Genomic DNA, 57,671 nt, shown 5'->3' with positions numbered 1-57,671 from the left:
GGGGCGATAAAGTCCTTTGTGGTAAGCCCTGTCGGGGTCAGCCAGTCATAGGAGAATGAGAACGGCTCGCCTGCCGGGTGGAATACCCCATGCAGCACCTTTAAGCGTTCATAGCCGGATAAGGGGTGCGCCGATACGCCAAGCACCTTGAAATTGTTGAGTACGTCCGTTTCGATACGGGAAAGCCGCGCCCTTGCCGCCGCCGGATTGTCCGCTTCAATGGAAAACGTGATGTACTTGTGCTTTACAAGCCCGTTGTTCCCTTTGGCAAGCTGCATTTTCAGCATATCGGAATATTCGGTGCGGATAGAGTTAAAATCATCATTTTGCGGCGGGATATGGATTGCCCGCGCTGCCTGTTCCTGCTGTGAACCTTGATTGATAAACGAAAGCTGCACATTTACGCTTGCGTCAAAGTAATTGAGAAAATCGCACCAGTTTTCAAAAATGGCGGTCTTGTCGTCTGCCTGTGCAAGCTGATAGTTAATGTCCTCAAAGGCAATGCTCTTTGAATATTTCCGCTGTGCCACTTTGCAGATACCGTCCGGGTACATGGCAAGGTAGGGAATGGTCTGCTGTGCGGTGTGGGCTTTGCCGTCCCCCTTTGCCTGCCGGATAACCGCCGCTATCTGTTTCTTTTCCGCGCGGGTCAGCTTACGCCTGTTTCCTGCGGCTTCCCGCGTCTTTTTTGTCTGTCCTTTTGACAATCGCTGATACCTCCTTTTCTAATGCCCGCTGTTTCTCCAAGAGTGCATATAGGTTTTCTGTCTGATATGGTCGCACTTTGGGGCGGGTAAATTTTGTCTGAATGATGTTCTTTATTACCACTTCAAGGGGCTGCCCATGCTTTTCATACATGGCAACCAAGAAGCAGGGAAGCATGACGACAATCATTACCATTGCCGCAAGGCTCGTCCCTGCGCTGTCTTTGAGCAAAAAGAAAAGCGGCAGTCCTATAAGAAGTGCCACTGAAAAACAAAGGATTTGCCGCTTTGTTAGATTGAAAGCGACTTTTGTTTTGACTTTGGATAGGTCTTTGGGTACAGGTACATACGCCAAGAAAAAACCTCCTTTCTGCCCTTAGTGGGCGTTGAATATGGATTTTGCCAGTGCGCCGGATTTGAACAGGGAGAAACAGAGGATAACGGTATAGGCTGCAAGGGAAAAAATCGCGCTGTGCAGATTGTCCGCTAAGACCATTTCGCCTACTAAAACCGCATAAATGCCGACGCATATCATAATGAGGAAGCCTTGAAAGCCCAGTGCAAACAGCCCCTTTAGGTAGTTGTTCCCAATCTGTCCCCATTCCCGGTTTGTCATGGTAGCAAAAGGGATAGGGGAAACAGAACAGTAGGCGTATATCTCAATCATTCTGCCGTAGAGGATAACGGTTATCAGTACGGACATGATTTTCATACAAAGGCTTACAAGGCTCGTTTCCATGACAAGTAACAGTAGTTCGGGGATTTCCATATCTTTTAGTCCCTCCTGCATGGCGGCAAGGGCTTCGGTTACGTCGATATTCGTATCGCCGCCGATTACCCCCGCCGCGCCGGATACAATATGCTGCGCCATATCAAACACCGCCATAGTAATATCAAAGGTATGTGTTACCAAGAAAACGGCAACAAAGGCTTTGAAAAACCACTTGAAAAACATAAATGTTTCTATGTCGTGCATATTGTTTTTTTCCGTTACCATGCTGATAAGCTCATAACAGAGGACATAGGTAATGACAAGCCCCGCAATGGGTACAATCACATTTTCCGACAGGTTTTGTATCATGCTGAAAATGTTTGCGTTCCACCCCTGCGGGGTCTTGCCTACCTCCGCTGCAATGGTGCCTACTTTTTCGTTTACGTCCCCGAACATAGTGGAAAGGTTGCCGTTAATGGCTCCGATAAGGATTTCTTTTATCCATTCGTTAATCGCTTCCAGTATGCTCTCCATAGGCTACCCTCCGTAATCTTATCCGAACAGACCGGAAAGAAGCGGTACAAGGATAGTGCCGATAAGGGCAACGCCGCCGCCCGCCATAAGCTGCTTAATGCCTTGTGATTTTGCACCCGGATTGTCGTTTCCATATCCCTCCAAGAGATTGATAACGCCCCAAATGCCTAAGCCTGCGCCCAGTGCGATAACAAGGGTCTGTAATACGTCGATAGCAGAGTTAAAAAATTCCATAAAGCTCCTTTCTGCCGCAAATGCGGCTTGCCCTATAAAAGGGCATAAAAAACGGCGGTCAGTTTTCAAACTGCCGCGGTCATAAGTCCCCGCGCTGCCTAAAGTTCTGCCGCGCGGCGGTATTCAGTTGTCAGTGTGGGCGATAGGAATTTTTGTAGGGGCGCGTATCATGCAAGTTGTCTTTTTCTTTGTTACTGCGTCAATTCCTCCTTTCTTTTCAGCCGGGAACACACATTTTTCGTCATTCCAAAAGATAGCTCCTACGCTGCATATACTCGGTAACGTAAAGGGTCTGTTCCCCTCCGCGTTCCTGCAAATACTCCCGCAGAGCGTTTTCTGCATTTTCTATCATCTTTGTAAAATAATGTTCACGACGTATATCATCAGTTTTTGTTTTCTGTCTGCTCATAGTATAACCTCCCGTAAAATCAAAGTTCCCGCCGCACCCGTTTCTGCTCATACAGGGCTTCACACCGTTTCACAAACTGCTGGATAGCTGCCTGCCGTTGCTGTTCCCGTCGCTCGGCAATGAAAACAAGCCCGTTTATGGCTTCTGTGATTTTCTTATCTTTTTTCTTCTGCATACGTCTATTCATGGTCGGTGTCCTCCTGCAAATCTGCTTCGCTGATTTCGTAATAGTCAAAGGGTTCGTCCGGCTTTACAAGGGCGGGTCTGCGCCTTAAATGCTTTTCCATATCAAAGGTATTTTTCTTGTCATAGTCGGAAAGATATTTATAGTTGGGGTGCTTTGTAATGTCATACTTATCAGAGAAGAACGGGCGTACCCCTCGTAGTTGTAAGATACATTTCCCGCCGTCCATGACTGCAATTTCATCTTCGGTCATAAGCTGCTTGCCTAACTTCTGATAGTTCAGCCCATGTGATACCTCACGCCCCCGGTTCTCGGAAGTGTTGAAGCTGTCAATGGTTTCTTTCCCCAAGATTTCCGACATTTCTTTGAGGGTGGTTTTCTCCTTGCCGCCCAAGAAAAGGGTGGTGTCGCAGTTGCCGGCTATGGTATCGGCGTTATCTTTGTATATCGCCTTTAGCTGCGACTGGCTTTGCAGAATGATTGAAGCAGAGATTTCCCGGCTTCGGATAGTGGCTATGAGCTTTTCAAACTTCGGTATCTGCCCGATATTTGCAAACTCGTCTAACAGACAGCGTACATGGACGGGCAGCCTGCCGCCGTATTCATCATCTGCCTTGTCGCAAAGAAGATTGAAAAGCTGCGTGTAAAGAATACTCACAACAAAGTTAAAAGTGTCGTCGGTGTCGCTGATAATGACAAACAGGGCGGTCTTACGGTCGCCTATGGTATCAAGTTCCATTTCGTCGGTTTCCATAAGGTCGCGCAGCTCTTTAATGTCAAAAGGGGCAAGCCGCGCCCCGCAGGAAATGAGGATAGAGCTTCTTGTCTTTCCCGCAGATAACAGGAATTTCTTATACTGCCGGACAGCAAAGTGTTCCGGGTCTTTTTCCTCCAACCGTTCAAACATAAGGTCAACGGGGGACTGAAATTCCGGGTCGTCCTCGCGGGCTTCACTGGCATTTATCATTTCAAGCAGCGTCGTAAAATTCTTTTCTTCCTCCGGGGCTTCGTACCAAATGTAGCCGATAAGGGCGCAGTAAAAGAGCCGTTCCGATTTTATCCAAAAATCTTCCCCTGCTTTTTCCCCGTCCCCTTTGGTGTTGGCAATCAAAGTATTTACCAGTTTCAAAATGTCTTTTTCGCTGCGGAGATAGGCAAAGGGATTGTATTTCATGCTTTTTTTGAAGTTTATCGTGTTCAGCACCTTTATCCGATACCCGCCCCGCTGTAAGAGCTTCCCGCACTCGACTAAAACCGTTCCTTTCGGGTCGGTTACAACGTAGCTTGAGTGCATTTGCATAAGGTATGAGGTAGGCACCCTGCGCCTTGCTGACTTTCATCAGTAGGTTTCAGGGAGCCGCCTCCCAAACCGGACGTACACCTCTCAGCGTATCCGGCTTTCCATGAATCACCTTGATTCTTTGGTTTCGTGTAAGAGTTCAAAGCAGTCAGGGCAGAGAGCCAGAGATTTTCTTCTCATTTTCAGCATTTTCTGCTCAAATATATCCCTGCCTTTCAGCGATTTCAGCGTTCTTACGTGGTGCATACATAAATAGTCTGCATGTTCCCCGCAAATCTCGCATACTCCGGCTTTTATGCGGTTTACTATCGTGTGCCTGCTGTCATATTTCCTATAACTCGGCATAACGTCTGCCACATTGTCATAGCCGTCGCTGTGCTTTCTGAATCCATCATGGTAAAATTCGCAGTATTTACGTCCCTTAGTTGTATCGTATGGGATTCTCAGTACTCCGTTTACCATGTGCCGCTTCTTAATAACACTGACATTCGTTCTGTGCTTTCCTGCCAGAGTTTTTAACATGCTGTACCGCACCATGTAGTAATACTTGTGCAATGCGCCTACGTTTTCTGCTATCCGATAGAAGTTATATAACCCTCGAATTTCGGAATTGAAAGTAGACACAATCTCTGCGTCGCTGCGGTTCATCAGGTCTTTCCTTGGCATAGGCCGCCACATTTCTTTGCCTGTGTCATTGTTGCGTTTCACCTGTATCGCTCCCCGTTCCATCGCTTTTTTAATCCATTTTTCTTTCGGCATATACAGGAATACTTTTCCATACCACACCCGTTTCATGTCGCCGTTTTTACAACGCTTCATGTTCTTGGAATGGATTACTTTGAAATCGTACCCCAGATAGCGTACCGGCTTACTGGAATGGGTGACTTTCGTCTTTTCCTCGGACATTTCCAAATGCAGTTTTTCTTGGAGAAAGATTTTTACATCTTCCTTGATTTTTTCTGCGTCCTTTTTGGAGCCGATAACGCCGATTACAAAATCATCGGCGTAACGGTTGTACTGGATTTTCTTGAAGCCTTCCTCAAACGGATTGTAATAGTGCTGATTCATCTTCTTCCTTCTGGAATCCTTAAATTCTTTTACCAGTTCAGGAGTTGATTTTTCTGCGCCCATTAACGCTTTACGTGCCTTTCTGTATCTCCGGGACGCCCGCTCGTATTCTCTGGTCGTCCTTCTGCGTTCTGGCTCGCAATCATACTTTTCTTTGTATTCCTGCATATAGTTGTCCAGTTCGCTGAGGTAGATGTTTGCACATATCGGACTGATACCGCTGCCCTGCGGAACACCGGAGTAGGTGCAGTTGTACTGCCATTGTTCCATATATCCGGCTTTCAGGAACTTCCAGATTAGACCGATAAAAGCCTCGTCTGAAATCCTTTTCCGCAGTAATTCAACCAACACATGATGGTCGAAGTTATCAAAGCACGCCTTAATGTCTCCCTCGACAATCCATGTAACACCTGTGAAGTTTTTCTTCACTTGCGTAAGTGCCGTGTGACAGCTTCTTTTTGGTCTGAAACCGTGTGAATTGTTGCTGAATGTCGGCTCATAGATTGCTTCAAGAATCATTCTGACCACTTCCTGCACTAACTTATCATCAGTAGAAGTGATTCCCAACGGGCGAAGTTTCCCGTTCTTTTTAGGAATGTACTTTCTTTTTGCAGGCTTTGGCTGATATGTCCTGTTGCGTATGGATTCAATAATCCGGTTAATTCTCGGCAGGCTCATGTTGTCCAGCGTCTGCCCGTCTACCCCCTGCGTCATGCTCCCCTGCGATTTCGCAATGTTCGCATATGCAAGGAGATAGAACTCTGGATTGTATAGGTTGCGATATAATCTTTCATATTTGTAGTTACTTACACTTGCCTTTTCTTCAAGGCTTTTCAAGACATGAATCGGATTTCTCATAGTGTCTCACACACCATCCTTTCTGTTTTGAAAATGATTCACTGTTCCCCTTTGCCATGTAGACGGCTTTCCCGTCCGCAGACTACTATGGGAACTCTGTTGCCATGGTGAATATTCAGAACCCCGCATTTCAGCGTTTTCATAGCCTTTCGGCATTTCACTTTAGGCAATCCCCGTTTAGTACGGTATAAACAAGCGTTCCACGTTGTCGGTATGTGACGTTCGCCTTTTTCCACTTTCCCGTGGCTGAACCTGCTCCGAGTATCAGCAGCCGCATAGCCAAACAATGCGACTGTCAGGAACACTGACGAGTACAACCTCTCTACGTCAGGGGTACGCTCTTGGTCCCGATTTCAGGCTGTCATTCAAGCAGTCTAGCTTCCATCCTCATACGTGGATTTTCATTCCGTCACGCCGGCGCTTCTGAGGCTTCAGCGCCCCGTGTCCTCCGTCATGCTATGGTCGCCCTCCGGTTTCCCTTTTGGGGTAAGACGGGGAATGATAGGTTGCGGCACAATGCCGCTTGATACTTTTACCTACTACTTGCTCAAGGTAGGATTTATACCGCCCTTACGGGCGCACTGGGCTTTACGAAAAATCTCGTCTTGCCGCTGCCGCTTCCCCCGATAACAAGGATATTTTTATTCCTTGCATACTTTGGCTGCTTTGGGCGGCTGTTCATGGTAAGCCGTTCCGTCTGTGTGAGCAGCACGTTATTTTGAAATACCGGGTCGGTGTAGGGCTTTATATCTTCGGCGTTGCCCCAACGGGCAGAGCCGTATTCGATACCTTTCCGGTATTTCTTCGCATTCTTGCCTTTTACATAGACAATCAGCCGGATAAGGACAGCCCCTACAATACCGATAAGCAAATCCATAGGTGCAAGGCTCGGAAGCGGGTTTGCAAAGGCAGCGGAAAAGCCGTCTGCAAGGGAAAGCACCTTGCCGGACAGGTCAGCCCCCGGAGAGAGCCGCACCGCCTGTCCGATTTTGTCAAAGAGATAGACAAAGAGCAGATAGGGGGCATTTAGGATAAGCAGCTTTTTAAGTTCCGGCTTCATAGCGATACCTCCCTGTCCTTTTTCTTCACTTTTTCCCTCTGTGCGTTCAGAGCCGCCGCCTTTTCTTTGAGGGAAACAATCAGCTTGCGGATAGAGGGCTTTTGTTCCTGCGTCAGCTTCTTTGCGGAAAACTCCTTGAAAGCTGCGGTCAGTGCGTCCGCGTCCCGTCCCTTAAAAAACACAAGATAGCGGGGCGGGGTTTCGGTGCTGTCTTTCTTTAAGGCAAAGTCAATCCCGTATTTTTTCGCCGTACTCTCAAAGGCTTTGATATTGTCCTTTGTGATTTCAATGTTGGAAACGCCCGCGTTCTGCTTCATAAGCTGCTTTAGGGTCTGCTTGCCATGCGGGATTTTCTGTTTGTCATGCTGCTTTTTCATCTGTGCAAGCAGGGCTTTCATAGCCTTTTGGAGCTGCTGCGCGGTCAGCTTTCCGGTCTTGATGTAAAGGGCTATGGTCTTTTCGTTGGTTTCCTCCTGCAATGGGTGTCCTCCTTTCGTGTTCTATGGTGGTATGCCCGCCGCCGGGAAACGGGACGGGCATGAAAAAAGAGCATCCGCTTTCACGCCGCCCTGTTAAATCCGTACCCGCAGCCCGGAAAGGTCTGCCGCCCGAATACCCACAAGATACCAGTTGTCCCCGTACTCCATACGGGTCGGCTTCCATTTGCCCCGCACAAAGACCTCCATGCAGTCGCCGCAATGCAATCCCCCGTAATAGTCGTTTACGTCAAAGCGAATGTCGTAGCGGTCAGCGGTTTCATCAAAAATCAAAGCTCCTGTTTTCTGTGTCATCATAAAATCCTCCTTTGGGTTGGTTTACAGGCTTTCGCCCTCGTTGCAGGTGTAATCGGGTATGCCCTTGCTTCTTGCCGACTGGATAGTGCGCCCGCCGTACATATCGTGAGATACAAGGGACGTGTAATAGCTGCCAATCGTAGACGGAGCATTGAAAAGGGCAGCTTTCATGTACTGCTTGATGTTGCGGATTTTGGTGGTGTTTTCCTGCATACAGTCCAGTACAAAGCGGATATGTTCGCTGTTCAGTTTCATAAATTTTGCTTTTACAAGCTCTGCCGGGTGGTCGTCCCCGGCGATACGGATTGTTCTTCGTTTGGTGCAGACGGTTTCAAGAATAAGGGCAAGGATTTCCTCTATCCTGTCCCGGTCAAGGTATCTGTCCTGTATCAGATAGTCGTACTCGATATTGTCCTTGATGATTTCCTCATACACGCTGTATGCGTCTGTCGCTTCCTTTCGCTTCCGTTCCGGCAGCTGTGCCGCGTCCTCTAAGGGAGAGGGATTTAGGGAATGGAAAGGAATGGAATGGGTACTTGATATATCTGTATTTAATTTTTCTTTTTTTGGTAAGTTAGTTTTTTGTATCTCTTTATTTAATTGCGTTGGATTTTCCGACGTCGGGTTATCCGGTGTCGGATTTTCCAATATCGGCTTATCCGCTGTTGGATTTTCCAATACCGGACAATCCAATGCCGGGGGCTGTGGCTGTTCGTAAATGGTGTACTCAATAGCGGTCATTTTGCCTTTCTCGTCGCGTCCCTGCCGCCTTGTGATATATCCGGCTTTTTCAAGCTCCCATACAGCGGTGCGGATAGCGTCGATACTTTCCCGGTTGATAAGGGACAGCCCTGCAAGGGTGTAGTCCCAATCTTCGGGAAGTGAGAGCATTTGCGACAACAAGCCCTTTGCCTTTAGGGAAAGTTCCTTGTTGCGTAAATGGTGGTTGCTCATAACCGTATAACCTTTGTTCTTTTCCACGCGGAAAACTGCCATAGCTTCATCACTCCTTTGGTTGGATTTGTTACGCAGTAGAAACGCGGTTTTGAGGGAAAAGGTATCAACCCTTGCCTTTCTCATTTCCGCGCTCTAAGAGCCGCATAAATCAAGGCTTTATTTGCCCTTACTGCGTAACATGAGGGCATAAAAAAAGCAGCGTTCCTGTTCTCCTGTGTGGGAGTGAGAAACGCCGCCTTATAGGTGGTGCTTATTTTATTTTTTCTTTTCGACGTGCCGCGTAAGGTGGTGTAGTGGTTTATCCGGCAGCTTCGCAGGTGCTTTTGCATATCAAGGCTCAATTCGTTAAAAGTAGTAAATGAGTAGTAAAATCAATCTGCAAACCTGCGAATATGCCCGTAAATCAAGCATTTTTCAAGACAATCAACTAATTTGTAAGAAATCAAGACATTATAGGAGGTATCTGTTATAATGATGGTAAAGCGTAAAGCAAACCTTGATGATGGTTGCAGCCCGGAGTTGGTTGCAGGTGCGGTGTTTGACGGAGAACTCGAAATTCCTGTTATTCATGCTCCGGCAGAAATCGTAATTCCATCCGGCATCACGCCATTTTCCAAGCGGGAGAAAGCGATTGGAACCGATGAGGCCGTTGGATTTTTTGAAAAAGACCCTGTATTTTCCAAGGTTCTTATTAATCCCTCGTCTTATGTTGAAGATTTCAGAAGGTTCCGCTTTCTGCTGCCGGTTGATTGTTCTCTCTATCGGGACGCACCACTGGCTGTTCAGGTAGCGAATCTCTACCGTAGCAGAGCACTTGGCAGCTATTACCAGCGCAATGGCTGCAATGTTTATCCGCTGGTTCGCTGGGGCAACGAACTGACCTATACGACCCGGTACTTTCCAGAACGCATTGCTTTTCTTGGTATTCCGAAGCACAGCATTGTGTGCCTTGGAACATATGGCTGTATTAGCAGCCGTGAAGACAAGCACGAATACAAAGCTGGACTCGACGCGATGATGGATGCTTTGAACCCGAAGGTCGTACTTGTGTACGGTGCTATGCCTGATTCTGTATTTGGCGACTACCTTCGCTATGCAAAGTTTGTTTCGTTCCCAGATTGGACGAGCCGTATGCATGGAGGTGATTGCTAATGGGTGGTGGAAAGGGCGGACTGTACATAGGAACATATAATCCCAGTGATACAAAAACGGATTTCTGTACCTTTTCTAAAAATGTAGAGAAAGTTTCCAAAAAATATCCGCTGAATCCAAGTGGATATTTTGGAGAAAAGGGAAAGAACCATCGTGTGATTGTAAGTGACAATCCCATTGAAACCTCCGTGGACTTTTACAAAACTATTAGCTGTGGCGGAAAAGAGTCTCAGCTGTCTAACGGAAAAGGGGTCCAAACTGTTTTTGAAGATGGCACTCGGATTGTCTACCGGGTCATAACTTCTACGCCTGATAGTCCGGCTGTAGATATAACGGTTAACATTGAATCCCCAGTCAAAAAGCAAAAAATCCATTTCATCAGAAAGGACTAACACAATGGTACAGGCCAAATTCACATCTGAAATGATTGACTGCTTGAGGAAACTCATTGGTGAATCCTTCGTCAGTTATGACGGAGCTATTATGAATCAAACGGCTTATGGAAATCTACAGCTTAATACAGAGCATTTTTCTGTAGAACTTCGAAACGAGGTTCATCCCTTTTCTCTTTTTTCAGAAGTTGAAGATGTCTCTTGCTTTTCTTGTATCTTCAAAAGAGCGGGTACTATATTCGAACCGTTTTGTGAGGAACCGTGGAAAACAGTACCAATTAATGAAAAAATAACAGGAGTCTCCATTGTCAGCGATACTGTCATTGTAAACGATGATGAATACGCTATCACTTTTGATATGGCAGTTATCATTAAAACAGAAAAGCATCAATACTCCTTTTCCAGAAACTGGTTTTTCTCGGAAACAATAAACCTTTCTGTCGATAAAGGACTTGATGATGTTTATCCAATCAGTCGCGTTATTGCCGACTGGAACGACGATGGCAATCGACGAGTCTCTGTCCAACGCAGTATTGTTTCTCTGTAATGGTCCGTTGGCTAGATACCTTCAGCTTTCTGTTTTTAATCGAACAGACACTTCACATTGCGACGTAATCGAAATCAGGCATGTTGACAGGAGCCTCCTTCTGAGTCTACTGAATAGCAACGAAATTCCTGCTTTCAAGATGGGAAAAATCCGAAAGATTTACAAGCAGAATCTAATTCACTACATGAGCCAATACCAGTAAATTCATCAAAAAAGAACATGACGGTTCCTTTTCAGGATCCGTCATGTTCTTTCCTTGGCAGGCATTACTCCATCGGCCGCATACTTTTTGCCGCTTCCTGTTCCTCCCGAATCTGCCGCTTATACTTATAATAGGTATTGCGAGCCAGCCCTGTAAGCTTCATGCACTCGGCATCGTCCAATGTTCCGCCAAATGCTTTGCAGTGCGTGCTTATCACCCGCTTGGCTTCTCTGGCTTTCTTGGTTTCAAACCCATCACCTTTTCTGTGGCCAACCTGTTTTCCGTTTAGCTTGGCAGTCAACAGTCCTTCACGGGTACGCTGGTGCAGGTCGGCCACCTCCTTTTCGGACTGCTCAAATGCCAGCTTGATCTGCTCCTTTGCCAAAACCATCAAATATTCATTGATGCCCTTTAAGATGAAGTCCACGTTTGTCCCTGTCATGGCAATGCTGCCGGACAGGGCCTTTTTGTAGGTTTCTGTGTCGATGTGATGCTCTTTCAGAAATACAAGACAGATACCCTTATGGTAGAGGTCTTCGTATAGGGCAAATCCTTCCTCTGCATTTCTGGACATTCGGGACACGGAATCAAAAACTACCATATCCCCCGCCTGCAAAATCCGATACAGCTTGTTCCACTCCGGGCGCATTATCGAAGTCCCGGTATAGGCTTCCTGCACGATATGGGCAGTCGGATATTCCGCTTGGATGTTTCGTATCTGGCGGTCGATGCTTTGTTTTGCAGTCGAAATTCTGCAATAGCCATAAATGCTCATAAAATTCCTCGTCGTCTCAAAGATGACGAACGTCATCTTTAATCGGGCGATTTGACCGTGCAAATCGCCCATGTTGGCCTAAAATTGATACGCAATTATCGCACGGCATTTTTAATACACTCCAAGCAAGCTAAGTGTCGCTCCTCGCCCACCTTTGAATTTGACTTTTCGCGGGACGGTATATGCCGTCCCCCTTTCAGCCAAATTCAAAAGCGTGCTGCGTCGTGACACCGCTTGCTCTTATCTGCGAGTCATGTATGTATTCATAAATTCTGCCACGGTCGTGCAGGGCTTCTGTTTTTTCTCTGCTCCGCCGAATGGATCATAGTTCCAGTCAGTTTCTTCGTCAATATATCGCCGCCCATCGTCCGGCAGTTCCAGCGGTTCAGTCAAGATGATGGTTCCCCAATGGTTGACCATGATAAAAGGTGCGATTTCGCAGGGGATACCACGGCATTCATCATCGTGCCGGACATCATAGGCATACAGCCCTTCGGGTACGGTATCCCTCTTGATGCGGATGCTGGTGAACAGTGCGGGCTTGCCGCAGACAGTGATTTCTTCGTAGTGCTCGGTCATAGCATCGTGGGTCATAGTGTGCGCCCTCCTTAAAGCGCAATTAAAAATGCCCGGTATTTTTCGGTATAGTAAGCAATCTCTTCTGCTGTCAGTGAGGTCATGTTGCCCTCACTGTCTGTTCCAGCGATGAAACCAGAACCAGCCAGATAATCTGCGCCGCCCCAGAGCATCCGGTTCGGCGGCAATTCCAATAGTTTGCCTTCATCATTGCAGACCAACGTGAATTCTGCGCCGAGGTCACACAGAGGCAGGCATTCGATGTTACCGCCCACAAATTTCTGCATAGCTTCAAGGGTATAATCCAATTCAACCACTTTGGGCGGCTCCATTGGCAGGAGCGCAAGGACTTTGATTTTTGCTTCTTTCATCCTGAAATCTCCTTATGCTACGTTAAACCTTGTGGCCTTATAGCAGTCTGCGCACATTCCCTCATGGGTGGCTGCAAACTCTGCGGCCTGCATGATGGTTCCATCTTTCAACTTGACCCGTTTAATAGGCTGATTGCAGCGGGCGCAGATGCAAGGGACTGGCGGCTGTTCCGGTTTGGGAGTAGTTGCAGCTTTCTGTTTGGTTGGCTTCTGGGAATCATCCACAGGCTGCACAACATCATCCGGCAAATCCTCTCCGGCATAGACATACAAACCCAGACCAAACATAGCAAGATTCTTGACCAAGCAACGCATAATGGCCTTGTTTACATCAAACATGGATGCAGCATCTACTGTACGTTCCTCCATGCCGATTTTCTCTCTGCGGCGGGTCTGCGGGTTGTAATCCCACTTTGGCGTAGTATAAGTATACGGAACTGCTTTCATCGCTTTGTTGGAACTGTCCAAAACCGGAAGCCACATTTCGTGCGAAATGCCCTCAATGGTAACGGTAGTGTATACCATGAAGCCTGTGATCGGGTCATAGACATAGGGCAGGCCGTTGAACTTTTTGACCTCGTAACTTGCCGCAGGATAGAGCTTTTTCACTTCCGCCCATGCATAGGCCCAGCTCACATATTTCAACTCTGTGTTGCCGGATTTCTTGACTTCCAGATGATCCTTGAAATCCACGGCAGATAATTTTACAAACGGATTATCGGTTACCATAAAGATACCTCCATGAAAAAAGACGGCAGGAAAATCACTTTCTGCCGCCATAAACCACAAATTTATGCCGCATGAACAATGGTGAACCTGCGGCTGCTCACATTTTTGCTGTACTGGTTGAAGATGTCCGGCTGTTCTTTCCGAAGCCTCTGGGAATCCACCCGCTTACTTTCGGAGGACACCCAAGACACCTTATAACCGGGAGCCGTTCCATACGCTGCATCCTGCATTTCCAGCTTGACCTGCTGCTCAATGGCGGTTTTCTCCTGCTCCAACTGCTCGATCTGACTGGAAAGCTCCTGCCGCTTGTCCAGCAGACCACGCAAAGAGGTCAGGTCTGCATTTTTGTCACGATTGTCAACCTCATACAGTTGGTTGATCTGCTGGGTGTCACCCTCACTGCCGTTCGGTGCAGGCGGAATCTGGGGCACAACATAGCGTGTCCAGAAAAGTTCCTCCTTGTCGATAAGGTCAGCAAGCACCTGCTTATCAGTAACAATTTTGTGGATGATAAGCTCTTTTCCCAGAATCAGAGCTGCCACATACCAGCAGTCGAAGCCACTGACAACGAGATAATGGTCAACCTGTGCCAGATAATGCGCCGGAATCTTGCCGTTGGCCCACTTGTCCGCAGAGAACGGAGAAACCGTTTTACACTCCAAGCCAGCCTTCTGCCCGACGATCAGGCGGTCGAAATCAGCCAGAAGCAACGGATGCTCTTCACTCTGGTAGATGGCATTTGCCCTGCGGGCTTTCAGCCCGGTTTCCTCCGAGAATCGTTGCGCCACATAGTCCTCCAAGTCACGCCCCTGCCGCATGGCCTCATTGTCGATGTCCTCAATGGTATCGCTGATTTTGTCGTGGTAGACCTGAAATGCGGAGCGATAGGGATTCACGCCCAGAATCGCACCGGCATCCGTTCCGGTGATGCCGCATTTGCGGTAGCGAAGCCAATCTTCTTTGCTCAAATTCAGTGTAGATACAAGACGTTTCATGCAATATTCAACCTCTCTTTCATGTATTCGTCTGCAATGGAGAAATCGTATTCCACCAAGTCTTTCAGAATCGTGGAAAACTCACCCGCCAAGGTGCGATTATCGTCCAGCCACAGAGCATACAGAAAATCCAAGATATTCCGCTGCACCCGCAGATGGTTCCAATAGCGTTCGTCCAGCTTGTTTTCGCTGGCAAGGTCGATCAGCGCACTTGCAATGGTGCTCTTGATTGTAATTTCGTAAGCCAGAGAAACCCGCATCTCAGGTAGAACACTTTCGGTTTCTTTCAGGAACTCAGAAAATTCGTAGAAAATGCGGTTGTTTACATCGTTCATAGCAACCTCCTTTATGCTGCGGCCAGCACCATCTTATAGGCGCGGTCAATCATGGGATTTCCCTCTGCGGTACGCAGGAACAGATTCTCGTTGTAGTTCCGGGTCTTACGGATGGGATCTGCATGGGTGGCAAAGTCCGATACGGCATTGACAAACCGCCAACCATTCTTGCCGACCCAGGACAGGTCAGGAGCATTGTAATAGCGGGCCTTCAAATCTTCCTGCAAACGCAGGTTATTCTTCCGCTGGCCATCGGACAAATCCTCTGTAATCGGGAAAAACTCATTGATGAACTCCTGCACCTTGCGGTCAGACAGTTTGATGTTGGTCAGGTCATAGATTCCCTTTCCAAGTTCTGCCATGTAGCTGTTGGCAAGCTGCAAAGTTTCGCGGGCATCCTGCACCCGGAGCAGGACGTTTTCGGTGTGCTTTGCCGTCCAGATACGCTTTGCAGAACCGAGAGCCAAATTCAGGGTGTTCTGGCAGACCACCCGAACAGGGGTCATGGCGACCTTGACACCAGAACTGCCATCATGGCTGTTGAAGAACACAAGATATGGGGTCACTTCGTCTCCGGCAATGATGTACTTTTCAGGCAGCTTTGCCAGCATCCAAACCTTCTTGCCACCCTGCAAGGAGCCTGCGGTTTCGTAGGTAACACCCTCGCCCAGCAGATCGTCGGTGAACTGGAATGCTTCCTCGTTCTGCACGATGCGATAGCGGTCAGACACCACGCCGAGAACGGCATCATCGGTGCTGCGGACATTGGCACGATAGCCGGAGATCACAGCTCCGTTGCCAGAGTAGATGTTACGACTCTCGACCTGCCAATCCAGGCCAGCCAGTTCCAAGGCTTCACGGCTTGCAGGGGCTTCCATAACGATGCGGCCAAGGCCATGCCAAGGGGTCTCACGGACAGAAAACATGATTTCAACATTTGCAGGCATAATAAGTTCCTCCTGTTTTTGATGGATAATTATTTCTTTTCGAGTTGATGTGCGGTCCAGATGATGAGTGCAGCAGCGGCCTTTCCGATTGCTTTTGCTGCCTCAAAGGATACTTTTGCGATGATCTCAGCCATTGGTATTACCTCCCATTTTTCAGTAAAATAAATGACCTGAGGACAGTGCGAAACTTTTCCTCAGGTCTTTTCAATAAGATAATATATAAATAAAATCCTACGAAATACGCTTTAATTCGTGCCGAGTGTGTCAGTTGTGTCAGAAGTTCATAACAAACTTTTTATATCATCATCCATATTTTCCCATTTTTTCTTTACTTTTCTCTTGTTTTTAACAGAAGCGATAGTCTGTATAGAAAGAGAGATAGATAGTCTGATAAAAGTATAATAAAGTTTTCTTGAAAACACTGACACACTCGACACAACCGGCACACTCCCTTACGGATGAATTTTCGAGCGGATTCCTACTACTACGGTGAGATCAGTCCAATCCCTTCTATGGATTTTCTGGTTCCGCGAAGCCTTGAACGCTTTGGCATCTTCAAATGGAATCACGAAGCGAGCCAGCTCCATAAAGCCGTCCATCGTACAAGATGTCATATTGATGCCTTTTACCTCGGACAGTTGGAAATCCAGTACCCACCGAAATTCCTCATTGCTTACAGGCGTGATCTGTGCTACACAGCTGTTAATAAGTTCCCTGCTGACATCCGTTTTGGCCGCTTTCTGCCACTCGTCCAGCTTCTGGGAAATCAGCTTCATATCAATACTCCCACTGCGTTCATCCTCCTGTTCGATGCTCTCATACTGGGATTGTAACTCGGCGATCTGCTCGTCCAGTCCCTTGCGGCGTTCCATCAGCTCCTGCTTCGTGATAACTCCGTCAGCACACAGGTCAATATACCTGTCCAGCCGTTCTTTCTGTTTGGCGATGCTGTTTTCCAGCATTGCCTTTCTGGAAATACGCACAGTCTTTTCCTCTGCCATGCAGCGGTTCAGAATCCGGTATACCTCTTTGACGGTCTTACCTTTATCAAACGTCAGATTCTGGAATACCTTAGATGCCATTAGATCCAGCTTCCATTCACTGATGGCTTTGATTTGGCAGCTGATCCCCAAATCCAGACCATGTTCCTGTAAGTAGCTGATGCTTGGCCTGCGTGTACGGCGGTAGCACTGAAACCCGTGAACAACTGCCCCGTCACGGTTTACTCTCCATTTGAACTGGATAAAGCCCGCTCCACAGCTACACCGCAGCTTTGCTGTCCAGACAGATTTTGGCGTATTCCGCATATATTTGTGCTTTTTGCCGTTCTCATCGATGACCCGTGCAGACCGTGCCAGCAGAATCTGTTGGCATCTGTCCCACATCTCTTCTGATACCAACGGCTCAAAATCCCCTTTCACATAGACGTAGCTGCTCTCGTCCAGATTTTTCACACGTTTCTGCGTCAGATAGCCGTCACTGTGGGATTTGTTATAGCAGATGCAGCCTTTGTAGGTTGCATTGTGCAAAACACGGCTCACTTTGGAAGCGTCCCATGATACATGACCGCCTGCATCCAGTCGTCCCAACCGATATAACTCGTTTACGATTTTAGTAAGCCCTTTTTCGCCATCCGAATACATCTGGAAAATCAGCCTCACAGTTTCGGCCTGATCCGGGTCCGGAATGTAGGTTCCGTTCTCCCTGCGGTATCCCAAAATGTTTCCGCTGCCATACAAAACGTGTTTTTCCCGGCTGATTTTCTGCCCAGCCTTTACTCGCTCTGAAATCTTCCGGCTTTCATCCTGCGCCATAGAGGACATGATCGTCAGACGGAGTTCTCCATCGTTGGTTGCCGTATTGATGCCGTCATTGATGAAAAACACATTGACCCCCATTGCCTTCAGTTCACGGGTATAGGACAGAGCATCCACCGTATTTCGTGCAAAACGGCTTACTTCTCTTGTAATAATCAGGTCGAATTTACCTTTTCTGGCATCCTCCATCATACGTAGGAACTCCGGCCTTTTCTGCGCCTGCGTTCCTGTGATGCCCTGATCCACATAGACCTCTGTAATTTCCCAGTCGGAATGGCGTGAAGCTTCGATTTTATACCATTCCAGCTGGTTTTCCAGTGCATTGATCTGTGCCTCGTGTTCTGTTGAAACACGCGCATACACTACAGCTCTCATACATACCTCCGTTGATTTTATGCTTTTTCAGGCAAAAAGAAAGGCTCTGATGGAAAATCCTCCATCAGAGCCTTTCGCTGCGGTTTACGAAGCCTTTGCAGGCGGTTCCTCTTCCTTCTGCTCATGCTTCATCTGAAGGAAGTTCTGATATGTAGGGTTGTTGATATATCCCCCTGCAAAGAGAGCCTCAATCAGATAGTAGGCCATTGCCTTGTCGTCAACCTCCAGCATTTGTGACACCTCCTGTTCGTTGTTATGCTTGGATTCGGTGATATAACATATCATCGAAAATTTCAGCATTACGGAAGAAGCCGAATGCCCTTGAATGCTGATACAGGATTCGTGTATATCGTCATACCGCTGTTCGGACACCGCGAACGATGATGCTCCAGACCAAGCTTTTCCAAGGTTTCCCTGAAATCTGATTGGCTGCATGCCCATTCGTCCTTCTCCTTGCAGTAGCCAAGATAAGCATTGTACAAGTCTTCCAGTGATGTGGATACACTCGGATCACACCTTTCACAGCATTCCTCTACAAATGGCTTCACGCTCCTGCTGTAAGAGTCCTTCGTCGAACATTTTGCCCGGTCCACCTGCGGAATTTCAGGAAATCTGTAGTTTAACTCCACCAGTTTCTGAGCATACCGCAGTGCCTTTGTGACAATGGCATTTCGTTCCTTCCAGATTTTTTCCTCAAGATCCGGGTCCTGCTGGTCATCTGGAATAGATGTGTCGAACGGGAGATAAACGATACGTTTGAGCAGAGCATCGTCCTCGCCTTCGATGCAAGGAGGATGGTTGCTGGCAAAGACGAACTTGATTCGCCTCGTAAGCACCACAGAACTAAGGTATTTGCGTTGAACATCGATTGAGTCACCTCCTGTGATCTGTTTAAGGCGGGAAATGGCCTCCGCATTGAGCTTTGTGTTTGGCATATCAAGCTCAAAATTGATAACGGAACTGAGTAAGGGCATCAGCGCAAACGTTCCCTTCATCTCACTGAGCCGCAGGTTACTGACTGACTCCTTAGGATAAAGCCGCTGAATAAAGTTTCCCAAAACACTCTTGCCGCTATCTCTGGCATAGCCCATGAGGATGAAGAATTTTCCACGAGCCGGATAGATAAACAGATAGCCGATTGCCATCCAGAATCGTTCCAGAAGCTGTGGATTTCCGTGTGTGACCTGCCACAGAAAACGGTCAAATACCGGGCATTTTGCCTGTGGATCGTATTTGGCCTTGATGTAGGTAAATGTCAGCCGATCCGGACTATGTGGATACAGCTTTTTCTCTCCAAGGATGAAAATGCCGTTCTTCAGTGGTGCATAAATCGGCTCACCTTTCGGTTCCTCGCGCTGGATATTCGGATCGGTAGCATAGCACTGATAAAGGTCTTTATGCCCATACAGACTCGATTCGTGATTAAGGTCGTAGTCCACATACTCGCGGTACAGCATTAACAACCGATCTGTGTCCAGATATTCGTAATAGCGTCCATTAAAAAAGTAGAGAGCATTATGGTAAGAGATGATAGAGACCTTCTTTTTGAGTGCCCTTGTCATCCCCACAATGTCCTGCGTTTGGGGACCCTTTTTGACAATTGGTTCTTCAGGAGTGGGTGGAACAGGATGATTTTGAAGTTCTTTTCTGACATTCATCAATTCATCCCTGTTTGGAATTTTCGGTGCAACAGCAGAGCGAACATCGACTTTCTCTAGCGGCTTCGGGAAGGTATATTCATCCGTGGAAGCTGCTACTTTGAGCAATTTCTCCGCACGTTTTTTCTTGAATCGTTCGCGCTCCTTTTGTATCCTATCCGGACTCTCACGATTCATGTACATCGCAAGTACCGCTTGCTTCTCAGCTAAGCTTTCAAAACCAGAAATTTCATCAAGAGACGGTATTTCATCCTGTTCTTGTTTCATCTTCTTAACGGGTTCCGCAAGCGTTAAGCTATCTGTCGGTTGTGCCTGTTTATGGCGCATTGTGTTAAGTCTATCCTCGATTTTAGATTTGCTCATGGCTAGTTTCCTCCACACGGTCTTTCTTGAAGTAGCACTGTTCCACCAGATTTTGGACGGGGTTCTCTTGACCCCAACCACCACTCATAATCAGGTAATCGATCCGTGTCAAACCATTGGGTCGATTGATATTCGTCCAAAGATAGCCAAAATCATTGTTCCAGACATGGACCATGATTTTGTACTCAGCATCAGGTTTGATGTCTTTAAAGGAATCTGTAATGACTGGCGATTTCATTAACCCACCCTGAATAAAAACGCTGCCAATGATTTGATCGTTTTCATCATCGGTGTAGGTACTAAACGTGATCGGGCACAGATTTATCCCCTCTTTTTCAGTCCAGTAGCAATCTGCAAGAACTTCTTCGCCAACTAGAACTCTGGCTTGGATTCCTTTGATTACGCTGCTTTCTCCATCACCGCAGATGAACATTCCCTCCTTCGTTCGTGCAAAGGTGATGTATCCTTTTTTGCCTTTTAGACTCTTATTGTGAAACTTATCGTGGGTGTCCGCCATGTCTTCCTGCACTTCTGTTAATTCCTGCATAGCGTTGATGTTCTTGATTTGTGTCATAATATGACCTCCATATAATTTATATTGCCTTTGGACTTATCCCTTGGGCCTGGCTGTATGATATCACGTCACGCATTCACAGCGTTAGGATTTGCGTTCAGAAAATCATCATAGTTTCGTTTGATTTTCGGGATAAAATTATTAAATTTTTATTAACATTCTCACTACCGATGTTGATTGATGTTGAAAATTCTCTTCCAAACAGAAAAATCCACGGAGAAAAGTAAAATCATTTCCTTTCTCCGTGGATTTTGTTATTTAGAAGCTTTTCATTTCCGCCTTAATGCGTGCGTATTCTATTTCTATCTTATTTCCAACATTGTCTATTTGCTTGCTTTCCTCATTCTTCAAAAGTTTTTTCATTTCATCATCTAGCTGCCTAATAGCACTCTCTGCATCATCCAATATCCTTTTCACCAATGAAAAATAAACAACTTTTTCTCGCTCCGTTAGAAAACCTTCCGTTTGCGTAATGCAGAAAGATATATTACTATACACTCTAATCGCTTCCTCTTTTTTTGTTCCAAACAAAATTCCCAACCGTTCTTCAATGATGTCTCCAGTAAGTTGTGTTCCAGGAATTTGAAGTAATGACCGCATTCCCGTCTTAACTTGGTCAATAACGCGCTCATCCAATCTATTTGTTCTTCCACACCTGATATTACCAATAATATCGTAGTCACTCAATATTTCTTCATCCACGATTTCCTCACTCGTTGTTTCCTCTGATTCAAAAAGAAGCAAATCAAAAAAATCTTTAACTGCTCTTGTCAACTGGATTTCTTTATTAATCGACAGAATATCTCGAACTTTTAAAATTCCCTCTTGCAGAGAGATAACTTTCCCAAGCAAAATATCCAATATTCTGTATAACCTCTCTCTAAGGGGTTTTATTGCATCATCCAAAACAACTTCTGCTTCTATATTATAATCTTCTCGCAATTTTTCATCTGATTTTTTTTCCTCAAATGGATCCCAGTCAACTCCTTTTTCTTCCAACCATTTTGAAATCAGATATTGTCTAAGCGATATAAAATACCTTTGCTCCTTCAATTTTTTATAAATGCTATTTCCATGTTTTTTCTGTATCCACACTTCATACTGTTCAAGTACCTTATTCCTGTGCTTCTCATCAATTTCTTGCTTTTCTTTCATATACTGAGACTCAATTTTAGACACTTCTTTTTTATATTCTCTATTAACATCCCTCATTAACCCTTCTACTTCTACTTTTTTAACTTCTATTTTTTCGTTTGCTTCTTTTTCTAACGCTTCAATCACCGCATTAAAATCTGGATCGATAGCCCTTATTCTTGCTATATTGCCCCATTTTTGGTTTTCTTCTTTGCTTGTTTCATGATCTACGACTTTCATCCTACTTAAGTCCTCCTAAAATTTATTTAAGTTTCTAAAACCAAAACCCTCCCCGGCAAAACCATTCAGTTTCACCGGGGAGGGTTTATCATACGTTTATCTTCCCATGTTTTGCGCGATTAGTGCATCTTCATGCAACAATCTCACTTTCTGGGATTTTTGATCGCAGCCTGAGCAGCAGCCAAACGTGCAATGGGCACACGGAAGGGAGAGCAGCTGACGTAGTCCAGACCGACGTTGTGGCAGAACTCCACGCTCGTGGGATCTCCGCCGTGCTCACCGCAGATGCCCAGGCCCAGGTCGGGACGGGTCTCACGGCCATCGTGTGCGGCCATCTTGACCAGCTTGCCCACGCCGATCTGATCCAGGTGCTGGAACGGATCGCTCTCGTAGATCTTGTTCTCGTAGTATGCGCCCAGGAACTTGGCAGCGTCATCACGGCTGAAGCCGAAGGTCATCTGGGTCAGGTCATTGGTGCCGAAGCTGAAGAACTCAGCCTCCTTGGCGATCTCACCGGCAGTCAGGGCTGCACGGGGGATCTCGATCATGGTACCGACCTGATACTTCATGTCAACGCCAGCAGCAGCGATCAGCTCATCAGCGACCTTGACGACAACATCCTTGACGAACTTCAGCTCCTTGACCTCGCCGACCAGCGGGATCATGATGTGCGGGGTGATCATGCAGCCAGTCTCAGCGGAGACGTTCAGGGCAGCCTTGATCACAGCGCGGGTCTGCATAGCAGCGATCTCGGGATAGGTGACAGCCAGACGGCAGCCACGGTGACCCATCATGGGGTTGAACTCGTGCAGAGAAGCAACCACGTTCTTCAGGTCATCGAAGGTCATGCCCATATCGGCAGCCAGTTCCTTGATGTCCTCGTCCTTGGTGGGCAGGAACTCGTGCAGAGGGGGATCCAGGTAGCGGATGGTCATCGGGCGCTCACCCATGATGCGGTACATGGCCTCGAAGTCACCCTGCTGGAACGGCTCGACCTTGGCCAGAGCAGCTTCGCGCTCTTCCACGGTACGGGCGCAGATCATCTCACGGACAGCCTTGATGCGGTCCTCAGCAAAGAACATGTGCTCGGTACGGCACAGGCCGATGCCCTCAGCACCCAGGTCAACGGCCTGCTGTGCATCGCGGGGGTTATCGGCGTTGGTCATAACCAGCAGCTGACGAGCTGCGTCTGCCCAACCCATGAAGCGGTTGAAGTTCTTGTTGCCGGTAGCGGCCACGGTTGCGACCTGCTCGCCGTAGATGTTGCCGGTGGAGCCATCGATGGAGATCCAGTCGCCCTCAACGAACTTGTGGCCGTTGATCTCGAAGGTCTTGGCCTCCTCATCGATCTTGACCTCGTTGTCATTGCCGCAGCCGGAGACACAGCAGGTGCCCATACCACGGGCAACAACGGCTGCGTGGCTGGTCATGCCGCCGCGGACGGTCAGGATGCCCTGAGACACCTGCATGCCCACGATGTCCTCGGGAGAAGTCTCCAGACGGACCAGAACGACCTTCTTCATCTTGCCGGACTTGACCATCTCCTCTGCTTCCTCAGCAGTAAAGACGATCTGGCCGCAGGCGGAACCGGGAGAAGCTGCCAGGCCCTTGCCGACGACTTCGGCGGCCTTCAGGGCAGCGGCGTCGAACTGAGGATGCAGCAGGGTATCCAGCTGCTTGGGCTCCACGCGCAGGACAGCCTCCTGCTCGGTGATCATGCCCTCGTCCACCAGGTCGCATGCGATCTGCAGAGCGGCCTGAGCGGTACGCTTGCCGTTACGGGTCTGCAGCATGTACAGGTGGCCGTCCTCAATGGTGAACTCCATATCCTGCATATCGCGGAAGTAGTTCTCCAGACGGGTTGCGATCTCAACGAACTGATCGTACACCTCAGGCATCTGATCCTTCAGGTGGCTGATGGGAGAAGGAGTGCGCACGCCTGCGACGACGTCCTCGCCCTGTGCATTGATCAGGTACTCGCCCATCAGCTTCTTTGCACCGGTGGCGGGGTCACGGGTGAATGCAACGCCGGTGCCGGAGCGGTCGCCGGAGTTGCCGAATGCCATCTGCTGCACGTTGACAGCGGTGCCCCACTCGTAGGGGATCTCGTTCATCTTGCGGTAAACATTTGCACGGGGGTTGTCCCAGCTGCGGAAGACGGCCTTGACTGCCTCGATCAGCTGATCACGGGGATCCTGGGGGAACGGCTTGCCCTCGTTCTCCTCGTAGATCTTCTTGAAGACGCCCACCAGTTCCTTCAGGTCGTCAGCCGTCAGGTCCACGTCGTTCTTAACGCCCTTGGCTTCCTTCATCTTGTCGATCTCGACCTCGAACAGGCTCTTCGGGACCATCATAACAACGTCTGCAAACATCTGCACGAAGCGGCGGTAGCAGTCGTATGCGAAGCGGGCGTTGCCGGTCTTCTTGGCCAGACCTTCCACAGCCTCATCGTTCAGGCCCAGGTTCAGGATGGTATCCATCATGCCGGGCATGGACTGACGGGCACCGGAACGGACAGAGACCAGCAGGGGGTTGGTGTTGTCGCCAAACTTCTTGCCGGTGATCTCTTCCAGACCCTTGAGATGCTCGAAGATGTCAGCAGTGATATCGTCATTGATCTGACGGCCGTCTGCATAGTACTGGGTGCAGGCATCCGTAGTGATGGTGAAGCCCTGGGGAACCGGCATACCGGCAGCAGTCATCTCTGCCAGACCGGCACCCTTGCCGCCCAGAGTATTCTTCATGGTGACCTTGTCGCCGCCGAAGGCATCGTTGCCCTCGCTGAAGTAGTACAGATACTTTTTGCTCATGCGTGTTTACCTCCCATTTGGTGACCCCCGGTGCCACGCCCGGCGGTCTCATCGCACTTTTTTCTCAAAGCTGATGAACATTGTCTTGTGAATGCTAAACTATTATACCAGAAAATTCCCACATTGCCACCGGGCAAAACACCGAATTTGTTTGATAAATTTTGTGCAATTCCCTTGAAATTTACCCAGTTTTCCGCTATTATAAAATGGGAGAAAGTTCGAGAGGTTTTTTGTTTTACAGAACCATTTTTCCGCATCTGGGATACATGCTGTTATCCATTAAAATTTTCGGTGGAATTCCACCTGCGGAACGGGCCGGAATTTCTCCCTCATGGATACAACAAAATACCACACCTTCCCAAGGAGGGACACTATTTATGGAAACCATTTCCAACGAAGCTCTGGCCGCAGCACGCGCCAAACTGGACGCTGCCGAAAGCCGGCGCGAGAACATCCTGCTTTTTCACATCGCCAACGGCGTGAACATTGAGAACCGTACCGTCCAGATCGACGAAGGCGTTGTCATCGCCCCGGGAGCCACCATTCTGGCGGGCACCATCCTGCGCGGCAAGACGGTCATCGGCGCAGGATGCGTCATCGGCCCCAACAGCCTGATCGAGGACAGCATCGTGGACGAGGGCACCACTGTCAACGCCAGCCAGGTCTACGGCAGCCATCTGGGCCCCCACAACAACATCGGCCCCTTCACCCATGTGCGAGTGAACACTGTCACCGACTACGGCGTGCATCTGGGTGCCTATGTGGAGACCAAGAACTCCAACTTTGCCCGGGGCAACACCGTGAGCCACCTGACCTACATCGGCGATAGTGATGTGGGCAAGTACTGCAACTTCGGCTGCGGCACCGTCACCTGCAACTACGACGGCAAGGATAAGTTCCGCACCCAGATCGGCGATTACTGCTTCATTGGCTGTAACACCAACCTTGTGGCTCCGGTCAAGGTGGGCGACGGTGCCTACACCGCCGCCGGTAGCACCATCACCAAGGATGTGCCCGCCCAGGCGCTGGGCATCGCCCGCGACCGCCAGACCAACCTTGAGGGCTGGGCCGCCCCCAAGATGGAGGCCTATATCGCCAAAAAGCAGAAGCTGGAGGAGGAGCAGAACAAGTAACTCTCCCGCCACCTTATAAGGTATTATACAAAAAGCACCGCCCTGTATCTGTACTGATATAGGGCGGCTTTGTGTTTTTCCCGCAAAACAGATTTCTTTTTCTTCGCGCGTATGTTATACTAAAGAACTGTACCACACATTATTTTAAGCAAAAAAGAAAAGGCAAAACAACAACTATGAATGCAAACGACATCTGGCTGATCGCGGGCCTTGGCAACCCCGAAGCAAAATACGAGGGCACCCGCCACAACGCGGGCTTTGCCGCGCTGGACTCTCTGGCGGGCAAATGGGGCATCAGCGTCAGCAAAACCAAGTTTCAGGGCCTGTGGGGCCAGGGCGAGGTGGATGGCCACAAGGTGGTGCTGCTGAAACCCCTGACCTACATGAACCTCTCCGGCGATTCCATCGCCCCGCTGGCGGGCTTTTTCAAGATCCCTGCCGACCACGTCATCGTCCTGTGCGATGATATCACCCAGGCCCCCGGCAAGCTGCGCATCCGGCCCTCCGGCTCGGCAGGCGGGCACAACGGCCTGAAGAGCATCATTGCCCGGCTGGGCGGGGAGAACTTTCCCCGCATCCGCATCGGCGTGGGTGCCAAGCCCCGCCCGGACTATGACCTTGCCGACTGGGTGCTGGGCAAGTTCCCGCCGGAGGACGCAAAGGCCATGGCTGACCGCTCCCCCGACCTTGAAGCCGCCACAAAGCTTATCATGGACGGTAAGCTGGGTCTGGCGCAGAGCAAGTATAATGGGTGAGGGAGGATAAATCTCTCCGTCATTGCTGCGCAATGCCACCTCTCCTAGTAGGAGAGGCCTTGGCATAGGGTTTATTTTTCGATATGATCGCCTGCGGCTCCAAAACGAACATCTGCCGGCGGGCAAACAGAAGCGAAGCGCCGGGGCTCGAAAACACGACGATATGCCAAGCCCCCCTAATAGAGGAGCTGCCGAGCGCCAGCGAAGGCTGAGAGGTTTAGACGAGAGGAGGTCTACGATGTACGAAGCGCTGCTGAAAAGCACAGCGGAATATCAGAAGATCGCGGAGAGCCTGCACACCCCGGGCCCGGCGGCGCTGTTCGGCCTGCCGCCTGCGGGCCGTGCCCTGCTGTACGCCGCCCTGCAAAAGGACCTTGACCGGGTGCTGTGCATCGTGACCCCCGGCGAGGCCGAGGCTACCCACTTTGCAGACGACCTCAAGGCGCTGGGCCTGACCGCGGCGGTGTTCCCGCCCCGGGACTTCATGCTGCGGCCGGTGGAGGGCGCGGGCCGTGAGTACGAGTACCGCCGCCTTTCGGTGCTGGGCGCGCTGGCGGGCGGGCGGCTGAACGCCGTCTGCGTGCCCGCCGAGGCGCTGCTGCAATACACGGTGCCCCGGGATGAGTTCCTGCGGAACACTCTCACCCTCAAGCCCGGCATGGTCTACAACCGGGAAGCGCTGGTGGCGCGGCTCTTTGCCGCCGGGTACGTCCGGCGCAGTCAAGTGGACGGCCCGGGCCAGTTCAGTGTGCGCGGCGATATCGTGGACATCTACGCGCCGGACATGCACCAGCCCGCCCGTGTGGAATACTGGGACGATGAGATCGATTCGCTGGCCTCCTTCGACCTGCTGACCCAGCGCCGGGACGGCAGTCTGGAAAAGATCTACCTTTCCCCCGCCCGCGAGGTGCTGTTCGGCAGCACCGCCGAGACGGCTGAGGCTCTGCGCGGAGCCATCAAAAAGGCGCGAGGCAAAAAGCGTACCGCCATGGAAAAGGCCACAGAGGCCGACCTTGCTCAGCTGGATTCCGGCCTGATGCCCGAAGCCATGGACAAGTATTACGGCATCCGCTACCCGCAGCCCGCCACCCTGCTGGACCATCTGGACAACCCCATCTTCGTGCTGGACGAGGTGGGCGGCATCCGGGATGCCCAGAAGGCCACCGAGTACCGCCGGGGCGAGGAGCTGACCGGCCTGCTGGAGGAGGGCGTGCTCTGCCCCGGGCTGGACGTGCTCTACCAGACCATGGACGACCTTGCCATCGCGGCCCAGAAACAGAGCACCCTGCTGTGTGAGAACTTCCTGCGGGGGATGAACGAGTTCAAGCTGAAAGACCTCATCAACGTGGAGGCCTTTGCGGCCCCCAACTGGGGCGGCGACCTGGCCTCCCTGCGGGAGGATCTTGACCCGCTGATCGCCCAGGGCTATGCCATCACCCTCTTCTCCGGCACCCCCAAGGGTGCCGCCGCCCTGACCCGGGACCTGACAGACAAGGGCTACTCCGTGAGCATGAGCCGGGACGTGCGCCCGGCCAAAGGCATCGTGCAGGTGCTGCCCGGCCACCTGACCGCAGGCTGCACCTTCCCCTTTGCCCACGCGGCGGTCATCTCCTCCCGGCGGCACGGGCTGGACGAGGAAACCGCCGCCGAGAACAAAAAGCGCAAAAAGAACAAAAATGCCCTGTCCAGCCTTTCGGACATCAAGCCCGGGGACTATGTGGTGCACCAGAGCCACGGCATCGGCATGTATGCGGGCATCCAGCGGCTGGAAGTGCAGGGTGCCATCAAGGATTACCTGAAGATCCAGTATTCCGGCTCCGATGTGCTCTATGTGCCTGTGACCCAGCTGGACCTGCTCAGCCGCTACACCGCCCCCGGCGATGAGGAAAAGGTGAAGCTGGCCAAGCTGGGCGGCACCGAATGGCAGCGCACCCGCGCCAAGGTGAAAAAAGCCACCGAGGAGATGGCCCAGGAGCTCATTGAGCTGTACGCCCGGCGCAGGCAGGCACAGGGATACGCCTTCCCGCCCGACGGCGACTGGCAGAATGATTTTGAGACCCGCTTTGAGTACGATGAGACCGACGACCAGCTCCACGCCACCGCCGAGATCAAGCAGGACATGGAAAAGCCCTACCCGATGGACCGCCTGCTCTGCGGCGACGTGGGCGTGGGCAAGACCGAAGTTGCCCTGCGCGCGGCCTTCAAGTGCGTGATGGGCGGCAAGCAGTGCGCCCTTCTGGCCCCCACCACCCTGCTGGCCTGGCAGCACTACAACACCCTGCTCTCCCGGATGGAGGCCTTCCCGGTGAAGATCGGGATGCTCTCCCGCTTCCGCACCGCGAAACAGCAAAAGGAGACCCTGCGGGGCCTGCAGTCCGGCAGTGTGGACATTGTGGTGGGCACCCACCGCCTGCTCTCCAAGGATGTGCGTTTCCACGACCTGGGCCTTGTCATCATCGATGAGGAGCAGCGGTTCGGCGTGAAGCACAAGGAGAAGCTGAAGGAAAACTTTATCGGCGTGGATATGCTGACCCTCTCGGCCACGCCCATCCCCCGCACCCTGAACATGGCCATGAGCGGCATCCGCGACCTGTCCACCATCGAGCAGCCGCCCATTGAGCGCCAGCCCGTGGAGACCTTTGTGCTGGAGTACAACGATGTCATCCTTGCCGAAGCCATGAAAAAGGAGCTGGCCCGGGGCGGTCAGGTGTACTACCTGCACAACCGGGTGGACAACATCGAGTCCACCGCCGCCCATGTCAGCCAGCTGGTGCCCGGTGCCCGGGTGGGCATTGCCCACGGCAAGATGACCGAGGAGGAGCTGAACCCGGTCTGGCAGCATCTGCTCAACGGCGAGATCGACATTCTGGTCTGCACCACCCTGATCGAAACGGGCATTGATGTGCGCAACTGCAACACCCTTATCATTGAGGATGCCGACCGGATGGGCCTTGCCCAGCTGTACCAGATCCGGGGCCGGGTGGGCCGCTCCGGCCGCAAGGCCTATGCCTACTTCACCTTCCGGCGGGACAAGACCCTGACCGACATCGCCCAGAAACGGCTTTCCGCCATCCGGGAGTTCACAGCCTTCGGCTCCGGCTTCCGCATCGCCATGCGCGATCTCCAGATCCGCGGCGCAGGCAGTCTGCTGGGCCACAGCCAGCACGGCCACATGGAGGCCGTGGGCTACGACCTCTATGTAAAAATGCTGGGGCAGGCCATCGCCCGGGCCAAGGGCGAGCCTGTGCAGCGCGACAAGAGCGAGTGCCTGATCGACCTGCGGGTGGATGCCTACATCCCCGAAACGTACATTGCCGACGGGCCGGGCCGCATTGAAGCCTACAAGCGGATCGCAGCCATCCAGACCCCCGAGGATGCCGCCGATGTGCTGGACGAGCTCATCGACCGCTACGGCGACCCGCCGCCCTCAGTCAGCGATCTGGTCAATGTCTCGCTGGCGCGGGTGCAGGCCACCGCTGTGGGCGTGTACGAGGTGACCCAGAAAAAGGACACCCTGGTGCTGCAGGTGGAGCAGCTGGACCTCCGGATGATCCAGGGCCTGCTGGTGGCCTTCAACGGCCGCGTTGTCACCGGGGCCGGCGCAAAGCCCTACCTCTCCGTCACCCTGCAAAAAGAGGAAAAGCCGCTGGAGCTGCTGCAGAGCATCCTCCGGGCGATGCAGGATATTTTGAAAGATTAACGGCCTCACCCTCTCAGTCAAAGCCAATAGGCTTTGCCAGCTCCCCCAAAGGGGGAGCCTCTGGCGGCTCCCCAAGACCTTGCGGGGAATTGCCAAAGCCTCTCCCCTTGGGAGAGGTGGCAGCGCGCTTGCGCTGACGAAGAGGGCGGGCGATCCGAACGACAGGAGCATAACAATGAAAAAGAAACTGATCGCACTTCTTGCCGCCGTGGCAATGGTATTTTCCCTTGCCGCCTGCGGCTCCACCCCGGATTCGGTGGGCACCATCGGCACGGTGGACATCACCTCGGGCCTGTATCTGCTGGCCCAGTACGACGCTTACCAGAAGGCCGCTGATCTGGCCACCTCGGAGCAGGATGCCACCGATGTGAAGGCCTTCCTGAAGCAGACCATCACCGTGGATGCCGACAGCGGCGAGACCGCCACTGTCAGCGACTATGTGAGCCAGAAAACCATGGAGAACCTTGAGACCTACGCCGCCATCGAGACCCGCTTTGAGGAGCTGGGCGGCCAGCTGACCGCAGAAGAGGAAGCACAGGCCGACAGCTACGCCTCCCAGCTGATGGAGCAGTACGGCGACACCTACAAGGCCAACGGCATCGGCCTGAACACCGTCCAGCGGTTTGAGCGCATCCTCATCAAGAGCACCGACCTGCTGGAGCTGGTCTACGGCGTGGACGGCGAGACCCCGGTGTCGGATGCCGACCTGACCAGCCATCTGGAGAACAACATGTATGAGCTGGCCTATTACACCATCCCGCTCTACAACACCAGCACCTATGCCTCTGCCGATGAGGACCAGACCAGCGAGATGTTGGATTTGGTACAGGATGCCGTGGATCAGACCAATGCCTACGCTGCTTCCTTGACCGGCCTGAGCGATTCCGATTTCAGCAGCGCCCTGCTGGGCTACTTCTCCAGCGTGGTCACCTCCGCCCTGCCGGAGGTCTACGCCGTGCTGGGCTCCACCTATTCCTCCGATTCCAATGCACCTTCTCTGGAGCTCATCGGGGACAGCACCGTGACCTCTGCCTTTACCGCAGAGGGTGCCGCCGACACCATCCGGGGCCTGTCCATCGGGCAGGCAGCGGCTGTGAAGTACAACAGCTACGCCCTGATGGCCGCCCTGCGGCTCGACCCCCTGAGCCTGAAGGCGCTGGACGACCTGCGCGGACAGGTGCTCAACGATATGAAGGGGGAGGAGCTCTCCGAGGCGCTGACCGCCTACGGCGCTTCTCTGGAGCACAACCTGAGCAGCTCCGCCATGAACAGGATGCCCGCTTCCAAGATCGTGAACAGCAGCACCAACTAAGTTTTTATTGATATGCAAAAAGGCTGTTGCCTAAACTCCTTCCGTCATCGCTGACGCGATGCCACCTCCCTCTGAGAGGGAGGCTTTCACAGTTCACCGTTACGCCAAGGCTCCCTTCGAGAGGGAGCTGGCACGGCGAAGCCGTGACTGAGGGAGTTACAGGGTAACAGCCTTCTATTTTTATTCTGTCGCTTTCTCAAACGCCGCTTCCAGCGCCTGGTTCACGGCACGCACAGCGGCGGGGTCGGGCTTGATGGCGGCGCGGTCGTAGGTAAACAGGCCGTTCACCTCGTCCTCCACATCGCTCACCTGGGTGTACACCAGGGCCGAAAGCCCCTTTTTCAGCTGAGGGAGCACCGTTTCCAATTGCAGCTTTTTCCAGCGGGCGGTCAGCTCGGCCCGGCTCTTTGCCGTGCCGTAGCCATACGCCCTGCGGGGCGGCTCATGGCCGGGCATGGGCCAGGCAATGCCGCCGTATTCGCTCAGGGCCACCACCCGGCTCCGGGGCCTGACCCGGAGCGGATAGAAATAGTTGTGCAGGGAATCCACATCTCCCCCGCCCTGATCGTACCAGCCGCTGGCCTCGTCCACAAGGCGGGTATCGTCCAGCCTGCGGACGGCCTCCACGGCCCCGGCGGCATCGAACTGCCCCCACCCCTCATTGAAGGGCACCCAGCAGCCCACGCAGGGGTGGCACTGCAGGGCCTTTACCGTAGCTTCCAGCTCCCGGGCATATTCTTCCCTGCCCGCTTCCGTTTCGCGGCCCAGCAGGCCCCAAAGGGGCCTTGCGTCGGGCAGGCGGCGGAGCAGCGGCTGAAACACGTTGGTCAGGTAGGTCACGAACCAGAGCTTGTAGGGCCCGCCGCCGTTCACCATGTCCTGCCAGACGATGAGGCCCAGCTTATCGCAGTGGTAATACCAGCGCTGCGGCTCGATCTTGGCGTGCTTGCGCAGAAGGTTGAAGCCCAGCTCTTTTATGGTCTGCAGTTCCCGCACCACTGCCCCATCGCTGGGCGGGGTGTACAGGCCCTCGGGCCAGTAGCCCTGATCCAGCAGGCCGTTGAGCAGGATGGGCTTGCCGTTCAGGCAGAAGCGCATGATCCCGTGGACATCCGGCGCACAGCTCCACTTGCGCAGGGCAAAGTAGCTGTGCACGGTGTCGCGCTGCTCCTCTTCTCCCTGCGTGGTGCCCACGGTCAGGTCGTACAAAAACGGGCTGTCCGGGCTCCACGGGAAGAAATGCTCCTCCGGGATGTGCAGGGTCACCGCACCGTCCCGGTCGGCCTCGTCGCTGCCCCAGTCCTCGGCAACGGTCACGCCCCCGGCACGCACCACGGCCCACAGGTTCGCCGCCCCGCCGGGCAGGGAAGTATGGGCTTTCACGGTCACGGTGCGGGCATCATAGTCCGGGGTGACGGTCAGCTCCGTGATGTAATTCTCCGGCACCCGCTCCAGCCAGACGGTCTGCCAGATGCCGCTCTGGGCCGGGTAGAACATCCCGCCGGGCCGGAGGGTCTGCTTGCCCCGGGCCTGCACGCCGGTGCCGGTGGGGTCCTGCACGGCTACCCAGAGCCGGTCATGGCCGGCAGGATTCAGCGCATCGGTGATATCCAGCGCAAAGGGCCAGTAGCCGCCCCGGTGGCCCCCCACCAGATGGCCGTTGACCTGCACGGCGCAGGCATAGTCCACGGCCCCGAAGTGGAGAAGCACCCGCCCGCCGGTGCCCGCCGGGGGCACAAAGCTCCGGTGGTAGTGGAGCCACGCCCCGGGCTGCAGGGTGCGCCCCACGCCGGAGGCTTTCGTCTCCGGGGAGTAGGGCACCAGAATGTCGCCGTCCCACCTTGCGGGCAGCCCGGCAGAGCTGGTGATGGCGTACTGCCACAGGCCGTTCAGGTTCTCGTAGCTGTCCCGCCGCAGGGCCGGGCGGGGGTATTCGGGCAGAGGATGATGCTGCATACTGTCACCGCCTTTTCTGCTCCCATTGTAGCACAGGCCAACCGCCTTGTATAGGCGCAAAAAGCCCCCGCCGCCGGGGTTCCGGGGCAGGGGCCGTGATGCAGCGCTTATGCCAGTTTTGCTTCCAGCCGGGTGCGGATGGCCTGGATGAATTCCTCGCTGTTCACCTGGGTGGGGGTGATGCCCTCCGCCAGACCGCAGAGGTCTTTGGTCATAATGCCGTCATTGAGGGTCTGCAGGCTGGCGGCCTCCAGCGCCTCGCCAAACCGGACCAGCGCGGGCAGGCTGTCCAGCTCGCCGCGCTTTTTCAGGGCACCGCTCCAGGCAAAGATGGTGGCCATGGGGTTGGTGGAGGTGGCCTCGCCCTTGAGGTACTTGTAGTAGTGGCGGGTCACGGTGCCGTGGGCGGCCTCGTACTCATAGTTGCCGTCCGGGCTGACCAGAACGCTGGTCATCATGGCCAGCGAGCCAAAGGCGGTGGAGACCATATCACTCATCACGTCGCCGTCGTAGTTCTTGCAGGCCCAGACAAATCCGCCCTCACTGCGGATGACACGGGCCACGATGTCATCGATCAGGCTGTAGAAATAGGTGATGCCTGCGGCCTCGAACTTTTCCCGGTACTCGGCATCGTACACCTCCTGGAAGATGTCCTTGAAGGTGTGGTCATACTTCTTGGAAATGGTGTCCTTGGCACCGAACCAGAGATCCTGTTTGCTTTCCAGTGCGTAGTTGAAGCAGCTGCGGGCAAAGCTGTAGATGGAGGTGTCCTTGTTGTACTGACCCTGCAGGACACCGGCACACTCAAAGTTGTAGACCGTGGCGGCCTGCCGGGAGCCGTCGTCGCCGGTGTAGATCAGCTCCGCCCTGCCGGGGCCGGGGATGCGGAACTCGGTGCACTTGTACACGTCGCCGTAGGCGTGGCGGGCAATGGTGATGGGCTTTGTCCAGTTCTTGACCACCGGTTTGATGCTGTCGATCATGATCGGCGCACGGAACACGGTGCCGTCCAGCACGGCGCGGATGGTGCCGTTGGGGCTCTTCCACATCTGGTGCAGGTGGTATTCCTCCACGCGCTGGGCGTTGGGGGTGATGGTGGCGCACTTGACCGCCACGCCATACTTCTTGTTGGCAAGGGCGGCATCCATGGTCACCTGATCCTGGGTGGCATCCCGGTTGGGCAGGCCCAGATCGTAGTACTCGGTCTTCAGATCCACAAAGGGCAGGATCAGCTCCTCCTTGATGATCTTCCAGAGCACACGGGTCATCTCGTCGCCATCCATCTCCACCAGCGGTGTGGTCATCTTGATCTTTTCCATAACAGTTTCCCTTTCCTCTGTTTCAAAAAATACTGTAACCCCCGGCGGCACTGCCAGATGCTCTGCCGGGAGGTTCGGCTTTATTGATACGCGGCCGCCAGCTTTTCCAGCGCGGGCAGGCTGCGCTTTACCTTTTCGGTGTCGATGCAGTAGGCAAGGCGGACATAGCCCGTTACGCCAAAGGTATCGCTGGGCACCAGCAGCAGGTCAAATTCCCGGGCCCTGCGGCAGAAGGCGTTGGCATCCTCCTCCAGCGCCTTGGGGAAGAGATAGAAGGTGCCGCCGGGCCGCTCGACCTCAAAGCCCAGCGCTTTCAGCTTGTTGTAAAGCAGATCCATATTGGTCTCGTAGACGCTCAGGTCGCTGGTCACATCCAGGCAGCGGCTCACAGCGCGCTGGATGATGCTGGGCGGGCAGTTGTGGCCGGTAAAGCGGGAGATCTGGGCCATCATATCCACCAGCACCTCCTCGCCCTCGCAGCCGGGGCGCACGGCCACGTAGCCCAGGCGCTCACCGGGCAGGCTCAGGCTCTTGGAGAAGGAGAAGCAGGTCAGGGTGTGGGGGTAGAACGCCGCCGGGTAGGGCACAGCCCTGCCATCAAAGGCGATATCCCGGTAGGGCTCATCGCTGACAAGGAAGATGTTGTGGCCGTAGGCCCGGCTCTTCTCGGTCAGGATCTCCGCCAGCCGGGTCAGGGTGTCGGCAGAGTAGACCACACCGGTGGGGTTATTGGGGGTGTTGATGAGGACGCAGGTGACCTTTTCGGTCAGCATCTGCTCAAAGGCCTCCAGATTGGGCTGGAAAGCCGGGGCCTGGGGCGGCACCACCCTGAGATGGGCACCGGTGCCCTCCACATAGGGGCCGTACTCCGGGAAGTAGGGGGCAAAGGTCAGCACCTCATCCCCGGGCCGGGTCACGGCGCGCACAGCGTGGGCAATGGCACCCGCCGCGCCCGTGGTGGGAAAGATATCCTTCTGCGCATAGGGCAGGCCGAAGATCCTGTTCAGGTGGGCCGCCACGGCGGTGCGGAACTCCGGGTCGCCCTGGCTGGGGCAGTAGCCATGCAGGGCCACCGGGTCCTCCTGTGTCAGCAGCTCCTGCATGGCGGCGGTGAACCGCTCCGGGCAGGGCACGCTGGGGTTGCCCAGCGAGTAATCAAACACGTTCTCGTAGCCGATCTGGGCCGCGCGCTGCTTGCCGTACATAAAGGTCTCGCGGATGACGCTCTTGTGGGCCAGCATCCCGCGGTAAGTCTCGTTCAGCATAAGTTCCTTCCCCTCTGAAACACAAATTTATTTTTCGTGGGCAGCAGACGCATAGCTCTGCTCTACTTTCACCACACAGCTGTATTTCGGGTCCTGCTCATGGACGAACTGGCACATGGCGGCCAGCATCTCGTCCTTGTTCCCGGTATAGCCCGCCGGGAACTCCAGATCGAACAGGACATTCGTATGGGTATCACCCGGCACGATGCGCAGGTCGTGGATCGAAAGGCAGGGGTCGAGCTGGCGGGCCTTTTCCATCAGGCGGGTACGCAGCACGCCCACCGCCGCATCGGTGGTGACGATGGGGTCATAGTGGATGGTCACCTGCAGGCCGTCCCGCTTTATAAAATCGTTCTCAATGTTGTCGATGACATCGTGGGCCTTGAGCGGGTCGGTCTCTGCCGGGAACTCGATGTGGAGGGAGGCGAACTGATGTCCCGGGCCGTAATCGTGCACCATGAGGTCGTGCATCCCCAGCACGCCGGGGTAGCCCATGACCGTCTGCTCAATGTGCTCCACCAGCTCCGGGCTGGGGCTCTCGCCCAGCAGGGGGCTCAGGGTGTCCATGACCAGCCCCCAGCCCGACCAGAGGATGAAGGCTGCCACGGCCACGCCCATAATACCGTCCAGCCGCGCCCAGCCCGTCAGGCTGCAGACCACGGTGGAGATCAGCACCGCGCCGGTGGTCAGCACGTCATTGCGGCTGTCGGCGGCGGTGGCCATCAGGGTCTCGGAGCCGATGGTGCGGCCGATGGTGCGATTGAAGCCGCTCATCCAGAGCTTGACGAGGATGGATGCGGCCAGCACGCCCACGCTCAGCCAGCTGAACGCCACGGGGGTGGGGTGGAACACCTTGACCACCGATTCCTTGAGCAGGGAAAAGCCGATGCCCAGGATGGTCACGCTGACCACCAGACCGGCCAGATATTCATAGCGGGCGTGGCCGTAGGGATGCTCGGCATCCGGGGCCTTGGCGGCCAGCCGGAAGCCGATGAGGCTGACCACGTTGGACGAAGCGTCCGAGAGGTTGTTCAAAGCATCCGCCATAATGGCAATGGAGCCGAACAGGGTGCCTGCCAGCAGCTTGCCCAGGCAGAGCAGCAGGTTGCAGGCCATACCCACACCGCTGGCAAGGTTGCCGTAGGCCGTGCGGGTAGCGGGGTCCTGGGGATCATTGGGATGCCGGATGAACCGGCGGATCAGAAATTGCGTCATATCTATCTTTCATCTCCAGAGGTGCGTTCAAAAAATACGACTTAGGTATAGTATAGCACCCAGCTTTACCGTTGTGAAGCGTTCACCCATGAAACTGCGGCTTGTCAGGCGGCAGTTTTGTGAATTTGCTTCTTGTTGCAATCAAAAAAGAGCTGCCGCGCGCCCCTTTGCCAACACTTTGGTTGGCAGAGAGCGCCGCAGCAGCCCCTTTTACGGTTCCGTCAGGGGAACTCAGACATTCTTGGCAGAGGGCTTGCTCAGATCCACACCGCGGATGATCTTGCGCACGGGCAGGATGCTCTTGGCGTTCATGGACAGCTCGTCCACGCCCATCCGCAGGAAGGTCTCGGTGAGAGCGGTATCCGCGCCCAGCTCACCGCAGATGCCCACCCAGATGCCGTGGCGGTGGCCCGCCTCAATGGTCATCCGGATGGCCTTCAGCACAGCGGGGTGATGGGGATCAAAGAAAGGCTCCAGCTTGGCGTTCTGGCGGTCCAGCGCGCAGGTGTACTGGGTCAGGTCGTTGGTGCCGATGGAGAAGAAATCGCACTCCTGAGCCAGATCGTCCGCCACCAGAACTGCGGCGGGGGTCTCGATCATGGTGCCCACCTCGATCTTGTCGCTGAACTTCTTGCCCTCGGCGGTCAGCTCTGCCTTGCACTCCTCCAGCACGGCCTTGGCATCCTGCAGCTCCCGCAGACTGGTGATCATGGGGAACATAATGCTCATGTTGCCGTAGGCAGAAGCGCGCAGCAGGGCCCGCAGCTGGGTCTTGAAGAAATCCTTGCGGGTCAGGCAGATGCGGATGGCGCGGTAGCCCAGCGCGGGGTTGTCCTCGTGGTCGAGCTTCATGTAGTCCACGGTCTTGTCCGCGCCGATATCACAGGTGCGCACGACCACCTTTTTGGGAGCCAGGCTCTCCAGCACCTGCTTGTAGGCCTCGAACTGGTATTCCTCGGTGGGGTAATCCGTGCAGTTCAGGTAGACGAATTCGGTGCGGAACAGGCCCACGCCGCCCGCATCGTTCTGCTGGACCGCGCCCACATCGCTCATGCCGCCGATGTTGGCAAAAACCTGCACGGTCTTGCCGTCCAGCGTGGTGTTGGGCTTGCCCTTGAGCTCGGCCAGCAGGGCCAGCTTCTTCTGGTCCTCCTGCTGGCGCTTTTTCAGGCTCTCCAGCAGATCGGGGGTGGGGTCCACATACACGCAGGCATTGTAGCCGTCCACCACAGCCATCTTGCCGTCCCAATCTTCCTGGATCTCCTTGCACTGGATCAGGGCGGGGATGTTCATGCTGCGGGCCAGAATGGCGGTGTGGCTGTTGGAGCTGCCCTCCCGGGTGATGAAGCCCAGCAGCAGGCTCTTGTCCATCCGCACCGTCTCCGAGGGTGCCAGATCCTCTGCTACCAGAATGCTGGGCTCCGTGCCCTGCAGGGTGGCATTGTCCACACCCTGCAGGATGTCCAGCATGGCCTGGGCAATGTCGATGACATCGGCGCTGCGGGCCTGTAAATAGGGGTCGTCCATGGCGGCAAACACGGCGGCCTGGTTGTCGCCCGCTTTCTTGACGGCATACTCCGCACACATGTGCTGGCCGTTGATGATCTCCTTGATGGCATCCACAAAGTCATCGTCATCCAGCATCATGGCATGGATGTTGAACACCTCGGCAATGTCCTCGCCTGCCTCGGCCAGTGCCTTTTCATACAGGGCAGTCTGCTGGTCAATGGCCTTGGCCCGGGCCTCTTCAAAGCGGGCTTCCTCTGCCGCCGTGTCCGCGACCTGTGCGGTGGAGATCACGGTATCTTTTTTCTTGTAAATTTTCAGCTTGCCGATGGCAATGCCGTTCAGGATGCTTTTACCGGTTCCTACCTGCATCGTTCTCTCTCCTTTGTTGAGAATTTAGTGCGAAAAAGCCCCCGCAGGGTCTCCCGCAAGGGCTTTTGTCCGCAGATTCAAAGATCAGACGTTCTCGGTCAGGAACTTCTGAATGGCCTCGGCAGCAGCGGCCTCATCGTCGCCCTCCACCTTCACGGTCACGGTGTCGCCCTGCTTGACACCCATGCCCATCAGAGCCATCAGTTTGCGCAGGTCGCAGCTCTTGCCGTCCTTTTCCAGGGTAGCGGTGCTGGCAAAGCCCTTGGCCACCTTCACGAGCAGACCGGCCGGACGAGCGTGGATGCCGCATGCATCCTTAACAGTATACTGGAATTCCTTCATAATCATTTTCTCCTTACTTCATCCCGTTTCAGATCCGGACGGTCCTGCCACTCCGGACGCAGCCGATTTTGCTGCGGGATGCTACTATTATTATAAACCCGCTTCGTTATTTTTTCATCATTCCATATTGCTGATTTTTAGCCAGAAATTTTGGTGCTATTGAACAGAAGTTTTGCCCCCATTTTTCCACCGGATTCATTCGACAGGATACCCCTCGGCATCCAGGGGCAGGTCGGTGTACTGCGCCTCCTCGGGCACCACGGAGTCCGGCTCCCCGCTGGTCTGCTGGCTCTGCCCGGCCGCGCCCAGCTCCTCATCATGGCGCTCTCCCCAGTCGCCGCTGTAATCCTCACCGGACACCTGCTGGGCATCCTGCTGCTCGGCCTGCGCCATTGCGGTCTGGGCATCCTTCAGGCCGATCACCGTGCCCGACGGCTTTTCCAGCAGGTAGGCCCCCACAGCCTTTTTGCGGTAGACCAGCAGCACGCCGTAGCGGCTGGTCTCTCCGCTGCTGGCCGCCGGGATCAGGGCGGTCCACTTTTCCACGGTTTTCCCTTTGTAGCGGGTAAGATCCATTCCGCTTTGCTGTACCACCCCGTTGAAGGCCGAAAAGCTGTCGTCCCACTTGCGGGGGATCTTGACCTTATCCGCCGTGATGGACGTGCCGTCCACATCCAGCCCATAGCCCGTGAACCAGGTCTGGATGTCCTGCGCACTCTCGATCCGGTTCACCCCGGCCGCTGCCGCCACCGTGCGGGTGCTGATGTACCGCCCCAGAAAGGCGCTGAAGATCACCAGCGCACAGCAGAGCGCACCGGCCCCCACCTTTTTCAAGCTCGTCTTGTTCAGCGTTACCACAAACATGCCGTTCCCTCCCACCCGTTTTGTTCTGAAAAGAATATATGGGGCGGGCAGAGGAATTATAACCGCGCTGCGGCAGATCCACTTTCCTGCGCAGAAGTCATTTGAAAAAATTATTTCTTCTGTTAAAAAGTCGCTCGAAAAAGTTTCAGTTATCGCAAAAAAGTCCCTTGAAAAAGTTATCTTTTTCTTTTATAATAGATGCAGGATCATTTATTTTCGGGAGAGTGAAACGGCATGTTAAGGCGAAAGATCACAGACCAGCTGCTTGCATGGAAAAACACACCCGGCCGGAAGCCGCTTATCATCAAGGGCTGCCGTCAGTGCGGCAAGACCTTTTCTGTATTGGAATTTGCCAGAAAGAATTACAAACACACAGTGTACCTCAACTTCTTCGAGAATCCGGATTATGCTTCTGTCTTTTCCGGTTCTTTGGAGATCGACAACATCGTGATGATGCTCTCTGCCCTTCTTGGCAAGGATGCTGTTTTTGAGCCGGGCCAGACGATCCTGATCCTGGACGAGATCCAGGATTGCCCGGAAGCCCGGACGGCCCTGAAATTTTTCCGCATCGACGGCCGCTATGACGTGATCGGCACCGGCTCCCTGTTGGGCGTAAAGGGCTACGGCAAGGAGCCGAGATCCGTTCCTGTCGGATCGGAGACGGTTCTTGAAATGTACCCACTGGATTTTGAAGAATTCTTATGGGCCAATGACATCACCGAACCTGTCATTGCGCTGCTGCAAAGGTCTCTGGACTCCGGTTCCCCTGTGCCGGAAGCGCTGCACAACCGGATGCGGCAGCTTTTGCTCCAATATACCGTTGTGGGAGGAATGCCGGATGCTGTCCAGACCTTTGTGACCAGCAGGCAGATGGATGAGGTCCTGCGTATCCAGCGGGACATCGTTCGTTCCTATGAGGACGACATGGTAAAGTACGCGGAGAAAAAGGATAAGTCCCGCATCAAGGAGTGTTTCCAGTCCATTCCCCGCCAGCTTGCCAAGGAAAACAAAAAATTTCAGTATTCCGTTGTAAAAAAAGGCTCCACCTCCGCAAAATATGCCGGAAGCCTGCAGTGGATCGAGGATGCTGGCATCATCACACGGTGCCACAATCTGTCCATTACCGAGCTGCCTCTGGATGGGAATGCGGAAGAGGATACCTTTAAGGTCTATATGTGCGACACCGGCCTGTTCGTCAGCATGCTGGAGGACGGAACGCAGTTTGACATCCTGCAAGGCGACCTCTATGGCTACAAAGGCGCTATCTTTGAAAACCTGATCGCCGATATCTTCACCAAGATGGGGCGCAAGCTCTACTATTTCCACAAGGATTCCGGCCTCGAGGTGGATTTTGTGATCCGTTATCAGGGGGAATGCACCCTTGTAGAGGTAAAGGCCCGCTCCGGAAATGTCAAAAGCACAAAGACGATCCTCAACCACCCTGAAAAATATCATGTATCCCATGCGATCAAGCTCGGGGACTATAATATCGGGAAAAACGGGCCGCTCCTGACCCTTCCCCTCTATATGGCCTTTCTGCTGCGCAGCTGCTGACCTGTACAGCACCAAAAGAGCCCCCGCCGGAATAGACCGGCAGGGGCTTTTTCTCATAGCGATACGTTCAGGATCACTCGATCAGGCCGTTCAGCAGGGCCAGGCACTTGCGGCTGTGCAGCTTGCGGATGGCCTTGGCCTCGATCTGGCGGACACGCTCACGGGTGACACCGAAGTCGCGGCCCACCTCCTCCAGCGTGCGGGGGCGGCCATCGTCCAGACCAAAGCGCAGGCGGATGACCTTTTCCTCACGGGGGGTCAGGCTCTTGAGGGCCTGATTGATCTGCTGGGCCACCATGGCGCGGTCCGCTGCCTTGCCGGGAGCCTCGGCGTTCTCGTCGGCCACGAAATCGCCCAAGGAGGAATCTTCTTCCTCGCCCACGGGGCTTTCCAGGCTGGCGGGTTCCTGCGCCATGCGCTGGATCTCGCGCACGCGCTCCACACTCATATCCATGGCCTTTGCCAGCTCCTCGGGGGTGGGCTCGTGGCCGTTCTGGTAGACCAGCTGATTGGTGGCCTGACGCATCCGGTTGATGGTCTCGACCATGTGCACCGGGATGCGGATGGTGCGGGCCTGATCCGCAATGGCGCGGGTGATGGCCTGACGGATCCACCAGGTGGCGTAGGTGGAGAAGCGGAAGCCACGGTCACAGTCAAACTTCTCGGCGGCCTTGATCAGGCCGATGTTGCCCTCCTGGATCAGGTCCAGGAACGCCAGATTATGGCCGACATGCTTCTTGGCGATGGAGACCACCAGACGCAGGTTGGCCTCGCTCAGGCTGCGGCGGGCGTTCAGGCCGTCACGGCGGATCTTGAGCAGCTCCTGGCGGCGCTCCTCCGTCAGGGGGCCGTTCTCAACAGCCTCCATGGCTTCTTCTTCGGCAGCCTTTTCCTCGTCGTCCTCGTTGGACTTGGTGTTGCCGTCCTCGTCCAGATCCTCGGTATAGCTCCGGCTGTTCTCATCCTCCTCGAACGAGAAGCGGGCGCTGTTCTTTTTGATGTACTCAGGCGCGCCGTACTTCTGGCGGTCGGCCTGAAGGATGTGGGCAGCCTCGGCACCGGCGTGGATGCGCTTGCTCAGGTCCACTTCCTGCTCCGCGCTCAGCAGCGGGATCTGGCCGATCTGCTTGAGGTAGTTCTTCACAGGGTCATCCAGCAGCTCATCCATGGCAGCCTTCAGGTCTGCGGGGTTCTCCTCTGCCGGGTCGTCCTCATTTTCATCGCCCAGGCCCAGCTCATCGCTGTTTGCCTCGGCACTTTCCACCTCTGCCATGATGCCTTCCACATCCAGGCTGGTGTCACCGTCGGCCTCGTCATCCAGAATTTTGATGCCGCGCTCCTCCAGAAGCGTGTAAAGCGTTTCCACATCCATCCGGCACTGGGAAGCCAGTGTCTTGGCCTCGCCCGCCGTCAGGGTGCCTTCGCCCTTCGTCAACAGTTCCTTCAAAGTCATGCCCATTTCGCTCTCTCCTTTTCACCGCGGCGCTGGCTGCGCCGTAAGTGATATCGTATCATAAGTTTTGCCGCTGCGGGATGGTTCAAATCACCAGGCCGCCGTTCACACCGAACACCTGCCCGGTGATGTAACCGGCGCTTTCGCCTGCCAGGAACACCAGCAGCTGCGCCACCTCGTCCGCGCTGCCCAGGCGGCCCACGGGGGTCTCCTCGGCCAGCGCAGCCTTATCCTCTGCCGTAAAGGCAGCCATCATATCGGTGTCGATAACACCCGGAGCCACGCAGTTCACGGTGATGCCGCTGGGCCCCTCCTCTTTGGCAAGGGCCTTGGTCAGGCCGATCAGGCCCGCCTTGGCAGCGGAGTAATGCACCTCGCAGCTGCCGCCGGTCTGGCCCCACATGCTGCTCACGGTCAGGATGCGGCCCGCCTTGCGGCGGATCATGCCCGGCAGGGCCAACTGGCACAGGTGGAACGCGCCGCTCAGGTTCACGTCCAGCATGTGCTGCCACTCCTCCGGGGTGATATCGGTGAACAGCTTCTGCTGGGCAATGCCCGCGTTGCTCACCAGCACATCCACATGGCCCACGGCCTGCTCCACGGTGTGGAACGCCACCTCACAGCTGGCGCGGGAGGCCACGTCGCACTGGACCGCCAGCAGGCCCGGCAGCGCCTTTTCCAGCGCCGCCGCCGCCTCGGCGTGGGTGTGGTAGAGCACCGCCACCCGGTAGCCCGCCTGCCAGAAGGCGCGGGCCGCCGCGGCTCCGATGCCCCGGTCGCCGCCCGAGATCAGCACGCAGCGCCCATTGGCCGCAGGGGCTGCCGGTTCCGGTACAGCCTCCACCGGTGGTTCCGTTTCCGCAGCCGGTTCTGTTTCCGCGGCCGGTTCCGGCGCAGCTTCCTGCACCGGCTCCTGTTCCGGCGCAGGGGCCCGGGATGCCTCGTCCTCATCGCTCAGGTCAAAGGTCAATTCAAATTCATCATCGTACAAGAGTCAGCCCTCCTGCCGTTTGTTCTCTGCCTGCAAAAAATCCCGCAGGCAGGAAGGTCCCGCCCTCCACCGCACCCATGGGCTGCGCTCTGCTCCTCTTTCCGGTCAAGGCCGGTCCTGCGGCGAGCCCGCTGGTCTGTGCGAGTGGTTTCGACAAGATACCATTAAATAATATAACACAATTCGACGAAAAAAGAAAGTGGGAACCGCCGTCTTTTCACGCAGTTCCCACTTTTTTTCACGTTCTCAGGGGGTCACGGGCGGTTTCCAGCGGGGCTTTGCGGCCCGCTGCTCCCGCAGCCGGAGGAAAAACGCCTGCAGCAGCGCCTGCGCCTCCTCCGCCCGCAGACCGCGTTCCACCACCGGATGGTGGTTGAAGGGCAGGGCGAACAGGTCGGTCACGCTGCCGCAGCATCCGGCCTTGGTATCCGCCGCGCCGTACACCACCCGCCTGATCCGGCTGTTGATGATGCCGCCGCTGCACATGGGGCAGGGCTCCAGCGTAACGAACAGCTCACACTGCCACAGCCGCCAGCCGCCCAGCTTTTTGCAGGCCGCGTCAATGGCCAGCAGCTCGGCGTGGTGGAGGGCGTTTTTCTCGGTCTCGCGGGTGTTGTGGGCAGCAGCGATGATCTCGCCGTTCCGGGCCACCACCGCGCCCACGGGCACTTCGCCCAGCGCGGCGGCCCGTGCGGCCTCCTCCAGCGCCGCGCCCATCAGCTCATAGTCGGTCATCCCAATCCCCTTTCTGCCAGCGCCCGGGCCAGCACCAGCCCATTGTTCAGGATATGCAGCACCACCCCGGGTGCAGGACTGTCGGTCTGCTCTGCGGCCCATCCGAAAATGAGCCCCATGCCCAGCGCGTAGCACTTTTCGGTCAGCGTTCCGTGCAGGGCCGCAAAGAGCACAGCCTGGCAGAGGTTTGCCGGGTGCTCCCCCAGCGGCCGCAGCAGGCGCAGCAGCGCCCCCCGGAACACCAGCTCCTCGGCCAGCGGCAGCACCAGCAGGCTGCGCAGCGTACCGGGCACGCCCTGCGGCAGCTCTGCCGCCCCGCCGGGGACCAGCACACACCAGACCGCCGCCAGCCCGGCCCAGGCCAGTGCCGCGATGCCTGCCGCCCGCAGGCGGCGGTTCCGCTCTGACATCTTCTCCGTCCCCTCTCCGTTTGGGGCCGCGCTGTCCCGCTGCTTCGGGCGCACAGCGCACCGCCCCGCAATGCCTGATGCCCATTGTATCATGTTCCGGCCCGTTTGTGCAAGAAAACGGAGCGGAATTGCGAAAATACGAAGAAATATTGATTCAAACAATTGACATTTCCCGTCGTCTCTGGTATATTCCTATACGACTTTTTGATTGATTTGGTCGGGTTATCCGTTCTTGGCCCCGTTGGAGGTATTACTATGATCCGCATTCTTACCGATTCCGCATCCGACATCCTGCCCGCTGAAGCCGAGCAGCTGGGTGTGACCGTCATCCCCCTGAACGTCACCCTGGAGGACGGCACCGTGCTCCGGGACGGTGTGGACATGACCCCCACCGTGTATTACGGCGTGATGGCCCGCTGCCACAAGCTGCCCACCACCAGCCAGCCCAGCCCCGAGCTGTTCCAGCGCTTCTTCCTTGAGGCGGCTGCCGCCGGGGACGAGGTGGTGGGCATCTTCCTCTCCCATGAGCTGTCCGGCACCTGCCAGTGCGCCCGGCTGGCCGCAGACATGGCCAATGTGGACAATGTCCTCTTTGTGGATTCCGAGAGCGTCTGCCTGGGCGAGAGCCTGCTGGTGCGGCTGGCTGTTCAGCTGCGGGATGCCGGGAAGACTGCCGGGCAGATCGCCGCCACCCTTGAGCACGCCAAGGAGCATCTGCATCTGGTGGCTGTCATCGACGACCTGAAGTATCTGCGCAAGGGCGGCCGCCTGCCCGCCGCCGTGGCCGTGGCCGGTGGGATGCTGGGCATCAAGCCCCTCATCACCATCAAGGAGGGCAAGGTCGTTATGGCGGGCAAGGCCCGGGGCCTGCCCGGCGCTTACGTTGCCCTGTTCAAGAAGATCGAGGAGCTGGGCGGCATCAGCACCTACGTCGACGCGCTGGCCGGCTACACCCTCGCCCCCCGCGAGGTGCAGCCCATCCAGACCTACCTGCAGGAGAATCTGGGCCGGAGCGAGGCCCTTGTGCGCCAGATCGGCTGCGTCATCGGCACCCACGCCGGCCCCGGCGCGTTCGGCCTGGCCTTCCTCGATGAAGGCTTCACCTTCTGATCTTACCCAATCAAAAAGAGGAACTGCTTTCCCGGCAGTTCCTCTTTTTTGTTGGTCATTCGTGTCCGATCTTCGACCAGTCAATTTCTTCGGCATCCACAAAGCCGCTGTCCTTCGCTTCCTCCAGCTGCTTTGCTTCCTCTGTGGTCAGCTTGGTGAAATCCGGATCCCATGCCAGTACCAGCTTTTTGATCAGCTCGTAGGCAAGGTTCTTGTCCGGGTCCGGCAGCATATCGATCATATGTGCTGCATTCATTGCAATTTCAGACATCCTGCCACCTCCTTATTTATAGATATCGCCACGATTCCCGATATCCAGCACCAACAGAATTTCCAGCGCGTTTTCCTCACCGTACCGGTAAAGCACGCGCCAGCTTCCGACCCGAAGCCGCATCGTTCCATCCTTCAGTCCCTGCATCACCTTGATATCACCTGCCGGCGGTTTCAGGGTCAGCCCCTCAATGCCTGCAACGATGCGAAGCACGGACTTTTTGTCCAGCTTGTTCAGGAACTTCATGGCGTTCTTCGAGTAGCGGATCTTCATAACATCATCCTCAGTGCTCGTTTTCTTGCGGGTTTCTGGCCCTATTATAGTCCATTCTCCTGCAAACGTCAATTGTTTTTTGCCGAAGATCCGTTCATTACAGCACCGCGTCCGAGACGATCTTGCCCAGCAGGAGCACCAGCACCACAAGCATCATGGGGCGGATGAATTTTGCGCCGTTCTTGAGGGCGAAGTGGGAGCCCAGCAGGTTGCCCACAATGCCGCTGATGGCACAGGGGATGCCGATGGAGAACACCACCAGCCCGCTGGAAAGATACGTTACAAGGCTGGCGTAGTTGCTGGCAAGGTTGAGCACCTTGGCGTTGCCGCCCGCCGTGCGCAGATCAAAGCCCATCAGGGTGGTAAAGGCAATGATGGCAAAGGTGCCGGTGCCCGGGCCAAAGATGCCGTCGTACAGGCCGATGCCCAGCCCGATGGCAAGGGCCAGCACCGCCTTTTTGGCGTTCAGGGTGCCGTCGTCCCGGTTCTCGTCGGGCAGGTCCCGCCGCCAGAGGATGAGCACCGCCGCCACCGGCAGGATGATGAGCATCATGGTGCGCAGCACCTGATCGCTGAGCAGGAGCACGATGTGGGAGCCCAGCGCGCTGCCTGCAAAGCTGCCCACAGCCGCCAGCAGGCCGACCCGGATGTTCATGGCACCCTTCTGGAAGAACTGCGCCGTGGCAAAGGTGGTGCCGCAGGCCGCGCTGAATTTATTGGTGCCGTAGGTGTAATGCACCGGCAGGCCCGCAAACAGGTAGGCGGGCAGGCTGATCAGACCGCCGCCCCCCGCCGCCGAGTCCACAAAACCCGCAAACCCGGTCATCAGCATCAGAAACAGCAGCATTGGCAATGATAATGTAATTTCCATTCGTTCTACTTTCCCACTCTTTCGTTTACTTCAGATACAGCTTTCCCTCGCAGGCCAGGATCTGATCCAGGATCATCCGGGACACCCGGGCACCATAGACCATTGCGGGGTGGTCGTTGTACTCGATGATGTCATGGAACTCCTTGTTCATCAAAACGATCACATACTCGCCGTAGGGGGTGTGGATGATGCCGCCGTCATTGCGGCAGGCGTTCATGCTGCCGCTCTTGCTGGCCACCCAGATAAGCTCCGGCTCGCCGGTCTCCTCGCAGTCCAGATAGAACTGGGGGAAATCGTGGGTCAGCATGGTGTTGTAGTGCTGCTGGCGGAAGATGCCCAGCATGGCAGCACTGGCTTCCCTGCTGACCAGCGTGCCCTTTGCCACCTGCGCAAACAGGGCGGCGTAGTCCCGGGGCGTGGTGGTGCCCAGCTTGTCGTAGCGGTCAAAGTGGAGGGGATTGTGCAGGACGGTGTGCCCAAAGCCCAATTCCCGGATGCAGGCATTGATGGTGTCCAGCCCCAGGTAATCGATGATCATATTGGTGGCGATGTTGTCCGAGCAGATGATCATCATGGTGGCGGTGTCCTTCACCTTGAGCTTTGCCCCCACGCCCAGGGCCCGGAGCATCCCGGAGCCGTCCACGAACTGGCTGGCTTCGTAGGTGATCTCCTCTTCCAGGTCAGCCCTGCCCCGGCTGGCCTGCAGATACAGCACCGCCAGAATGAATGCCTTGATGGTGGAGGCCGTCTCAAATTCCTCGTCGGCACCGATCTCCACCGTGCTGCCGCGCAGGTCATCCACAAAAACGCTCATCCTGCCCTGATAGGAATAGAGCTCTGCGGCAATGCGCTTTTCCAATGTCATATTCTGATCCATCTGGAATCCCTCAACTTTTCTATACTTTCCGTTATACTTTATCCTTACCGTTAAGACATTATTTTTGTTGATTCTGTTGTTTTTGTTGCATGTGTTCTCTCAACTACAACAAAATCAACAAATTCAACAAATTCTGAGATACCAACGGTGATTACAGGTTGTTTTCAAAGAAACGCTGTGCGTTGCGGAAGAAGATGGCTTCCACCTCATCCTCGGTGAAGCCCTCTTTCCGCAGGGCATCGGCCAGCAGAGGCATTTTGGAGCAGTCGCTCAGTTCCAGCTTGCCGCCGATGCCGTCAAAGTCACTGCCCAGACCGATGATCTCAATGCCGCCCACCTGCTTGAAATGGGCGGCGTGTTTGGCCATCAGGGCCGTGGTGCTGCGGCACAGGTCGGGGCTGGGCTGGTCATCCAGAAAGCCCGCGCAGTAGTTCAGGCCCACCAGACCGCCTTTTTCCGCCATGACCCGGATCATCTCATCGGTCAGGTTGCGGCAGTGGGGGGCCAGGGCGCGGCAGTTGGAGTGGCTGGCCGCAAAGGGGCGGGTGCTGTGCTCCGCAATGTCCCAGAAGCCTTTATCGGACAGGTGGCTCACATCGGCAATGATGTGCAGGCGCTCCATCTCGGCCAGGAACTCAAAGCCCTTCTCCTTCAGGCCGGTCTCGGTGTTGGGCATACAGGGCCAGATGGGGCCGTTGCCGGGCACCACGTTGGGGCTGGCCAGCTCGTTTTCGTGGTTCCAGGTCAGGGTCATCATCCGCACGCCCAGCTCGTACATCCGGCGCAGCACACCCAGACTGCCCTTGCAGCAGCCTGCTTCCTCTATGGTCAGCATTCCGCTGATCTTGCCCGCCTCGGCGTTTTTGCGGATATCCTCGGGGCGGTAGACAGGGGCGATCCTGTCGGAATACCGCTCCATCATCCGCTTGAACACGTCGATCTCTTCCAGCGCCGTCACCAGCGGGTCCGCGCCCGGGGTGGGGTCAGCCAGATTCACAAAGGCAGCAAAGCACTGGAGCATGTAGTCGCCCTTCTCCAGCTTTTCCAGATCGATGTGGCCGTTGTTGTGGGCAAAGGTCTGCCCGTCGCCCCGCATCTCCGCGCGCCGCAGCTCACTCAGGGTGTCACAATGTAGATCAAAAACTTTCATGGATCGTTCTTCCTCCTATAACATCCTCGCCCTCTCAGTCAAAGCCTGACGGCTTTGCCAGCTCCCCCAAAGGGGGAGCCTCTGGCGGTTTCCCGAAACCTTGCGGGGGAATTGCCAGTGCCTCTCCCTTTGGGAGAGGTGGCATCCCGCAGGGATGACGGAGAGGGTGAGTTACTTTATCAGAACACACTCCCCACCGCATACAGACTCTTGACCAGATCTTCCCGGTACAGCGGGTCGGCGGGGTCAAGGCTGTTGATGACCACGCCGCCGCTGGCGGACGCGCCGGTGGAGTGGATGTAGCGGCCCTCGCCAAGGTAAAGGGCGATATGGCCGGGGAAATAGAGGGCATCGCCCCGCTTTTTGTCTGCAAAGGGGATCTGGTGCATGGGCCAGCCCTCCACGATCCTGGCATCCCGGTAGATGAGCACGCCGCACTGCATATAGGCGCTGCTGACAAGGCCGGAACAATCAATGCCACGGCCCGACTTGCCGCCCCAGCGGTACTCGGTGCCCAGATATTTTTTCGCCTGCGCACAGACGGCATCCCGGAACGCTTCCTCGCTGCCGTCGTACCACGCCTGCAGTGCCTGCGGCACCAGCTCCCCGGCGGTGACATTCCGGGCCTCGGCCAGCGCGTCATCAAAGGCCAGCCCCTCCCGCTGGGAGAACACGGCGGTCATCTCAAACCGCACCGGCTCCAGCGCCACGTCCCGGACATAGCCGGTGCGGCCATCCAGCAGGGCAACCCTGGCCCAGCCGGTGTGGGCTTCGGCCTCCTCGGACGGCTCGGGCAGGCGGCAGAGCAGGCAGCCCCGCTCCAGCTCCAGCATCCGCACCCCCTGCACCTTGGGCAGGCTGAGCACATCGGTGGCACGGCCCACCAGCACCAGCGGCTGGGACAGGTAGTCCCGCAGTGTATCCTCATGGACAAATTTCAGCGCATCCTGCCGGACAAAGCCGTGGTAGCCGTAAAAGGTGACCACCTCGGCCACCTCCGGGGAGAGGGGCACTCCCTCGGCAGTCACGCCGCCGGGGGCGGTGCGCACCTGACAGGCCTGACCGTACAGGCCCTCGTCCCCGATGGTGGAAACAAGGCCCGCCTCGCTCTGTTTGGTGGTCTGGGGCAGGTCGTAAATGGTCACGACAGGCCGGGCAAATATGGCGTATTGCATCATTCGGTTCCCTCCAACAAATTCAGCAGCTCCTCCGGCTTCATGCGCAGGATGGCACCATCCGCGCTGCCGGTGACGGTCTCGGCCAGATCCTGCTTGGCCTGCTGCAGCTCCACGATCTTTTCCTCAATGGTGTCCTGGGCGATGAGCTTGTACACCTGCACCGGGTTCTGCTGGCCGATGCGGTAGGCACGGTCGGTGGCCTGATTCTGGGCTGCCACGTTCCACCACGGGTCGTAGTGGATGACGATATCGGCGGCGGTCAGGTTCAGGCCGGTGCCGCCTGCCCGCAGGGAGATCAGGAACACGCTGGCCTCGCCGCCGTTGAAGCGGCGCACCAGCTCGGCACGCACCGGTTTGGGGGTGGAGCCCTGCAGGGTGAAGTGGCTCACGCCCTCCGCGTCCAGCCGCTTGGCCAGCAGTTCCAGCATAGAGGTGAACTGGCTGAACAGCAGGATGCGGTGCCCGCTCTCCACGGCACTGGTGACCAGCTCGATGCAGGCATCCAGCTTGGCGCTGCCGCCTGTCCAGTTGTCGGCAATGAGCCGGGGGTCGCAGCAGATCTCCCGCAGGCGCATGAGGACGGCGAACACCGCCATCTTGTCCTCGGGCTTGGCAGCCCGCAGCTTCTCCCGGGCATCCACCACGGCGGCAAGGTAGAGCTTGCGCTGCTCCTCCTCCAGCTCGATGCGGTAGACGTTCTCTGTCTTGGGGGGCAGCTCCTTCAGCACCTCGGACTTCATCCGGCGCAGGATGAACGGCCCGGTGAGCTGGTTCAGCCGCCGCACCGCCGCCGGGTCGTTTTCCTGCGTGATGGGCTTTTCAAACCGGCTGCAGAAGCTCTTGTAGGGCGGCAGGTAGCCCGGCATCAGGAAGGAGAAGATGCTCCACAGCTCGCCCAGGCGGTTCTCCACGGGGGTGCCGGTCAGCGCAAAGCGGACACGGCTGTTCACCCCGCACACCGCCTTGTATTTCTGGGTGGTGTGGTTCTTGATGGCCTGGGCCTCGTCCAGGATACAGGCATAGAATTTCTGGCTCTCGTAGAGGGTCTCGTCGCGGCGGAGCAGGTCGTAGCTGGTCACCACCACGTCGGCCCCGTCCCACTGCTCGGCCAGCTGGGCCCGGTGGGCGGCATCCCCGTCCACCACAACACAGTTCAGCTCCGGCGTAAACTTCCGGCATTCCTCGGCCCAGTTCAGCACCAGCGAGGCCGGGCAGACGATGAGGCTGGGCAGGGGGTTCCCGCCCTGCTCCCGGAGTGCCAGCAGATAGCTGAGCACCTGCACCGTCTTGCCCAGACCCATATCATCCGCAAGGATGCCGCCCATGCCGTAGCCATCCAGCGTGCGGAGCCAGCGGTAGCCGTCCCGCTGGTATTTTCGCAAAACTTTTTGTAGAGATACAGGCGGTGTATACTCGCTGTCCTTCACCGCATGGAAGCTCCGGCTGAGCTGGCGGAAGGCATCGTCCCGGTTGAAGCGGATGCCGTTCTGCCCCGAGAGCGCCCAGTCCAGACTGGGGGCCCGGTACAGGGGCAGCCGGGCGTGGGTCTGGCCCAGTTTGGCCCCGGAAAGCTCCAGTGTCTCGTTCAGCTCGTCCAGCACCTCCATGGAATCGTCCAGCCGGAGCAGACGGCCATCGCGCAGGCGGTGGTAGCGCTTTTTCTGGTGGAGCGATCTCAGCAGGGCTTTCAGCTCTCCCACCGGGAACTCCCCCGTGTCCACCTCAAGGTCGAGCACGCTGCCGTGCACCGACACCCCCACCGAGATCTTCGGCGGTGCGGCCTGCATACTGCGGAAGGCATCGGTCAGGTAGACCTCGCCCTCGGCCAGCAGGGCCGGGATCCCCTCATCGAGGAAGCGGTAGACTTCATCCTCCTCATAGGCATCGTAGTGGGCGGCAAGGCCGTTGCCCATGGTGTCCGGCCCCGGCTCCAGATACCGCCCCAGCAGCCGCCCGGCCCGCTGTTCGGCGCGGGCATCCCGCAGCAGACCGGCAGGCCCCGGTTCCTCCGGCGTGACGCGGTCCTCGCCGTATAAAAATTCAAGGTGTGCCCGCACCGTTTCCCGCGTGGGCGCGTCGAGATAAAACTGCACCACCGGCTCCAACGGGATCTGATTCAGCAGCAGGCGTTCGGGGTCCTCAATGGTCACCCTGCTGCCCAGCTCTGGCAGGACATAGCTGCAAAAGGCGGTGGCATCCCCGGTGGTAAAGAACAGGCTCTTGCCGCACAGCGCCTCAAGGGCGGGCCGCATCCGGGCGCTTTCGGCCCGGTCCAGCTGCCAGATCGTATCCTCACTGTATAAATAGTCGTTGTCTAAACCCGTTTTCCACCCCAACGCAGGGGTCACGGACACCTCCACGCCGCCCCGGCGCTTTTCCACCCGCATGGTCAGGGCCGGGATGCCGGTCTTGAGGGTGTAGCCGCCCAGATTGCCGGTGGGGGCATAGAGGGCCACCAGTCCATCAAAGATCTCGCCGTTCAGCGGGATGCCCCCGGCAGGCCCGCTGCGGGGTGCATTGCCATAGCTGCGCAGAGCCGCCTCGACCCCTTCCTTTGCACTGAGCTGCCGCCGCAGCAGGCGGAGCAGCTGCTGTGCCTCCGGGGCAAAGGCCTCCCAGCTGTGCCGGAATTCCAGCGCCTTGCCGTAGCTGATGAAGCCGTGCTTCTCCACGGCCCGCAGCAGGTCCGGGATGCTCTTTACCACATACTGCCGCCCGCCGTCTGCCGAGATGCGCAGCCGCAGCCAGGGCAGCTCCCCGGGCAGCAGGGTCAGCTCCGGCTCCAGCTCTGCGGCGTGGGGGCGCAGCTCCGCGTGGCCGGTCACGCCGTCCACCTCGGCCAGCGCTCCCTCCTGATAGGCCTGGAGCAGCCGCCGTGCCTCGTAGTCGGATTCCGGTTCCTCGCCCCGCCATTTCTTGCCGAACAGCATCTCCAGGCTGGAGGCATAGCTGTCCCTGCGGGGCGGCTCCTCAGGCTGGGGCGTTTGCAGGTTGGCCGTGCCCCGCACCACGCCCGGGATGCTCTCCGGGCTCTCAGAGGGCTTCTGCGGCGCTCTGCCGGAAAGGCCCTGACTCTCGCTGTCCCGCATCAGCAGCGCGCCGATGTGCTTGCAGCAGGGCCCCTCGCCGTTTTCGTTGTAGGGGCAGGAGCAGCTGGCGCTGACAAAGCTGCCGTTTTCCCGCAGCCAGACCTGGGTCTGGTACAGGCTCCGCCCGCCGCCGCGCACGTCGGCGCTCAGGTGGCGCACGCCGTTCCCAGCCACTTCGCAATTCAGATCCTGTATCCGGTCCGTGTAGGCCTTGGCCCGCGCGAATATCGTGCCGCCCAGCAGGTAGCGGATCTCTTCCATGTCCATCCGGGGTCTCCCTCCCTCTGCAATGCTCTATTGGTTAAGCATACCGCACCGGCGGGCGGGATGCAAGGGGTGCCGGGAAAAAAATTCCGGAAAGCACAGAAGCGCCTCATCCGGGAGAGGATGAAGCGCTTCTGTACTTTGGGATTTTTGGAACACTCAGCCCGCATTGCGGTTTACGGGCCAAGTGGGGGTTGGTTTAGGGCTGCTCAGGCGTTCTGCTTGAGCTCCTGTGCTTTCTGCCATGCATTCAGCACATCGATCTTGCTTACGGCGTTGTCGGGATAGAATTTCATCTCTTCCGGAGCCGTGCCCTCATCGTTCAGGTCAGGGATAAGCTCGTTTTCCATGGCCCAGCGGGCGGCGTGCTGCAGGTCCATATCCCGCTCTTCCTGACCGACATCGGGGTAGAGCAGTTCGGATTCGGGCATGGGCTTGCCTGCATCCTCCCACAGCATCATGGCAAGGGCGCTGCGGTTGCTGGGGAAGTAGGGCAGAGCCATCAGCTTGCCTGCAAATTCAGCGCCCAGAGAATAGGCCTGATAGCCCAGCACTGCGGTACCCACAGCGGCAGTACCAATGATCGCGGCAGTGCCCAGCACATTGGGCCCATCATCTTCAATGGTGGCATCACGGTACTGTGCGGCAATATCCACATCACTGCTCATGGGGAAAGTGATGGTCTCAGCCTTGTAGTCCTGACCCAGCGGCAGGGAGAACTTGCCGGTAGACCAGATGTCAAACACCATGCCCTCAGGGACCAGGGTCTTGTCCAGCGTCACGGTCACGTTTGCGTTCTTCGGTACAGAGTAGGTCTTTTTGCCGGTGGCTTCGTCAGTAGTAACAGTCAAGGTATCGGTCACATCCTTGTCACCGTTTTTCACGGTAACAATGCCGCCGGTTACGGACAGCTGGTATTCGGTATTCGCATCGGGCGTTTTATCCGATTTGCAAACCGCTTCGATCGCGATCGCATCGCGGTCTGCAGGCACGGTAAAGGTGATTTCTTCCTGAGAAGTGTCCTTAGGTTTTTCGTCCTCATTCAGGCCGCTAATGCTCCAATGGTCGAACTTCAAATCGTTGTCCGCAACGGCAGCACGGTCAAAGGTTACCGTTACCGTTGCACCTGCCGGAACTTTTGCCTGACCGTTTTTCAGCTCAATTGCCAACGGAGTACCATCGGAAGCAACAACGGAGATCGTTCCATTCTTTACGGTCAGGTCAGTGCCAGCCCAACCGGCATAGAGCGTGATGCCATTGATGTTTGTAAACAGCTGTGCATCCGGATATCGGGTCTTGCAGTCTGCATCGGTATACCAACCGGTAAAGGAGGAGGTGGTGTAACCCGGTTTGGTAGGTGTGCCAAGCGCCGTAATTTTTGCGCCGTAGTCAATTTTTTTCGGCTCGCTCTTGTCACCATCTACGAGAGTCACGTCAACGGTGGTAATAATGCGTTCGTCAGGTACGCCTCTTCCGCTCAGTTTAGACTTTAAGCCCGGCTCACAATAAACTTTTAACTCGGGAGACGTACGAGTGAAAAGATTCCAATCTCCATTGGAACCACCAACGTATGTTAAATTACTACCGGGTTCAAAGGTGATGCATGTCAATGCTGTGCAATAACCAAACATCTCTGCTCCCATTGATTTTACACTTTTGGGAATATGAATGCTTGTCAGCTGAGTACAGTTTTCAAATACATCCTGTCCAAGAGTTTCTACTTTATCCGGAATCGTAACACTTGTTAGACCGGTACCACCAAATGCCCCCTCCTTAATCGTTTTGACATCTGAGGGAATCTTAATGCCCGTTAGTCCGGCACACTCATCGAATGCACCTAATCCAATCGTTGTTAAGGTACTGGGTAGCGTGATGCTTTTTAATTTGGCTGCACCAAAAAATGCATAATTTCCGAGATAGGTCAATCCTTCCGGAAGCTTTACTTCCATGAGATTTCTTGCATCATGCCCTCCGTCAAAACCATGGAGGACACAATCCCCTAATGAGGTTACGCCATCATCAACTATGAGCCTCGTAATCTTTAGTATTGCATCACGCCATGGCATATCTCTACATGACAAAAAATCGTAATTTTTCATCGGCCCCGTTCCGCGAATCGTCATGGTATAGGTTTCGCCTCCATCGTTGTTCCGACTTAATGTCGCTGTAACGGTGCCCGGCTTTTTTCCGCAGTCATACGGACCCAAACTTTCCTCCGCAAATGCCGACACTGCCCCCGCAGGCAGGAATGTCAGCATCATACTGAATGCCAGTAAGAGGCTGATGAGCCGTTTTTTCATAAAAATCCTCCTTTGTCAGTCATCAATACTCCCAGTTTCTCCACAAAAAGCACCCAGACAAAAAGAAAAAAGCGCCGCACCAGCCAAATGGCTGGTACAACGCTTTGCGTTTTGTACTTTAGGGGTGCTCGCCCTCTCTATCTATGCTTTAACCCGCCGCTTCTCTCAAGGGCAAGGTGATCGTGGTACCCAGAAAAGCTACTCCCATAAACTTCTCCATAACCCCGCACCGGCTGCCCTTTGGGGGGTGCCGGCACATTTCCGCATAGTCGAAGAGGGTTGCAGAGCAAAGTGCAGCTGACGGCCCCTACCGGGCCTTCCGCCTTGCGTCACAGCCTTCCGACTGGTTTGCCGATCTTTCTGTTTTGCTGACAAGGTGCTTTTCGCACCTTATCATACCCCCCCCCCTATAAAAAATCAAGGGGTCTGGGCGAAGTTTGTGAACATTCACAAATCCACGTGATTTTTTAGGCCATTTTAACGGAAAGGCACACGCACAACAAAAACAAACCCCTAAGGAATTTCTTCCTCAGGGGTTTCATGCAAGTCGGCGACTACCTATTTTCACGCGCCGTTTCCAGCGAACTATCTTGGGCACGA

General features: G+C 55.3%; 51 protein-coding genes and 3 pseudogenes (1 of these 54 running past the window's edge). 9 read left to right on the top strand and 45 right to left on the bottom strand.

Annotation, left to right across the window (positions count from 1 at the left end; translation table 11 throughout):
- From J3353_RS09670 to J3353_RS09615, 12 genes and pseudogenes are all read right to left on the bottom strand, one after another.
- A protein-coding gene (locus tag J3353_RS09670) for a VirB4-like conjugal transfer ATPase, CD1110 family (protein ID WP_069432101.1) crosses the window boundary here: on the bottom strand, positions 1-707 show its start. The gene continues 1,723 nt to the left of window position 1, outside the view; only the first 707 of its 2,430 coding nucleotides appear in the window; the start codon lies at positions 705-707; the stop codon falls past the left edge of the window.
- On the bottom strand, positions 655-1,059 hold the full coding sequence (locus tag J3353_RS09665; protein ID WP_044477104.1) for a PrgI family protein: 405 nt from the start codon (positions 1,057-1,059) through the stop codon (positions 655-657). Before J3353_RS09665 ends, J3353_RS09670 begins: the two co-directional genes overlap by 53 nt.
- Before the next feature lie 21 nt (positions 1,060-1,080).
- Complete coding sequence (locus J3353_RS09660; protein ID WP_032513415.1) at positions 1,081-1,950, bottom strand: VirB6/TrbL-like conjugal transfer protein, CD1112 family; 870 nt, start codon at positions 1,948-1,950, stop codon at positions 1,081-1,083.
- An 18-nt stretch (positions 1,951-1,968) separates the two neighbouring features.
- Positions 1,969-2,184 (bottom strand): Maff2 family protein, encoded by a 216-nt coding sequence (locus tag J3353_RS09655; RefSeq protein WP_009906233.1) that lies wholly within the window; start codon positions 2,182-2,184, stop codon positions 1,969-1,971.
- Between the two features lie 241 nt (positions 2,185-2,425).
- On the bottom strand, positions 2,426-2,593 hold the full coding sequence (locus tag J3353_RS09650) for a hypothetical protein (protein WP_162858247.1): 168 nt from the start codon (positions 2,591-2,593) through the stop codon (positions 2,426-2,428).
- Positions 2,594-2,612: 19 nt separating this feature from the next.
- Positions 2,613-2,780 (bottom strand): hypothetical protein, encoded by a 168-nt coding sequence (locus tag J3353_RS09645; protein WP_018112834.1) that lies wholly within the window; start codon positions 2,778-2,780, stop codon positions 2,613-2,615.
- A pseudogene (locus J3353_RS09640) lies at positions 2,773-4,080 on the bottom strand (VirD4-like conjugal transfer protein, CD1115 family); the annotation flags it as partial. The gene J3353_RS09645 and the pseudogene J3353_RS09640, both read right to left, overlap by 8 nt.
- A 105-nt stretch (positions 4,081-4,185) precedes the next feature.
- A complete protein-coding gene (locus tag J3353_RS09635) occupies positions 4,186-6,003 on the bottom strand; it encodes a reverse transcriptase domain-containing protein (protein WP_003504504.1) in 1,818 nt (605 codons plus the stop codon).
- Between the two features lie 580 nt (positions 6,004-6,583).
- Positions 6,584-7,063, bottom strand: a pseudogene (locus J3353_RS09630) (type IV secretory system conjugative DNA transfer family protein); the annotation flags it as partial.
- Positions 7,060-7,542, bottom strand: a complete 483-nt coding sequence (locus tag J3353_RS09625) for a PcfB family protein (RefSeq protein WP_069432335.1) — start codon at positions 7,540-7,542, stop codon at positions 7,060-7,062. The gene J3353_RS09625 and the pseudogene J3353_RS09630, both read right to left, overlap by 4 nt.
- A 93-nt stretch (positions 7,543-7,635) precedes the next feature.
- The gene (locus J3353_RS09620) at positions 7,636-7,854 is read right to left on the bottom strand and encodes a DUF5348 domain-containing protein (protein WP_004611927.1); all 219 of its coding nucleotides are present in this window, start codon (positions 7,852-7,854) and stop codon (positions 7,636-7,638) included.
- A 24-nt stretch (positions 7,855-7,878) separates the two neighbouring features.
- Positions 7,879-8,853, bottom strand: a complete 975-nt coding sequence (locus tag J3353_RS09615; RefSeq protein WP_018112837.1) for a DUF6017 domain-containing protein — start codon at positions 8,851-8,853, stop codon at positions 7,879-7,881.
- A 432-nt stretch (positions 8,854-9,285) separates the two neighbouring features.
- Here J3353_RS09615 and J3353_RS09610 point away from each other — a divergent pair, with 432 nt between their 5' ends.
- Genes J3353_RS09610 through J3353_RS09600 form a run of 3 tightly spaced genes read left to right on the top strand, consistent with a single transcriptional unit; the run spans position 9,286 to position 10,905 of the window.
- Positions 9,286-9,966, top strand: a complete 681-nt coding sequence (locus J3353_RS09610) for a DUF4417 domain-containing protein (protein ID WP_156074448.1) — start codon at positions 9,286-9,288, stop codon at positions 9,964-9,966.
- Positions 9,966-10,358, top strand: a complete 393-nt coding sequence (locus J3353_RS09605; RefSeq protein WP_156074446.1) for a hypothetical protein — start codon at positions 9,966-9,968, stop codon at positions 10,356-10,358. Before J3353_RS09610 ends, J3353_RS09605 begins: the two co-directional genes overlap by 1 nt.
- Positions 10,359-10,362: 4 nt before the next feature.
- The gene (locus J3353_RS09600) at positions 10,363-10,905 is read left to right on the top strand and encodes a hypothetical protein (protein WP_156074444.1); all 543 of its coding nucleotides are present in this window, start codon (positions 10,363-10,365) and stop codon (positions 10,903-10,905) included.
- A 266-nt stretch (positions 10,906-11,171) separates the two neighbouring features.
- On the opposite strand, the gene J3353_RS09595 is transcribed toward J3353_RS09600, so the two are convergent.
- From J3353_RS09595 to ppdK, 13 genes are all read right to left on the bottom strand, one after another.
- Positions 11,172-11,882: a recombinase family protein gene (locus tag J3353_RS09595; RefSeq protein ID WP_197039565.1), complete on the bottom strand. Its 711-nt coding sequence runs from the start codon at positions 11,880-11,882 to the stop codon at positions 11,172-11,174.
- A 240-nt stretch (positions 11,883-12,122) separates the two neighbouring features.
- Positions 12,123-12,476: an LPD28 domain-containing protein gene (locus J3353_RS09590; RefSeq protein ID WP_207684748.1), complete on the bottom strand. Its 354-nt coding sequence runs from the start codon at positions 12,474-12,476 to the stop codon at positions 12,123-12,125.
- Between the two features lie 14 nt (positions 12,477-12,490).
- A complete protein-coding gene (locus J3353_RS09585; RefSeq protein WP_156074440.1) occupies positions 12,491-12,829 on the bottom strand; it encodes a DUF3846 domain-containing protein in 339 nt (112 codons plus the stop codon).
- 12 nt (positions 12,830-12,841) lie between these two features.
- The gene (locus J3353_RS09580; protein ID WP_242700917.1) at positions 12,842-13,609 is read right to left on the bottom strand and encodes a DUF1071 domain-containing protein; all 768 of its coding nucleotides are present in this window, start codon (positions 13,607-13,609) and stop codon (positions 12,842-12,844) included.
- Positions 13,610-13,620: 11 nt separating this feature from the next.
- Entirely contained in the window at positions 13,621-14,553 is a 933-nt protein-coding gene (locus tag J3353_RS09575) for a YqaJ viral recombinase family protein (protein ID WP_207684747.1), read from the bottom strand.
- Complete coding sequence (locus J3353_RS09570) at positions 14,550-14,888, bottom strand: DUF3848 domain-containing protein (protein WP_207684746.1); 339 nt, start codon at positions 14,886-14,888, stop codon at positions 14,550-14,552. Before J3353_RS09570 ends, J3353_RS09575 begins: the two co-directional genes overlap by 4 nt.
- A gap of 11 nt (positions 14,889-14,899) precedes the next feature.
- Positions 14,900-15,835, bottom strand: a complete 936-nt coding sequence (locus J3353_RS09565; protein WP_207684745.1) for a DUF932 domain-containing protein — start codon at positions 15,833-15,835, stop codon at positions 14,900-14,902.
- 452 nt (positions 15,836-16,287) lie between these two features.
- On the bottom strand, positions 16,288-18,027 hold the full coding sequence (locus tag J3353_RS09560; protein ID WP_207684744.1) for a recombinase family protein: 1,740 nt from the start codon (positions 18,025-18,027) through the stop codon (positions 16,288-16,290).
- An 84-nt stretch (positions 18,028-18,111) separates the two neighbouring features.
- Positions 18,112-18,258 carry a hypothetical protein gene (locus tag J3353_RS09555; protein WP_207684743.1) on the bottom strand — a complete coding sequence of 49 codons (147 nt, stop codon included), beginning with the start codon at positions 18,256-18,258 and terminating at the stop codon, positions 18,112-18,114.
- A 68-nt stretch (positions 18,259-18,326) separates the two neighbouring features.
- Positions 18,327-20,048 carry a phage/plasmid primase, P4 family gene (locus J3353_RS09550; protein ID WP_207684742.1) on the bottom strand — a complete coding sequence of 574 codons (1,722 nt, stop codon included), beginning with the start codon at positions 20,046-20,048 and terminating at the stop codon, positions 18,327-18,329.
- The gene (locus tag J3353_RS09545; protein WP_207684741.1) at positions 20,035-20,622 is read right to left on the bottom strand and encodes a hypothetical protein; all 588 of its coding nucleotides are present in this window, start codon (positions 20,620-20,622) and stop codon (positions 20,035-20,037) included. The genes J3353_RS09550 and J3353_RS09545 overlap by 14 nt, the downstream gene beginning before the upstream one ends.
- 258 nt (positions 20,623-20,880) lie before the next feature.
- Positions 20,881-21,996: a hypothetical protein gene (locus tag J3353_RS09540; protein WP_207684740.1), complete on the bottom strand. Its 1,116-nt coding sequence runs from the start codon at positions 21,994-21,996 to the stop codon at positions 20,881-20,883.
- 143 nt (positions 21,997-22,139) lie between these two features.
- Positions 22,140-24,806, bottom strand: a complete 2,667-nt coding sequence (gene ppdK / locus J3353_RS09535) for a pyruvate, phosphate dikinase (protein WP_005930157.1) — start codon at positions 24,804-24,806, stop codon at positions 22,140-22,142.
- A gap of 377 nt (positions 24,807-25,183) precedes the next feature.
- On the opposite strand from ppdK, the gene J3353_RS09530 reads away from it, so the two are divergent.
- The 4 genes from J3353_RS09530 (at position 25,184) to J3353_RS09515 (ending at position 31,706) form a co-directional block, all read left to right on the top strand.
- Positions 25,184-25,939, top strand: coding sequence for a UDP-N-acetylglucosamine diphosphorylase (locus J3353_RS09530; protein WP_207684739.1), 756 nt, complete (start codon positions 25,184-25,186; stop codon positions 25,937-25,939).
- Positions 25,940-26,115: 176 nt separating this feature from the next.
- On the top strand, positions 26,116-26,694 hold the full coding sequence (gene pth, locus J3353_RS09525; RefSeq protein WP_207684738.1) for an aminoacyl-tRNA hydrolase: 579 nt from the start codon (positions 26,116-26,118) through the stop codon (positions 26,692-26,694).
- A gap of 238 nt (positions 26,695-26,932) precedes the next feature.
- Positions 26,933-30,394, top strand: a complete 3,462-nt coding sequence (gene mfd, locus J3353_RS09520) for a transcription-repair coupling factor (protein ID WP_207684737.1) — start codon at positions 26,933-26,935, stop codon at positions 30,392-30,394.
- Between the two features lie 175 nt (positions 30,395-30,569).
- The gene (locus J3353_RS09515) at positions 30,570-31,706 is read left to right on the top strand and encodes a foldase (RefSeq protein ID WP_154277531.1); all 1,137 of its coding nucleotides are present in this window, start codon (positions 30,570-30,572) and stop codon (positions 31,704-31,706) included.
- Positions 31,707-31,886: 180 nt separating this feature from the next.
- Here the strand turns inward: J3353_RS09515 and J3353_RS09510 are convergent, their stop codons facing one another.
- From J3353_RS09510 to J3353_RS09480, 7 genes are all read right to left on the bottom strand, one after another.
- A complete protein-coding gene (locus J3353_RS09510) occupies positions 31,887-33,662 on the bottom strand; it encodes a glycoside hydrolase family 2 protein (RefSeq protein WP_207684736.1) in 1,776 nt (591 codons plus the stop codon).
- Positions 33,663-33,769: 107 nt separating this feature from the next.
- A complete protein-coding gene (locus J3353_RS09505; protein ID WP_005930182.1) occupies positions 33,770-34,981 on the bottom strand; it encodes an NADP-dependent isocitrate dehydrogenase in 1,212 nt (403 codons plus the stop codon).
- An 80-nt stretch (positions 34,982-35,061) separates the two neighbouring features.
- Complete coding sequence (locus J3353_RS09500) at positions 35,062-36,246, bottom strand: pyridoxal phosphate-dependent aminotransferase (protein WP_207684735.1); 1,185 nt, start codon at positions 36,244-36,246, stop codon at positions 35,062-35,064.
- A 27-nt stretch (positions 36,247-36,273) separates the two neighbouring features.
- Positions 36,274-37,461, bottom strand: a complete 1,188-nt coding sequence (locus J3353_RS09495) for a cation diffusion facilitator family transporter (protein WP_156058861.1) — start codon at positions 37,459-37,461, stop codon at positions 36,274-36,276.
- A gap of 231 nt (positions 37,462-37,692) precedes the next feature.
- Complete coding sequence (gene ptsP, locus J3353_RS09490; protein ID WP_005930190.1) at positions 37,693-39,339, bottom strand: phosphoenolpyruvate--protein phosphotransferase; 1,647 nt, start codon at positions 39,337-39,339, stop codon at positions 37,693-37,695.
- 84 nt (positions 39,340-39,423) lie between these two features.
- Complete coding sequence (locus tag J3353_RS09485) at positions 39,424-39,687, bottom strand: HPr family phosphocarrier protein (protein ID WP_005930193.1); 264 nt, start codon at positions 39,685-39,687, stop codon at positions 39,424-39,426.
- A 189-nt stretch (positions 39,688-39,876) separates the two neighbouring features.
- Positions 39,877-40,545 carry a DUF4830 domain-containing protein gene (locus J3353_RS09480; RefSeq protein WP_097770226.1) on the bottom strand — a complete coding sequence of 223 codons (669 nt, stop codon included), beginning with the start codon at positions 40,543-40,545 and terminating at the stop codon, positions 39,877-39,879.
- Between the two features lie 234 nt (positions 40,546-40,779).
- On the opposite strand from J3353_RS09480, the gene J3353_RS09475 reads away from it, so the two are divergent.
- Positions 40,780-42,099 (top strand): ATP-binding protein, encoded by a 1,320-nt coding sequence (locus tag J3353_RS09475; RefSeq protein WP_207684734.1) that lies wholly within the window; start codon positions 40,780-40,782, stop codon positions 42,097-42,099.
- A gap of 73 nt (positions 42,100-42,172) precedes the next feature.
- Here J3353_RS09475 and J3353_RS09470 read toward each other — a convergent pair whose 3' ends face one another.
- The 4 genes from J3353_RS09470 to J3353_RS09455 form a co-directional block, all read right to left on the bottom strand.
- The gene (locus tag J3353_RS09470) at positions 42,173-43,558 is read right to left on the bottom strand and encodes an RNA polymerase sigma factor (RefSeq protein WP_156062024.1); all 1,386 of its coding nucleotides are present in this window, start codon (positions 43,556-43,558) and stop codon (positions 42,173-42,175) included.
- A 79-nt stretch (positions 43,559-43,637) separates the two neighbouring features.
- Positions 43,638-44,543, bottom strand: a complete 906-nt coding sequence (gene ymfI / locus J3353_RS09465; RefSeq protein ID WP_207684733.1) for an elongation factor P 5-aminopentanone reductase — start codon at positions 44,541-44,543, stop codon at positions 43,638-43,640.
- Between the two features lie 246 nt (positions 44,544-44,789).
- The gene (locus tag J3353_RS09460; RefSeq protein ID WP_005930211.1) at positions 44,790-45,278 is read right to left on the bottom strand and encodes a nucleoside deaminase; all 489 of its coding nucleotides are present in this window, start codon (positions 45,276-45,278) and stop codon (positions 44,790-44,792) included.
- Positions 45,275-45,688 carry a CPBP family intramembrane glutamic endopeptidase gene (locus tag J3353_RS09455; protein ID WP_207684732.1) on the bottom strand — a complete coding sequence of 138 codons (414 nt, stop codon included), beginning with the start codon at positions 45,686-45,688 and terminating at the stop codon, positions 45,275-45,277. Before J3353_RS09455 ends, J3353_RS09460 begins: the two co-directional genes overlap by 4 nt.
- A gap of 255 nt (positions 45,689-45,943) precedes the next feature.
- Here J3353_RS09455 and J3353_RS09450 point away from each other — a divergent pair, with 255 nt between their 5' ends.
- Positions 45,944-46,798 carry a DegV family protein gene (locus J3353_RS09450; protein ID WP_207684731.1) on the top strand — a complete coding sequence of 285 codons (855 nt, stop codon included), beginning with the start codon at positions 45,944-45,946 and terminating at the stop codon, positions 46,796-46,798.
- A gap of 55 nt (positions 46,799-46,853) precedes the next feature.
- Here the strand turns inward: J3353_RS09450 and J3353_RS09445 are convergent, their stop codons facing one another.
- The 9 genes and pseudogenes from J3353_RS09445 to J3353_RS16585 form a co-directional block, all read right to left on the bottom strand.
- Complete coding sequence (locus J3353_RS09445; RefSeq protein ID WP_005930220.1) at positions 46,854-47,069, bottom strand: hypothetical protein; 216 nt, start codon at positions 47,067-47,069, stop codon at positions 46,854-46,856.
- A gap of 12 nt (positions 47,070-47,081) precedes the next feature.
- A complete protein-coding gene (locus J3353_RS09440) occupies positions 47,082-47,342 on the bottom strand; it encodes a type II toxin-antitoxin system RelE/ParE family toxin (protein WP_156066392.1) in 261 nt (86 codons plus the stop codon).
- A 97-nt stretch (positions 47,343-47,439) separates the two neighbouring features.
- Positions 47,440-48,213 (bottom strand): TSUP family transporter, encoded by a 774-nt coding sequence (locus J3353_RS09435; protein WP_207684730.1) that lies wholly within the window; start codon positions 48,211-48,213, stop codon positions 47,440-47,442.
- Between the two features lie 25 nt (positions 48,214-48,238).
- Positions 48,239-49,090 carry a serine hydrolase gene (locus J3353_RS09430; protein ID WP_117476500.1) on the bottom strand — a complete coding sequence of 284 codons (852 nt, stop codon included), beginning with the start codon at positions 49,088-49,090 and terminating at the stop codon, positions 48,239-48,241.
- 151 nt (positions 49,091-49,241) lie between these two features.
- On the bottom strand, positions 49,242-50,240 hold the full coding sequence (locus J3353_RS09425; protein ID WP_117534697.1) for a dipeptidase: 999 nt from the start codon (positions 50,238-50,240) through the stop codon (positions 49,242-49,244).
- A gap of 179 nt (positions 50,241-50,419) precedes the next feature.
- Positions 50,420-51,418, bottom strand: coding sequence for a C40 family peptidase (locus J3353_RS09420; protein WP_207684729.1), 999 nt, complete (start codon positions 51,416-51,418; stop codon positions 50,420-50,422).
- On the bottom strand, positions 51,415-54,774 hold the full coding sequence (locus tag J3353_RS09415) for a DEAD/DEAH box helicase (protein ID WP_207684728.1): 3,360 nt from the start codon (positions 54,772-54,774) through the stop codon (positions 51,415-51,417). The genes J3353_RS09420 and J3353_RS09415 overlap by 4 nt, the downstream gene beginning before the upstream one ends.
- A gap of 206 nt (positions 54,775-54,980) precedes the next feature.
- Positions 54,981-56,204, bottom strand: a complete 1,224-nt coding sequence (locus J3353_RS09410) for an InlB B-repeat-containing protein (protein ID WP_370569190.1) — start codon at positions 56,202-56,204, stop codon at positions 54,981-54,983.
- Positions 56,205-56,390: 186 nt separating this feature from the next.
- Positions 56,391-56,720, bottom strand: a pseudogene (locus tag J3353_RS16585) (leucine-rich repeat domain-containing protein); the annotation flags it as partial.
- Positions 56,721-57,671 lie beyond the last annotated feature (951 nt).

It is taken from the genome of Faecalibacterium sp. Marseille-Q4137, from assembly GCF_017377535.1.
Lineage (GTDB): Bacteria > Bacillota > Clostridia > Oscillospirales > Ruminococcaceae > Faecalibacterium > Faecalibacterium duncaniae.
Note: the sequence above shows the minus strand (reverse complement) of the source record. Positions and strands in the feature narration are given on the sequence as shown.

Coding starts and splice junctions, on each gene's coding strand:
- J3353_RS09430 (WP_117476500.1), bottom strand. CDS start 49,090: ATGGATCAGAATATGACATTGGAAAAGCGCATTGCCGCAGAGCTCTAT.
- J3353_RS09500 (WP_207684735.1), bottom strand. CDS start 36,246: ATGCTGAACGAGACTTACCGCGGGATGCTGGCCCACAAGAGCGTCATC.
- J3353_RS09540 (WP_207684740.1), bottom strand. CDS start 21,996: ATGAAAGTCGTAGATCATGAAACAAGCAAAGAAGAAAACCAAAAATGG.
- J3353_RS09440 (WP_156066392.1), bottom strand. CDS start 47,342: ATGAAGATCCGCTACTCGAAGAACGCCATGAAGTTCCTGAACAAGCTG.
- J3353_RS09485 (WP_005930193.1), bottom strand. CDS start 39,687: ATGATTATGAAGGAATTCCAGTATACTGTTAAGGATGCATGCGGCATC.
- J3353_RS09455 (WP_207684732.1), bottom strand. CDS start 45,688: ATGTCAGAGCGGAACCGCCGCCTGCGGGCGGCAGGCATCGCGGCACTG.
- J3353_RS09560 (WP_207684744.1), bottom strand. CDS start 18,027: ATGAGAGCTGTAGTGTATGCGCGTGTTTCAACAGAACACGAGGCACAG.
- J3353_RS09600 (WP_156074444.1), top strand. CDS start 10,363: ATGGTACAGGCCAAATTCACATCTGAAATGATTGACTGCTTGAGGAAA.
- J3353_RS09605 (WP_156074446.1), top strand. CDS start 9,966: ATGGGTGGTGGAAAGGGCGGACTGTACATAGGAACATATAATCCCAGT.
- ptsP (WP_005930190.1), bottom strand. CDS start 39,339: ATGCAGGTAGGAACCGGTAAAAGCATCCTGAACGGCATTGCCATCGGC.
- J3353_RS09530 (WP_207684739.1), top strand. CDS start 25,184: ATGGAAACCATTTCCAACGAAGCTCTGGCCGCAGCACGCGCCAAACTG.
- J3353_RS09475 (WP_207684734.1), top strand. CDS start 40,780: ATGTTAAGGCGAAAGATCACAGACCAGCTGCTTGCATGGAAAAACACA.
- J3353_RS09495 (WP_156058861.1), bottom strand. CDS start 37,461: ATGACGCAATTTCTGATCCGCCGGTTCATCCGGCATCCCAATGATCCC.
- J3353_RS09515 (WP_154277531.1), top strand. CDS start 30,570: ATGAAAAAGAAACTGATCGCACTTCTTGCCGCCGTGGCAATGGTATTT.
- J3353_RS09615 (WP_018112837.1), bottom strand. CDS start 8,853: ATGGCAGTTTTCCGCGTGGAAAAGAACAAAGGTTATACGGTTATGAGC.
- J3353_RS09470 (WP_156062024.1), bottom strand. CDS start 43,558: ATGGGCATGACTTTGAAGGAACTGTTGACGAAGGGCGAAGGCACCCTG.
- J3353_RS09575 (WP_207684747.1), bottom strand. CDS start 14,553: ATGAAACGTCTTGTATCTACACTGAATTTGAGCAAAGAAGATTGGCTT.
- J3353_RS09545 (WP_207684741.1), bottom strand. CDS start 20,622: ATGACACAAATCAAGAACATCAACGCTATGCAGGAATTAACAGAAGTG.
- J3353_RS09555 (WP_207684743.1), bottom strand. CDS start 18,258: ATGCTGGAGGTTGACGACAAGGCAATGGCCTACTATCTGATTGAGGCT.
- pth (WP_207684738.1), top strand. CDS start 26,116: ATGAATGCAAACGACATCTGGCTGATCGCGGGCCTTGGCAACCCCGAA.
- J3353_RS09580 (WP_242700917.1), bottom strand. CDS start 13,609: ATGGCGGCAGAAAGTGATTTTCCTGCCGTCTTTTTTCATGGAGGTATC.
- J3353_RS09610 (WP_156074448.1), top strand. CDS start 9,286: ATGATGGTAAAGCGTAAAGCAAACCTTGATGATGGTTGCAGCCCGGAG.
- J3353_RS09645 (WP_018112834.1), bottom strand. CDS start 2,780: ATGAATAGACGTATGCAGAAGAAAAAAGATAAGAAAATCACAGAAGCC.
- J3353_RS09480 (WP_097770226.1), bottom strand. CDS start 40,545: ATGTTTGTGGTAACGCTGAACAAGACGAGCTTGAAAAAGGTGGGGGCC.
- J3353_RS09650 (WP_162858247.1), bottom strand. CDS start 2,593: ATGAGCAGACAGAAAACAAAAACTGATGATATACGTCGTGAACATTAT.
- J3353_RS09590 (WP_207684748.1), bottom strand. CDS start 12,476: ATGACCCACGATGCTATGACCGAGCACTACGAAGAAATCACTGTCTGC.
- J3353_RS09570 (WP_207684746.1), bottom strand. CDS start 14,888: ATGAACGATGTAAACAACCGCATTTTCTACGAATTTTCTGAGTTCCTG.
- J3353_RS09460 (WP_005930211.1), bottom strand. CDS start 45,278: ATGACCGACTATGAGCTGATGGGCGCGGCGCTGGAGGAGGCCGCACGG.
- J3353_RS09620 (WP_004611927.1), bottom strand. CDS start 7,854: ATGACACAGAAAACAGGAGCTTTGATTTTTGATGAAACCGCTGACCGC.
- J3353_RS09655 (WP_009906233.1), bottom strand. CDS start 2,184: ATGGAATTTTTTAACTCTGCTATCGACGTATTACAGACCCTTGTTATC.
- J3353_RS09435 (WP_207684730.1), bottom strand. CDS start 48,213: ATGGAAATTACATTATCATTGCCAATGCTGCTGTTTCTGATGCTGATG.
- J3353_RS09660 (WP_032513415.1), bottom strand. CDS start 1,950: ATGGAGAGCATACTGGAAGCGATTAACGAATGGATAAAAGAAATCCTT.
- J3353_RS09505 (WP_005930182.1), bottom strand. CDS start 34,981: ATGGAAAAGATCAAGATGACCACACCGCTGGTGGAGATGGATGGCGAC.
- J3353_RS09510 (WP_207684736.1), bottom strand. CDS start 33,662: ATGCAGCATCATCCTCTGCCCGAATACCCCCGCCCGGCCCTGCGGCGG.
- J3353_RS09550 (WP_207684742.1), bottom strand. CDS start 20,048: ATGAGCAAATCTAAAATCGAGGATAGACTTAACACAATGCGCCATAAA.
- J3353_RS09425 (WP_117534697.1), bottom strand. CDS start 50,240: ATGAAAGTTTTTGATCTACATTGTGACACCCTGAGTGAGCTGCGGCGC.
- ppdK (WP_005930157.1), bottom strand. CDS start 24,806: ATGAGCAAAAAGTATCTGTACTACTTCAGCGAGGGCAACGATGCCTTC.
- J3353_RS09415 (WP_207684728.1), bottom strand. CDS start 54,774: ATGGACATGGAAGAGATCCGCTACCTGCTGGGCGGCACGATATTCGCG.
- J3353_RS09595 (WP_197039565.1), bottom strand. CDS start 11,882: ATGAGCATTTATGGCTATTGCAGAATTTCGACTGCAAAACAAAGCATC.
- J3353_RS09585 (WP_156074440.1), bottom strand. CDS start 12,829: ATGAAAGAAGCAAAAATCAAAGTCCTTGCGCTCCTGCCAATGGAGCCG.
- J3353_RS09450 (WP_207684731.1), top strand. CDS start 45,944: ATGATCCGCATTCTTACCGATTCCGCATCCGACATCCTGCCCGCTGAA.
- J3353_RS09445 (WP_005930220.1), bottom strand. CDS start 47,069: ATGTCTGAAATTGCAATGAATGCAGCACATATGATCGATATGCTGCCG.
- J3353_RS09420 (WP_207684729.1), bottom strand. CDS start 51,418: ATGATGCAATACGCCATATTTGCCCGGCCTGTCGTGACCATTTACGAC.
- J3353_RS09635 (WP_003504504.1), bottom strand. CDS start 6,003: ATGAGAAATCCGATTCATGTCTTGAAAAGCCTTGAAGAAAAGGCAAGT.
- J3353_RS09565 (WP_207684745.1), bottom strand. CDS start 15,835: ATGCCTGCAAATGTTGAAATCATGTTTTCTGTCCGTGAGACCCCTTGG.
- mfd (WP_207684737.1), top strand. CDS start 26,933: ATGTACGAAGCGCTGCTGAAAAGCACAGCGGAATATCAGAAGATCGCG.